The following is a 56,643-nucleotide window of genomic DNA, read 5'->3' as shown; positions in this document are numbered from 1 at the left end:
CCGTTTGCGCGACGGTAGATTTGCACCTCACGATCCCCCGCCTGCACGCCTGCCTCCGGTAGTTCAGGCTGATAGCTGTACTCGTCCAGATCGCTGAGATTGGTGCGGGTATTGTGGGAATGAATATATTCACCCGGCGCAATATCCGCCAGCGCATGGCCGATGGGCAAACCGTACTTCACCACGTTCTCCCCTTTTGCAATGGGGATCAGGGCAAACTTGTGTCCACGTCCAATGGCCTGGCGCAACGTGACCGACTGGTTATCGAAGGCCACTTCCGTGCCTTCGGTTAAATCTGCCAGCGCGACGGCCACGTTATCCAGCGAATGGATTTTGATGTATTGCATATCAACCTCAGACGGCCTTAGTTCAGTTCAATGGCGAAGTAGTCACGCGCATTGTTAAAGCAGATGTTTTTCACCATGTCGCCCAGCAGCTGGAGATCCGCTGGCGCTTCACCCGCGTGCACCCAGCGGCCAATCATCTGGCACAGGATGCGGCGGAAATATTCATGACGGGTATAGGACAGGAAGCTGCGGCTGTCGGTCAGCATACCCACGAAGCGGCTTAACAGACCGAGCTGCGCCAGCTGCGTCATCTGACGCTCCATGCCGTCTTTCTGATCGTTGAACCACCAGCCGGATCCGAACTGCATCTTGCCCGGCATACCTTCGCCCTGGAAGTTGCCCACCATGGTGCCCAGCACTTCGTTATCGCGCGGGTTCAGGCAGTAGAGAATGGTTTTCGGCAGCAGGTTTTGCTCGTTCTGTTTGCTCAGCAGTTTTGACAGCTCTTCCGCCAGCGGGCGGTCGTTGATGGAGTCAAAGCCCACGTCCGCGCCCAGCAGTTTGAACTGGCGCTGGTTGTTATTGCGCAGCGCGCCGATGTGGTACTGCTGTACCCAGCCGCGACGCGCGTATTCCGCACCGAGGAATACCAGTACCGCCGTTTTGAACTGCGCCACTTCGTGCTCGCTAAGCGATTCACCGGAGAGGCGACGCGCCAGGATGCTGTCCAGTTCAGCTTCGTTGGATTCCGCGAACAGCACCACGTCCAGCGCATGGTCAGAGACTTTACAGCCGTGCGCCGCGAAGTGGTCCAGACGTTTGGTCAGCGCGGTTTGCAGGTCAGCGAAACGACGGATGTCGGTATCGGACACTTCCGCCAGCTTCGCCATGTAGTCGGTGAAGGTGGCCTGTTCGATGTTGAAGGCTTTGTCCGGGCGCCAGCTTGGCAGCACTTTAATGTCAAAAGAGGTGTCTTTGGCGACAACGGCATGATGCTCCAGGGAGTCAATCGGATCGTCGGTGGTGCCCACCATCTTCACGTTCATCTGCTTCATGATGCCGCGCGCGGAGAAGTTATCCTGCGCCAGCAGCGCATTGCACTGGTCCCAGATCTCATCCGCCGTAGCGGGAGAAAGCAGCTTGCCGGTGATGCCAAACGGACGGCGTAGTTCGAGGTGCGTCCAGTGGTAAAGCGGGTTGCCGATAGTGTGCGGAACGGTCGCCGCCCAGGCGTCAAACTTCTCGCGATCGGTCGCGTCGCCGGTACACAGTCGCTCAGCCACGCCGTTGGTGCGCATTGCGCGCCATTTATAGTGGTCACCCTTCAGCCAGATATCATACAGGTTTTTGAAACGGTAATTTTCGGCAACCTGCTGCGGCGGTAAGTGGCAGTGGTAGTCGAAAATCGGCTGGTCTTTAGCGTAGTCGTGGTACAGGCGGCGGGCAAATTCGGTATCTAACAGAAAATCGTCGGTCATAAACGGCGTCATTATCGTCTTCCTCATTACGGGAGCGTCAGAAAGCGTATGTTCATATGCTGCAAAGTTATCACACCAATTTCCACCCACCGAAGCTTTTTTCGTGAGTGAGATCAATAAACGCTAACAAATAAATTACCCTCAATGGAGTAAACCCTTCTACAGGCCGCGCCGTTTCTGGCTTTGCGCGCAGCAATTAATGTCCCTACAAAGAATCATACATTTGTGATGTCACTCACCTTTTAAAGTTGTATGACAAGTTATCGTTTCGCCGTCGCAAACACTAAGCCGACGGAATGCGTTACCGGTGTGAGACACATCGGATTTAACGGTACGGATACCGACTTATGCACGCTTACTTATGGCAAGGTTCGGGCCGTTCCGGGACATTCTCCCGGCTACGCCCCTCCCGTTACACAACTGCTCCCGGCAACGGTTGAGAGGTTGCCGTGCTCTGGCGCGGAAATAACATAACGATGAGGTTTTAGATGCGTAAAATTAAAGGGTTACGTTGGTATATGATCGCACTGGTGACGCTGGGTACCGTGCTGGGCTACCTGACACGTAACACCGTGGCAGCCGCGGCGCCAACGTTGATGGAAGAGCTGCATATCTCCACGCAGCAATACTCTTACATCATCGCGGCCTATTCTGCCGCTTACACCGTCATGCAGCCTATTGCTGGGTATGTTCTCGATATTCTGGGTACCAAAATCGGCTATGCCTTCTTCGCCATCGCCTGGGCGGTATTCTGCGGTGCAACCGCACTGGCAGGCAGCTGGGGCGGCCTGGCGCTGGCCCGTGGAGCGGTCGGTGCGGCAGAAGCCGCAATGATCCCGGCGGGGCTGAAAGCCAGCTCTGAGTGGTTCCCGGCAAAAGAGCGTTCCATCGCGGTGGGTTACTTCAACGTGGGCTCGTCCATCGGCGCAATGATTGCGCCGCCGCTGGTGGTGTGGGCCATCGTGATGCACAGCTGGCAGATGGCATTCATTATCTCTGGCGTGCTGAGCTTTGCCTGGGCAATGGCGTGGCTGGTTTTCTATAAACACCCGCGCGATCAGAAAAAACTCTCCGAGGAAGAACGCGAATACATTATTGGTGGTCAGGAAGCGCAGCATCAGACCAACAATGGCAAGAAGATGTCCGTCTGGCAGATCCTGGGCACCCGTCAGTTCTGGGGTATCGCCCTGCCGCGCTTCCTGGCTGAACCGGCCTGGGGTACCTTTAACGCGTGGATCCCACTGTTTATGTTTAAAGTCTACGGCTTTAACCTGAAAGAGATCGCGATGTTCGCCTGGATGCCGATGCTGTTTGCTGACCTGGGCTGTATCGTGGGCGGCTACCTGCCACCGCTGTTCCAGCGCTGGTTTGGGGTGAACCTGATTGTTTCCCGTAAGATGGTGGTGACCATGGGTGCCCTGCTGATGATTGGCCCGGGCATGATCGGTCTGTTCACCAGCCCCTACGTCGCTATCGCGCTGCTGTGCATCGGTGGTTTTGCGCACCAGTCCCTGTCCGGCGCGCTGATTACGCTCTCCTCTGACGTCTTCGGTCGCAACGAAGTGGCCACCGCCAACGGCCTGACCGGGATGGCCGCGTGGACCGCGAGTACGATGTTCGCGCTGGTCGTCGGCGCGCTGGCGGATACCATCGGCTTCAGCCCGCTGTTCGCGGTGCTGGCAATCTTCGACCTGATGGGCGCGGTGGTTATCTGGACGGTGCTGAAAAGCAAATCCGCAGAGGAGCTGGCGAAAGAGTCTCTCGGGCGACCGGCTACGCAGAGTTAGCGAAAATGCGTTTCACCGAAGCCGCCCCCGGGCGGCTTTTTTAATGGCAAAATCTGGAGAGTATTCCGTGAAAGTGGTATAACAAATCATCTGCCGTACCCTGCCTGGAGCGCATATGGAAATCACCGAACCACGTCGTTTATATCAACAACTTGCTGCCGAGCTGAAAGATCGCATCGAGCAAGGGGTCTATCTTGTCGGTGATAAACTTCCTGCCGAGCGCTTTATCGCGGATGAAAAAAGCGTAAGCCGAACCGTGGTGCGCGAAGCGATTATCATGCTGGAAGTGGAAGGCTACGTTGAGGTACGCAAAGGTTCCGGCATTCACGTTATTTCTAATCAGCCTAAACACTCTCCGGTGGCGGATGAAAGTCTAGAATTCGCCAGCTACGGTCCGTTTGAGCTGCTCCAGGCTCGCCAGCTGATCGAAAGCAATATTGCCGAATTTGCCGCCACGCAGGTGACCAAGCAGGACATCATGAAGCTGATGGAGATTCAGGAGAACGCTCGCAAGGAAAAATGTTTCCGTGATTCCGAGTGGGACCTGCAGTTTCACGTTCAGGTCGCCCTGGCAACCCAGAATACGGCGCTGGCGGCAATCGTTGAGAAAATGTGGACTCAGCGCGTTCACAACCCGTACTGGAAAAAACTGCACGATCATATTGATTCGCGTACCGTGGACAACTGGTGTGACGACCACGATCAAATTCTTAAGGCGCTGATTCGTAAAGATCCCCACGCCGCGAAGCTCGCCATGTGGCAGCACCTGGAGAACACCAAGCAGATGCTCTTCAATGAAACCAGCGACGACTTCGAATTTAACGCTGACCGCTATCTTTTTGCCGATAATCCTGTCGTTCATCTCGATACGGCCCCGAGCGGCGCAAAATAGGCGACCTTTCTACCGGCAGGCGCTTCGCTGCGCCTCCCCGGCTGAATGGGTAAGCAAAACATATATAGTGTCAGCCTTTGTAAAATCCCTCGCTCACTTTCAGGGCTTACGCCAAAATCACCTCACCCTGCAAATTCTGTGACGCAGAACGTTGGGCTTTGTTACAATTGGATTCACTTCGTTATTTTGAAAGTTAGTGCTTGCTAACCAGCCAATTAACAGGGAACAGTGTTGGCCACACCGCAATGTGTCCGCGAGCGACCATAATGAAATCACAACAATGTCGCCGTGCTGTTTGTCCCGGATAACAGGCGAGACGTTAACCGATTTCCAGGAACACTGAATGGAACTTTTGACCCAACTGCTGCATGCCCTTTGGGCGCAGGATTTTGAAACGCTGGCCAACCCTTCCATGATTGGCATGCTCTATTTTGTCTTGTTTATGATTCTGTTCCTTGAGAATGGTTTGCTGCCTGCAGCCTTCTTGCCGGGTGACAGTTTGCTGGTGCTTGTCGGCGTGCTGTGTGCTAAAGGCGCAATGGCGTTCCCGCAAACCATTTTATTACTGACCGTCGCGGCCAGCCTTGGCTGCTGGGTGAGCTATATCCAGGGAAGATGGCTGGGCAATACCCGAATAGTACAGAACTGGCTTTCCCATCTGCCTGCGCACTATCACCAGCGGGCACACCACCTGTTCCATAAGCATGGGCTTTCCGCGCTGCTGATTGGCCGCTTTATCGCCTTTGTGCGCACCCTGCTGCCCACCATTGCCGGGCTGTCCGGGTTGAGCAGCGCACGCTTCCAGTTCTTCAACTGGATGAGCGGCCTGTTATGGGTTCTGATCCTGACGACGCTGGGCTATGCGCTGGGTAAGACGCCGGTCTTCATGAAATATGAAGATCAGCTGATGTCCTGCCTGATGCTGCTGCCTGTTGTTCTGCTGGTCTTCGGCCTGATCGGCTCGCTGGTTGTCCTGTGGAAGAAAAAATACGGAGCGCGAGGTTAACGATGGTTATCTCACCGCTCGCCATGCGCCGCTTTGCCTGTGCCTTTATTGCACTGGTGATGCTCAGCGTCGTACTGCTGGCCTGGAACACGCTTTCACATCAGGACGCTACGCTGGCCATTCGCCCGGTAAACCAGGGGGGCGGTGTGCCTGACGGTTTTTCTGTCTGGCATCATCTGGATGCAAACGGCATCCGCTTTAAAAGCATCACCCCTCAGGACGATGTTTTACTGATTAAGTTTGATTCCCGTGCGCAGAGCGCTGCCGCGAAAGCGGTTCTTGACCGTACGCTGCCGCACGGCTATATCATTGCCCAGCAGGAAGATGACAATCCGCCAGCCGCGTGGTTATCATTGATTCGCGATACGTCGCATCGGTTTGGATAACTTCCTGGATTCCGAATCTTTTCACTCACTTTGGTGAATCCCCCGTTTACTTACTATGCTTAAGTACGCGGAGCACCCCTCGAATGTACTCCGCATCATTTTGGATAGCGGCTAACCCCGCAGCACAATGGAAGGTTTCGATAATGAAATTCCGCATGACCCTGGCTCTGGCCCTTTTTTCTTTAAGCACAACGACCTTCGCAAACTCTCTCTGTCAGGAGAAAGAACAGGATATTCAGCGTGAGATCGGTTATGCCGAAAAGCATAACAATCAGCACCGTGTTGATGGTCTCAAAAAAGCGCTGAGCGAAGTGAAAGCGAACTGTTCAGACAGCAAGCTGCGTGCCGATCACCAAAAGAAAATCGCTGAACAGAAGGACGAGATAGCCGAGCGCCGTCAAGACCTGCAGGAAGCGAAAGAGAAAGGGGATGCGGAAAAAATTGCTAAGCGCGAGAAGAAGTTGAAAGAGGCGCAGGACGACCTGAAAGCGCTGGAAGCTCGCGATTATTGAGTTAACGGAAATCTCAACAGGAGAGAATCATGTCAAAAGATACGACGTCTGAACATCTGCGCGCTGAACTGAAATCCCTGGCCGATACCCTTGAAGAGGTGCTGAATTCCTCTGCCGATAAGTCGAAAGAAGAAGTAAGCAAGCTGCGCAGCAAAGCGGAGCAGGCGCTGAAAGAGAGCCGCTACCGCCTGGGTGAAACCGGTGATGCACTGGCGAAACAGACCCGTGAAGCGGCTGCGCGTGCAGATGAATATGTGCGCGACAATCCATGGACGGGAGTTGGTATTGGTGCCGCAGTGGGTGTGGTACTGGGTGTCCTGCTGACGCGTCGTTGATATGGAAGATCCTCGTCACGCACAAGGGCCTGCTAATAACGTCCTCGGCATCGGCCAGCGTATTTTAACGACGCTGGTTGGGATTGCCGAAACGCGCGTCCGGCTGGCAGTGGTCGAACTGGAAGAGGAGAAAGCGAACCTCTTCCAGATGCTGCTGATGCTCGGGCTGACCATGCTCTTCGCCGCGTTTGGTCTGATGAGCCTGATGGTGTTAATCATCTGGGCCATTGACCCGCAGTATCGACTTAACGCGATGATTGCCACGACCGTCGTTCTGCTGGTCGCGGCGCTGATTGGCGGCATATGGACGATGCGTAAAGCGCGCAGGTCCACTTTCCTGCGCCACACGCGCCAGGAACTGGCTAACGATCGCGCCCTGCTGGAGGATGACAAGCCGTGAGCGATAAAGCGGAACGTCAGAAGCGAAAAGCGTACCTGTTAAGTCAGATCCAGCAGCAGCGGCTGGATCTGTCTGCCAGCCGCCGTGACTGGATCGACGCGACGCGACGGTTTGACCGTGGCTGGAATACCTTCCTGAGCCTGCGTTCGTGGGCGCTGGTCGGCAGCAGCGTGATGGCTATCTGGACGGTTCGTCATCCGAATATGCTCATCCGCTGGGCCCGACGCGGTTTTGGTGCCTGGAGCGCCTGGCGTCTGGTCAAAGCAACGTTGCGGCAACAACAGCTGCGGTGATAAACGCAAAACGGTAACTCAGGTTACCGTTTTTTGTTTTTGCCCTTCTCCCCGTGGGCTGAGGGCACAAGCGCGCACCTGCCCTTACTCAATATCTTTGAAGAAGATTGACAGTTTTCCTTGCTAACAATTGCTACCCGCCCCGTTTACACTCCTCTCCATCGACAGCAGAGCCGCGGTATCTACCCGGAATTGCAGACAAATAATGTTCAGCCGCTTATGTGGTTTCCTGGAGAGTAAAATGAAAAAATTAGAAGATGTTGGTGTACTGGTCGCGCGTATTCTGATGCCAATTCTGTTTATCGTGGCAGGCTGGGGCAAAATCACCGGATATGCGGGTACCCAGCAGTATATGGAAGCCATGGGCGTTCCGGGGTTCCTGCTGCCGCTGACCATTCTGCTTGAGTTCGGCGGCGGTCTTGCAGTCCTGTTCGGCTTCCTGACCCGCACCACCGCGCTGTTTACCGCAGGCTTCACCCTGCTGACCGCGTTCATCTTCCACAGCAACTTTACGGAAGGCGTGAACTCACTGATGTTTATGAAAAACCTGACCATCGCGGGTGGCTTCCTGCTGCTGGCGATCACCGGCCCAGGCGCATACAGCATCGACCGCGTTCTGAATAAGAAATGGTAAGCACGCTATACTGAATAAACACAAAGCGAGGAGACATCTCCTCGCTTTTGCTATCTGACGGAGGAGTAAAAAATGGGACAACTCGTAGACGGCGTCTGGCAGGATGTCTGGTATGACACCAAATCCACCGGTGGACGCTTTAAGCGCTCTGTTTCGGCCTTCCGTAACTGGCTGACCGCCGACGGCGCACCCGGCCCGAGTGGCGAAGGGGGCTTCGCGGCGGAGAAAGATCGCTATCATCTTTATGTTTCCCTCGCCTGCCCGTGGGCGCACCGCACGCTGATCGTGCGCAAGCTAAAAGGCCTCGAATCCTTCATTCCGGTTTCAGTCGTCAACCCATTGATGCTGGAAAACGGCTGGACGTTCGACAGTGATTTCCCCGCTGCGACCGGTGATGACCTGTATCACCACGATTTCCTCTACCAGCTCTATCTACGTGCCGATCCGCACTACACCGGACGCGTGACCGTGCCGGTGCTGTGGGACAAGAAAAACCAGACGATAGTCAGCAATGAGTCCGCGGAAATCATCCGCATGTTCAATACCGCGTTTGATGCGCACGGCGCCCGCGCCGGGGATTACTACCCGGTTGAACTACGCGATAAGATTGACGAGCTGAACAGCTGGATTTACGACAACGTCAACAACGGCGTCTATAAGGCCGGTTTCGCCACCAGCCAGGAAGCGTATGACGAAGCGGTCGGAAAGGTGTTTGAATCGCTGGAGCGCCTGGAGCAGATCCTGGGCCAGCATCGCTACCTGACGGGCGATCGCCTGACGGAAGCGGACATTCGCCTGTGGACCACGCTGGTTCGCTTTGACCCGGTCTATGTCACCCACTTTAAGTGCGATAAACACCGCATCAGCGACTACCTGAACCTGTATGGTTTCCTGCGAGACATCTACCAGATGCCGGGGATCGCGGAGACGGTCGATTTTGACCATATTCGCACCCACTATTTCCGCAGCCATAAGACCATCAACCCGACGGGCATCATCTCCATTGGCCCGTGGCAGGATCTGGATGAACCGCACGGGCGCGACGTGCGTTTCGGATAATTATTTAGGGAATCAATTGATTCCCTTTTTTAATTCACAGCATACATCTATCCTTACCTCGATCGCTTAGAAAACAAGTGATTGACTGATTAAGAGGCAAGGAAAATGGACTGGTATTTAAAAGTACTGCGCAACTACGTTGGATTTGGTGGCCGCGCCCGCCGCAAAGAGTACTGGATGTTCGTTCTGGTGAACTTCGTCCTGATTATGGTGCTGGGCATCGTGGATAAAATCCTCGGCTGGGAGCGCGCCGGCGGTGAAGGCGTACTCACTACGATTTATGGCTTGCTGGTTTTGCTGCCTTCATGGGCCGTGCTGTTTCGTCGTCTCCACGACACCGATCGTTCGGCGTGGTGGCTGCTGTTGCTGTTGATCCCGCTTGTCGGCTGGATCGTGATTTTAATTTTCAACTGTCAGAGCGGGACGCCGGGCGAAAACCGCTTTGGTCCGGACCCTAAGATCGGCGCGTAAATTACTGCCCGGTGGCGCTTACGCTTACCGGGCCTGCTCGCTTATTTGTTGTGATGCGCAAAGAGCTTTGGAATTTCGCGCAGGCACCACGATTTGGCTTCGCCCATGCTGTCGCGGCGCCACGCCATAATAATGTCCACTTCGCTGGTGTACTCCGGGCTCACCACCCTCAGTCGCCCTTCCGCAATATCTTTTTCGACAAACGGGTAGGGCATCGTCGCCACGCCCAAACCGGCCAGCAGCGCCTGCCGCTTGTTTTCCAGTGACGTGACCGTCAGACGAGGCTGTTTATCCAGCAGCTGAACCGTCAGCACCGGACGCTCGCGCGCGGTATCCGCCACCGCCACGCCGCGGTACTTCACGCGCGTCACTTCAGAGAGCGGCTCCGGCTCCTGGTGAATCGGGTGATCCGGCGCGGCGACGTAGACGTTCATGACGCTGTAGAGCTTGCGCGAGTTGATTTCTGACGATGAGCGGAAATGCATGTCAGGTGCAATGACGATATCCGCCCTGCCCGTCTCCAGACGCTCCCACGCCCCGGCCAGCACCTCGGTGATGATCGACAGCTGCGTATTGGCCTTCGCCGCCAGGCGGTCCACCAGCGGGAACAGCGCTTCGGTCGGCACTAGCGCTTCGGTGACTAACGTCAGGTGGGTTTCCCAGCCTCGTGCCAGCGCTTCGGCGTCCGTGGTGAGCTTGTCCGCCGCTTCCAGCAGCACGCGACCTCGCTCCAGCAGCATCCGCCCCACGTTGGTGAATTTTGTTCGATGACCGGAGCGATCGAAGAGCACGACGTCCAGCTCTTCCTCCAGTTTTTGCATGGTGTAGCTTAGCGCAGACGGAACGCGCCCCAGTTCATCTGCCGCCGCGGCAAAGCTGCCGCGCCGGTCAATCGCGTCCATGACGCGAAGCGCCTCAAGCGTCAATGCTCTCTCTTTAGCCATCTCGTTCTCATTCAGGAAATTTGAACATACCAGGCAGAATATCTGGCTAACAATGCAGCGTCCATACCTTTACCATTGTTTTAGTGTAAAGAGAGGTCAAGTTTATGATTACGACAAGAACAGCGAAACAGTGCGGACAAGCCGATTTCGGTTGGCTGCAGGCCCGCTACACCTTTTCCTTTGGACACTACTTTGACCCTAAACTCCTCGGTTACGCTTCACTGCGCGTGTTGAACCAGGAAGTGCTCGCCCCGGGCGCCTCCTTCCAGCCGCGTACGTATCCGAAAGTCGATATCCTGAACCTGATCCTGGAAGGCGAGGCAGAATACCGCGATAGCGAGGGCAATCATGTCCAGGCAAAGGCTGGCGAAGCGTTGTTAATTTCCACGCAGCCGGGCATCAGCTACAGCGAGCATAACCTCAGCAAAGACAAAACGCTGACGCGCATGCAGCTGTGGCTCGACGCCTGCCCTGAGCGAGAAAACCCGCTGGTGCAGAAAATAGATCTGAAGGGCGATAAACAGCAGCTGATTGCCTCGCCTGACGGCAGCAAGGGCAGCTTGCAGCTGCGACAGCAGGTATGGCTACACCATATCGAACTGAAAAAAGGTGAACAGGCAAGCTTCCAGCTGCACGGCCCGCGCGCCTATTTGCAGTCCATTCACGGTACGGTGCATGCGGTAACGCACGCGGAAGAGAAAGAAGCGCTCACCTGCGGCGACGGGGCGTTTATTCGTGACGAAGCGAATATCACCCTGGTGGCAGATACGCCGCTGCGCGCGCTGCTGATTGATTTGCCGGTGTAAGAGTTGCTCGATCGGTCCCTCTCCCCTTTGGGAAGAGGGACGAATGCCAATCGCTACACCTTACTCGCCATAATCTCAATAATCTGCCGGTCCGTTGCCTGCATTGAGCGGCACGCCAGGGCGCACAGGTTAGAGATAGACTGTTCCACGTCGTGGGCCACAATTCCTTCGTTACCCGTCACGCCCGACTCATCCAGCGCCATCATCACGGCTTTCCAGGCGCTGGTGACGCTGGTCGAGACTTTCATGGCGCAGCTGTTAGACGCCCCGTCGCAGATCATCCCGCTGACGTCACCGATCATACTGCCGATGGCCATTGCTATCGTCTGATAGCTTCCGCCCATCAGCCACGCCATCCCTGCGGCGGCCCCCATACCGGCCGTTGTCGCCGCACACAGCGCGGACAAACGCGGAAGCTGGTAATGGATGTAGATAGCCGACAGGTGCGAGAGCATCAGCGCCCGCGCCAGCCGTTCGTCATCGGCCTGAACATGTTCAGCGACCACGACAACCGGCATGGTGGCTGTAATTCCCTGATTCCCGGAGCCCGAGTTGCTCATCGCCGGCAGCGTCGCGCCGCCCATGCGGGCATCCGAGGCCGCGCTGGTGCGGATAACGATGTCTGAACCCAGATCCTGCGCCATCCATCCGCGTGCGCGCTGCTTAATGAGGGTGGCGCCAATGTGTAGCCCCCACTTCCCGCTAAGCCCTTCACGAGAGAGCGCGTCGTTCAGTTGCCCTGCTTCCAGGATAAAGCGGATCGCCTCGAACGGTACCTGCTCCACAAACTCCTGGATCTGCGAGAGCGTGGTGTTCGACAGTACCGCCAGCGGATCGTTACTTACCTCGGCCTGCCGCTCGTCAAGACTGAAGCGCGTTTCGCCCTGACAAACCACCTCCACCACGCGGGTATGTCCGCCCGCAATGGTCACCATGGCCGAGGCCTCACCGGCGTAGACGCAGGCACGTGAATAGAGGATCTCATCGCACGGCTCCTGCAATTTCACCTGCACCAGACCGGCGTTAAGCATTGCTTTGGCCCGCGCCAGCGCATCGGCGGTGACATCTTTCAGCACCTCCAGCCCCGCCTGCGCATTGCCACCGATGGCACCCAGCGCCGCCGCAATGGGCAACCCGACCATGCCGGTGCCCGGCACCGTTACGCCAAGCCCGTTCTTCATCAGATTCGGCGATACCCACGCCTCAATCTTCGTGACGTCGCCGGGCAGTTGCTCTGCGGCAATCGCACAGGCAAGGGCCAGAGAAACGGGCTCGGTGCACCCCAGCGCAGGCTTAACTTCTTCCTGCACTACGCGAATAAAATGATTCCATAAAGGATGAGTTTGCTCAGACATCGTTACGACCTTATTTGCCCTCAGGAAAATGCGAGGAAAGGAGAAACACAAAGCAGCAGCCCGGTGATGACAATAATCACCAGCGATACGCCCTTATATTTATGCAGCGCCGGTACCTTGTAGACCAGCCATGCAGGGATCAGGCAGCCCACCATGCCGAAGATGGGGCTACAGATAGAGGTGAAGCTCAGTACCGGCGCGTTTAACACGATCGCGCTCCAGGCCAGCAGGATAGCGAACAGCATGATCCCGCGCTGGACGATGCTTTCATTAATACGTTCAGCCGGCATTTTACGGCGCAGGATATTCATCACGATCCCCTGCGTGGCTTCGCGGAAGCCGAGATAGACACCGAAGAAGGCGGTCATCACGGCAAAAATATTGAGGATCACGCTGACGATTTTGACCCAGCCCGCGCCGTCGCCGCTGATAAACTGCGCCGCAATCGCCAGGGCGGAAATGTTCTGCTCGTAGGCTTTCACCGCTTCGTCGTGTCCCATCGCCAGGGTGAAAGAGACGGCGTAGAAGAAGACCGTGACAAACAGTATGCCAAAGGCGATATTCATCGCCCGCAGCGCCTTATGACGCGCCACCTCAACGGATTTTTCCCGTGAACGATAGGAAATCACCATCGGGCTTAAGGTCTGGATAAACAGAATGGAGGTTAAGGTAAAGGGCAGCGTAATAATGGCATTTTTTATCAGCAACCCCATCGGCGGCAGCATGCCCACGTTGGCTAAATGCCAGAGGCCGATCATCGAAAGCCCCAGCGCCGCCACCACAAATAATTTGGTCAGCACCATCAGACTGGAGACTTTAAACAGCAGCTTTTCACCGCGCGAAGAGATGGCGACCAGAATACAGATCAGGAATAAGCCGTAGAAGGGATTTTCCGACAGCAACCCCTCGGTGACACCGAAGGTGTGCAAATAAGATGCGCTGTCGTTGGTGATAGCCGTGGAATAGACAAACATCCAGATGACCAGCATCACAAAATAGAGCGCACCTAATAAGATGCCCCAGTTTTTACCTAAATAACCGCTAATCACGCTCGGGTAGTCTTTACATTCCGGGGATTCCGCCAGCGTATTAATAAATAATCGCTGGAAGAGGTACATGGCCGGATAGCCAATAATCGAGGAGAGCAAAAAGACCCACAGCCCCATTAATCCAACCTGCACCGGAAGAAAAACGATACCCGCGCCGATAGCCATCCCGATACTCATGATGACCCAGCCCGTGTCGGTGCTGTCGAATTTGATCGCCTCTCGCCATTCGCTTTCGCTCATTCCCGCCCGCCTTGCCGCAGGGGAATCACTCACAATCACACTGCTGTTTGTTGCCATATTCATTGAGCACTCGCTTATTTTGTAGGGTAAACAATTGTTTTTATTAGGTTCCGATCGCCAGCGATTGCGAGTCAGAGAGCAGCAGGTGTTTGTTATTGGTGTGAGGAAATCATAGCCGGAGCAAGGGAGAAAAAAGTCACAAGTTTTATAGGGATTTCCTGACACTGGAGGAAAAATTGCTACTGGAGGTGGAAACGAGGAGGGTATTTTCTAAATGTGACAATATTCACGAAATTAAAAGCCTCCTCTAAGGAGGAGGCACAATGGCAATTGGAATTACATCGCTTGCGTAAACGTCCGCGAAATCACGTCCTGCTGCTGCTCGCGCGTCAGAGCGTTAAACCGTACCGCATAGCCGGATACGCGAATTGTCAGGTTCGGGTAGTTCTCCGGATGGGCAATGGCATCCAGCAGCATCTCCCGGTTCATGACGTTGACGTTCAGGTGCTGCCCGCCCTCAATAGACGCTTCGTGATGGAAGTACCCATCCAGCAGCCCCACCAGGTTGGTTTTGCGCACCAGTTCATCCTTGCCCAGCGCCTGCGGCACAATGGAGAAGGTGTAGGAGATCCCGTCCTTCGCATAGGTGAACGGCAGCCTGGCAACCGAGGTTAACGATGCCACCGCCCCTTTCCTGTCACGCCCGTGCATCGGGTTGGCGCCAGGCGCAAACGGCGTGCCGCCGCGGCGTCCGTCCGGCGTGTTGCCCGTTTTCTGGCCGTAGACCACGTTGGAGGTGATAGTCAGGATCGACTGAGTCGGCACCGCGTTGCGATACGTCGGCAGCGCCTGGATCTTCTTCATAAAACGCTCCACCAGGTCGCAGGCGATGCTGTCCACGCGATCGTCATTATTGCCGTACTGCGGATAGTCCCCTTCGATGACGAAGTCCACCGCCAGGCCGGTGTGGTCGCGCACTGGTTTCACCGTGGCGTATTTAATCGCCGACAGGGAATCCGCCGCCACCGACAGCCCGGCAATGCCGCAGGCCATGGTGCGATAGACGTCACGATCGTGCAGCGCCATCAGCGACGCTTCGTAGCTGTACTTATCATGCATGTAGTGAATGAGATTCAGCGCGCTGATGTACTGCACCGCCAGCCAGTCCATAAAGTGGTCGAGGCTCGCCATCACGGTGTCGTAATCCAGCACCTCATCCAGCAGCGGCTCGGTTTTCGGGCCGACCTGGATCTTCAGCTTCTCGTCCACCCCGCCGTTGATCGCGTACAGCAGCGTTTTAGCAAGGTTGGCGCGTGCGCCAAAGAACTGCATCTGCTTGCCGATCACCATTGGGCTGACGCAGCAGGCAATGGCGTAGTCGTCGCTGTTGAAGTCGGCGCGCATAAGATCGTCGTTCTCATACTGCAGCGACGAGGTGACGATCGACACCTGCGCGGCGTATTTCTTAAACGCGATCGGCAGCTGTTCAGACCAGAGGATCGTCAGGTTCGGCTCCGGCGCGGGCCCCATGGTGTGCAGGGTATGCAGGTAGCGGAAGCTGTTTTTGGTCACCAGCGTACGGCCATCCAGCCCCATGCCGCCGATCACTTCCGTGGCCCAGATCGGATCGCCGGAGAAGAGCGTGTCGAACTCCGGCGTGCGCAGGAAGCGCACCATGCGGATCTTCATGATGAAGTGGTCGATCAGCTCCTGGGCCTGCACCTCGTTCAGCCGCCCCGCCTGCATGTCGCGTTCAATGTAGATATCAAGGAACGAGGCCGTACGCCCCAGCGACATCGCCCCGCCGTTCTGGGATTTCACTGCGGCAAGGTAGGCAAAGTAGACCCACTGCACCGCTTCCTGCGCGTTCATCGCCGGACGTGAAATATCAAAGCCATAGTTCGCCGCCATCTGCTGGATCTGCAGCAGCGCGCGCCTGTGCTCCGCCAGCTCCTCGCGCAGGCGGATCGTTGCCTCCAGATCTTCGCCGCGCTCTAGCCTCCCCTGAAGATCGGCGAACTGAAGTTCACGCTCGCGCACCAGATAGCTGATGCCGTACAGCGCCACACGGCGGTAATCGCCGATAATGCGCCCGCGCCCGTAGCCGTCCGGCAGACCGGTCAGCACGCCAGATTTACGGCAGCGCATCATCTCCGGGGAGTAAACGTCAAACACGCCCTGGTTGTGGGTTTTACGCAGGTCGGTAAACAGGTATTCGAACTGCGGATCCATTTCCCGCCCGTAGGCTTCGAACGAGCTGCGGATCATATTGATCCCGCCGTACGGATGCAGGGCGCGCTTGAGCGGTTTGTCGGTTTGCAGGCCGACGATCGTCTCAAGATCCTGGTCGATGTAGCCCGGTCCGTGGGCGGTAATGGTGGTGGCAATGTTGGTGTCGAAATCCACCGGGGCGTGGGTGGCATTCTCCTGGCGAATGCCGACCATCACCTTCTGCCACAGCGCCGTCGTTGCTGGCGTCGCCTGCGCGAGGAAAGTTTCATCGCCTTCATAAGGGGTGTAGTTATGCTGAATAAAATCGCGGACGTTAACGGCATTTTTCCATTCTTCACCGCGAAACCCGGCCCATGCGTCGCTGTAAGGCGCGACGCCCGTATCGATTGTTACTTTCATGTGATTCTCGCTTTATCAGGCGTAAGCCGCAGCCGGGGTGACCTTCCCAAGACGGAGGGCGTCCAGCGCGATCATTTTTTCTTCGTTGGTAGGGATAACCGCGCAGGTCACGCGGGACGACTCGGTGGAGATGACGCGCTCACCCGCGCTGCCCGGCAGAGCGTTTTTCGCCTCGTCGAGCGCGATGCCAAACACCTTCAGATGTTCCGCCACCAGCGCGCGGATCAGCGTGGAGTTTTCACCGATGCCGCCAGTGAAGATCACGCCATCCAGACGGTGCAGAGACGCGGCGTGACCGGCGATATGCCGCGCTATGCGGTGGACAAAGGTTTTTATCGCCAGCTGCGCCCGGTCATGGCCGTCATGCCAGGCTTTCTCCAGCGCGCGTAAATCGGAGGAGATACCGGAGATGCCAAGCAACCCGGACTCTTTGTTGACCACGCGCTCCAGATCCTCGAACGACTGACCGGTCTGCTGGGCAATCCACGCCATTGCGCCGAAGTCCACGTCGCCGCAGCGCGTGCCCATCACCAGCCCTTCCAGCGGCGTCATCCCCATTGAGGTATCGACGCTTTTACCGTTGCGCACCGCGCAGATGGACGCCCCGTTGCCGAGATGGGCAATCACCAGGCCGCTGTCATCGGGGGACAGCCCGAGGAGCGCGTGCGCCTGCCCGGACACGTAGCGGTGAGAGGTGCCGTGGAAGCCGTAGCGGCGCACGCCCAGCTCTTCAAAATAGCGGTACGGCAGACCGTACAGATACGCCTGCGGCGCCATGGTCTGATGGAAACTGGTGTCAAATACCGCCACCTGCTGCACGCCGGGGAACAGGCGCTCTGCGGCTTCCACGCCGCTCAGGTTGGCGTAGTTATGCAGCGGCGCCAGCGGGGAAACCAGGCGGATCTGCTCAATGACCTCTTCCGTGATGAGGGTCGACTCGCTGAAGAGATCGCCGCCGTGAGCGATGCGGTGGCCAATCAGGGCCACGCTGCTCATCAGGTCGCGCTTCTCCAGCTCGAGGGCGATGGCGGCCAGCGCCCCTTCGTAGTCCTGGTGAGCCAGTCTGACCGGCTCACCCCCGTTCACGGAAATAAAGGCTTTTTCAGTGTTGATGCCGTCCGCAATGCCCGTCAGCAGGGCATCGCAGCCTGCTGCGTCCAGCACCGAAAACTTAACGGAGGACGATCCGCAGTTAATAACCAGTACTACCGGAAATTCAGTCATGTGTTACTCCGCTCTTCCTGAGCTTTGGCTTAAAACAGTTTGTAAACGATATTCAGAATGGTCAGCAGGCCGACCACGGTCACGAAGATGTTCTCGGTCCGGCCTTTGTATTTCGCCAGCGCGGGCGCTTTACGAATGGCGTACATCGGCAGCAGACACAGCAGAGAAGCGATAATTGGCGCCCCCATGGCTTCAATAAGGTCGAGAATGTTCGGGTTGGCGTAGGCCACAATCCAGGTGGAGCCCATGATGAAAATCATGCTGATGGTGTTCAGCTTGCCGACGGAGACGTTCTTCTTATCACCCTTGTAGCCGAACTTGAGGATCAGGCCGTTCAGCCCCTCCAGCGTGCCCAGGTAGTGGCCGAAGAAGGATTTAAAGATAGCGACTAGCGCGATGATGGAGGCGCCGTATTCCAGCACCGTGGCGAACGTGGATTTACTGCCCGACATCGAGGCAAAGTGGTTCGCCAGGTAAGAGAGCACCGGAATGTTCTGCGCTTTGGCATCCGCCATGTTCTGCGGAGAGAGCGTAAACAGGCAGCTAAAGGCGAAGAACATCACCACCGCCACCATCAGCAGGCTGGCGCGACCGATGATTTTGGAACATTTCTGCTCGGTGAATGCTTTCCCGAACTCCGGCTCGTACTCTTCGCGCTTGGAGACCACAAACGAGGAGACGATGGGCGAGAAGTTAAAGGAGAAGACCATGATGGAGATCCCCAGCCACACCGTGACCAGAATGCCGTCATGACCGGTAAAGGCGATATCGCTCAGGTTGACCTGGTCGATTACCGCCGAGTTCCAGTACGGGATCAGCGACAGGGAAATCAGCACCAGGCTGGCAATGAACGGGAACACCAGGTAGCTCATGACCTTCACCATCAGGTCTTTCCCGAACCAGATCACAAAGGCCATCAGCAGCAGCAGGAACAGCGCCACCACGCCGCGGTTCAGCGCAGGCATCTGGAGCTGGTTTTCCCAGAAGGTCATAAAGGTGTTAGTAATGGTGACGCCGTAAATCCACAGCAGCGGGCAAATGGCGAAGAAGTAGAGGAAGGTGATCACCACCCCACCGGTTTTCCCGAAGTGCTCTTCCACCGTCTCGGTGATGTTGCCGGAGACGTTGCTGCCGGACAAACAGAGGCGCGCCAGCGCGCGGTGGCAGTAAAACGCAATCGGGAAGGCGAGAACCAGCATCAGCAGGATGGGGATCAGTCCGCCAAAGCCTGCGCGAATGGGGAAGAACAGCACGCCTGCGCCAATGGCGGTACCAAACAGGCCGAGCGTCCATGTGGTGTCAGACTTACGCCAGGAGGACGTTTTTGTCTGGCCAACGATAATGCTTTCTGTGTTGCTCATAGGTCACCTTTATGCGTCAACGAAGCCGGTAATTTGGGAAACACGGGAGAGATCGATATTGCCGCCGGAAATAATGCAGACGGTTTTACGGCCCTGAATATAGGGGTCAAGCTTGCCGCTTAATAACGCCGCGCAGGCCAGCGCGCCCGCGCCTTCCGTCACCACTTTATTTCGCTGAATAAGGGCAATCATGCTGTTGCGAATATCGTCTTCACTCACCAGCACAATGTCATCGACCAGTTCACGAACAATTTCGAAGGTTAATTTACCCGGACGAGACACGTCGCAGCCATCGGCTAATGTGCCGGTAACGCGATGGTTGGTTATTTCTCCGGCCTGCCAGGAAGCCGCCATGCCGTGAACGTTTTCAGACTGTACGCCGATAATATTGATTGTCGGGTTGATGGATTTAATTGCTGTCGCAATACCGGCAATTAAGCCGCCGCCGCCGATAGGGACAATCACATTATCCACGTCGTAAAGATCTTCAAGAATTTCGAGGCCGATGGTGCCCTGCCCGGCAATGACTTTCGCATCGTCATAAGGCGGAATAAATATGCGCCCCTCCATCTCGACGATTTCGCTCACCTTAGCGATGGTGTCGTTGAAGTTCTCGCCGTGCAGCACCACTTCGGCGGAGTAGTCGCGGGTAGCGGCGACCTTGGATTTTGGCGCGCCCATCGGCATCACCACTTTGCCGTCGATACCGAGCATGGCGCAGGAGAGCGACACCCCCTGAGCGTGGTTTCCTGCGGAGCAGGCCACTACCCCTTTGCGTTTTTCTGCGTCCGTCAATGAACTTAACTTATTAAACGCCCCGCGTATTTTAAACGAACCGGTACGCTGCATATTTTCAAATTTCAGGAATATCTCACCTTTACAGCGTTCGCTGAGATAATTTGAGCGCGGCATGCCGGTTTTATAAATTTTTCCCGCCAGGCGTTTTCTGGCGTCCTTAATATCTTCAATGGTCACCGGGAGATCGTAGGTAATGTGCATAATATCCTCGTTATAATAATTCATTGTTTTCAGGCAAAGTCAGGGTATCAGAGCGTTCAAAAGCGTCGCTCCGGGTGTTTTAAAACTTAATTATTTCTATCGTCGTTTATCGATATCCATCGACGAATATTGTTTTGCCAGTTCAACTAATACTGACGCCGATTTTTTAATACTGTAATTTTTCGACCACACGGCGGCATAGCGCGCCACGGGTAATTCATCTTCCACGGGCAGCACAATAAACTGGTCTGAGCCGAACGGCGCAATCATGTCACGGGGGATCACCGTCAGGTAATCGGCATTAAGGACAAGGTTATAGATAGTGACGACGGAATCGGTCTGGACGATGTTTTCAATGCTGATGTGGTTGTCTTGCAGGGTGGTCAGTAGTTCGTTGTAGTAGCCCATATCGGTTTGCGGCATCACCCACTGCTCGTGCGTAAGTGATGCCAGTCTGGTCGGGCCGGTGCACGTTCGTGATTTACTCGCCACCAGCACAAACTCGGATTCAAACAGTGGCTCAACGTGAAGATCCTGAAGCAACATTCCGTCGCTCAGCGTGCCGATGGCAAAATCCAGCCGACCGTCGCGAATGGCGGGCAGGAATGAAGAGAGCTGCGCTTCATACATGGAGACGCGCGCTTTCGGGAACACTTCCCTGAATTTTTTGATCATCTCAGACAGGAAGGTGAAGCCAATCAGCGACGGATAGCCAAAGGAGACGTCCATGACGGTACTAAAACTGAGGCTGTTGATTTCGCTCACCATGTTTTTCATTTCGCGGGTGATCGACTCAGCGTATGACAGCAGCACCTGACCAGCGGCAGTGAGTTTTACGCCGGTGTTTTTACGCACCATCACTTCCACCCCGAAGTAGGATTCGATGTCGCTGATGATTTTGCTGACGGCGGGTTGCGTCAGGCCTAGTTGTCTTGCGGCAGAACCTATGGAGCCACTTTTAATGACTTCCTGAAATACCACGAGGTGCTGAGTTTTCGGTAGAATAATAGTATTCATAATATTCTGCGCTTATTTCCCTATGACGCAGCGGATTCTACCCAATAATGTTTCAGGGGGTATGTGCTGTTACTCACAATTTGCCTTTTAGGACTAATTCGGCTGACAGCCAAAACACAACAAAATCATTTAAAATCAATATCTTAAACAAATATAAATACGCTATTACGCTGATATTGATCAACAAAAAAGGGAGTAATCAATTTATTTTATGCCGATAACCCCGGTGAATTTCTTCAATTATTAAATAACAATAAAGATTAACTTTCAGACAATTAAAGGCTAATAAATAGTCATTATTTACTTAAAACATTTTTGTGATTTATCAAATATAATAATAATAATTTTGCAAGTATGAAGGAAACAGTGGAGCAGGTCACATATTCATGCAGTAAATGTTTTTGATTTCAATATACGCATATCAAATAAGAAAACAATAACGCCCACTTCAATAACAAAATTAACAATCTCACAACACTACAAATGACGCATTTTATATGCGGGAAATTTTGTGATTTCGATCGTCAATGGAGGATGAATGCATGCATTAAGATTAAGCATAGAGACAGTGAAATGTGCTTTATGCCGCAAAACAGAGAATTGGTCTCGTTTGTAAACATTGCATCATGGTGCAGAAAGCAAAAACCCCGCCGAAGCGAGGTTCTTTAAGAAGTTGAAGCTGACCGATAAAGCGGCTTCATTCGACTGTACGTCAGGCAACTCCAGCGCTGGGGTTGCCTTGTGGCGCAGACTGTATCTCACTTTGTGTGCTAGATAAAGCAGGTAAACAGACATAAGAAAGGCTGAGACAAATCCCAGCCATAGACCTTTCTTCATCCCCCACCATGCTTTATCACAAACATTAAAACTCCACCAATGATGAAAAATGCAAGACTTGCGATGGCAAAGTATAGCTCCAGGTAAAATGGACCAATTAGACGCTTCGGTAGTCCACGGATGAAATCTTTGTCATCATTCGTTGTAAAATGTGAGCTTCGATTCCAGAGTAATGGCTTAAAGATAAACTGCATTTTTACACTGTAGGCGAAGTCCACGTAGAGAGTGTTCACGTCATCGAATATTTGAACCGTTGGCGGCAAATCGCCAAACTTCTCTTTGTACAATAAGCAGATCTCTTTGTATCGTTTTTTGTTCAGTGTCGATGCGACAAGGCTAGCGATAGCAAATCCAAAACCTAAACATCCTGCAACAATGAACGCTTTATCCATTGTGTTAATCATCACTGGTAGCCTCGTAAAGTTTTTCACCTAAAAAACCGCCTAATACTGAAACTGCTTTATCACTTCCGTATGAGACTCCACCAGCAATACCAATCGTACAAAGTAATGCTCCTGCCCCACCGGCTTCAAAGGTTGCTGCACCCAAAATTGCAACACAGGCGGTTTCCGTCAAACTGCCAGCCAATATTTTTGTGGCAACCCTTCCGCCAAGTAAACTTCCAGAAAACTCACCAATGGAAGTAAAAGCAGTTTTCTCACAATCTCGTCCAACTGTGCAGGCTTCAGTAATCTTCGCAGCAGTATCAAGGGCTGACAGGCCAAGTCCAATCTTCCCTGCTGTTTCCATCAGCTTCACATACTTCGCCAGCTTTTCGATGTGCGTCGCGTAACCTTCAATATCGCTTACGCCTGTTTCGTTCCAGCGGAGCGTGATTGAACGGCTGGAGAGGCCAAGAGCACTTTTCAGATCGGCGTACTCGTTGAACATGAAGCGATGTTTCATGAACATCTTAAGAACGCTATCAAGTTGACCAAACAAGCGGCGGCGCTCAACATAAAATTGCTCGCCGATCAGTGTACCGCTGGTGATGTACTGGTTCTTGTACGTCTTCTCAATTTCGACGAGGATTTTTTCTACCTGTTCGAAATACCCCTTAGCGGCTTCAGTGGCTTGAGCTGAATATCCATAAGTATCGCTAGCCGTACTGGCAGCAGCAGCGAACATCTCAATGGTGTCTTTGTGCTTGTAGAGAAAGTTTGCTTGCTGAATGGAGAGAGGAGCTAACGCTGCATCAATTCGCGCTTTCGCGGCCTGCATGTGGGCGATCTGTTCGTCGTCCTGTTTATCAGGATCGACTACCAGCATAATAGAACCGGCTTTGTATCTTTCATCCGGGCCGTTCAACGTGGCAAAGAGTTCTTTTACACCTGCAGGTGGGTTCTCTGTGAATAACAGACGTTGCCAGGCTTCAGTGGTCCCACCAAACGGGATAATGGTAAAACCTGCCTCGATACCTTTGGGTTTATCAGATTTTGGATCTTGTTTTGTAGATTGTGCGTGCTGAACGGGTTCAGGCAGTTCAGGAAGACCGGCAATCTGCCGTGAGCCAATGCTGGTTGGAATCACTTCATTATCAAGCTCGTAACTATCATAGAAGTTTGAGGGGACAAGGCGAGATCTACATGGGCCAGAACTTCGACTGTGCAGCGTACCAGCAATTCTCTTACCGTGGATAGTGTCGCGAATCCCTCCCGCAATACGGTATAGCCCTTCATGCTTGCCACAGGTTGCTCTGTGACCTTCGCAGACCATGTCTTTCCCAAAATGCTGATGGTCAGGACATCCATCTATGATAACACCGCCACAGGCGGTTTTGTCACCCCTGAAAAGATAATTGCCCTTGACTCCCATTATAAGTCCCTTTGCTTGCTGTCGTTCTATTTATCCCCAGTCCTCATTGTACAAATAAACCACATTATTCGAAATGTATTGTTTTTAAAATAAAATGGCATTTCGAGCTATTCACCATGAAAATATTACTGTTTTCTTATTCAGATAATGAATTAATAAAGCTCTTATTATTGAGCCTTAACCGTAAAGATGTTTATGATCAGAACAGTAGAAATTATTTATGGGGTTGCAGGAGGCAATATAAGAGTTATTGCAACCGTTGATGTATCTCATTTCACCACCAGAGATACACCAACGATTGCTTTAAAGAAGTTGAAGCTGACCGATAAGCCGGGTTCTGTCGTGGACAGTCATTCATCTAGGCCAGCAATCGCTCACTGGCTCAAGCAGCCTACCCGGGTTCAGTACGGGCCGTACCATGTGAACCCCTATTTGGCCTTGCTCCGGGTGGAGTTTACCGTGCCACGGACTGTTACCAGCCGCGCGGTGCGCTCTTACCGCACCCTTTCACCCTTACCTGATCCCGCTTGCGCGGGCCATCGGCGGTTTGCTCTCTGTTGCACTGGTCGTGGGTTTCCCCCCCAGGCGTTACCTGGCACCCTGCCCTATGGAGCCCGGACTTTCCTCCCCTCCGCCCGTCTCCCCCGAAAGGGACGACGACGAAGCGGCGACTGTCTGGTCAGCTTCGGCGCGCAGTATAGAGGGTTTGCGCGCCGCTGTCACCCTCGGGTGCGGGCTAGATGCTATTAACGCGCCACTTCCACCTTCGCCAGTTTTTCGTAGTAGCACGCAATCGCGCTGTGATCGGCCGTACCCAGGCCATCCGCCCGCAGCGCCTGCATCATCTCCATAACCGCAGCGGTCAGCGGCAGCTGTGCACCCACGCCGTGAGACGTATCCAGCGCGTTCGCCAGATCTTTGATGTGCAGATCAATGCGGAAACCGGGTTTGAAATTACGATCCATCACCATCGGCGCTTTGGCATCCAGCACCGTACTGCCCGCCAGACCGCCACGGATTGCCTGATAAACCAGGTCCGGATTGACGCCCGCCTTCGTTGCCAGCGTCAGCGCTTCAGACATGGCGGCAATGTTCAGCGCCACAATCACCTGGTTCGCGAGCTTGGTAACGTTGCCCGCGCCAATGTCTCCGGTATGCACTACGGAGCCTGCCATCGCTTTCATCAGGTCATAGTATTTGTCGAACACGGCCTTATCGCCGCCCACCATCACCGACAGGGTACCGTCGATGGCTTTCGGCTCGCCGCCGCTGACGGGCGCATCCAGCATCTCTACGCCCTTCGCTTTTAACGCCTCGCTGATTTCACGGCTCGCGAGCGGGGCAATAGAGCTCATATCAATCAGCACCAGGCCCGGCTTCGCACCCTCGATGATGCCGTTCTCCCCAAGCGCGACCTCTTTGACGTGAGGGGAATTTGGCAGCATGGTGATGATGACATCGCACTGCTCAGCAATGGCTTTAGGGGTAGTAGCTGTTTCCGCGCCCGCCGCCATCACCTCAGCCACAGACTGTGGATTGTGATCGGATACCACCAGTGAGTAACCCGCTTTAATCAGGTTCTTACTCATTGGTTTACCCATGATCCCAAGACCAATAAAACCCACTTTCAGCGTCATAATCTGTTTCCTCAATGATGGTTATTTTTTAAAAGCGTCCGCTAATTTCTGCGTCGCTGAGCGGAACACGCCGAGGTCGCTGCCGACGGCAACGAACGTGGCTCCCCACTCCAGGTAGCGGCGGGCATCGGCTTCAACCGGCGCCAGAATGCCGCACGGTTTGCCGTGCGCTTTGGCGCGGGCAAAGATGTGCTGGATTGCGCGCTGTACGTCCGGGTGGCTGGCGTTGCCCAGATGCCCAAACGCCGCAGCCAGATCGCTTGGACCGACGAAGATACCGTCCACGCCGTCTGTGGCTGCAATCGCATCGACGTTATCAACGCCCTGCTGGCTTTCAATCTGAACCAGAATAGTGATGTTGCTATTGGACTGGGCGAAATAGTCCGGCACGGTGCCAAACATGTTGGCGCGGTGCGATACCGAGACGCCGCGGATCCCTTCCGGCGGATAGCGCGTTGAGGCCACGGCCAGCGCCGCCTGTTCTTCCGTTTCCACAAACGGGATCAGGAAATTGTAGAAACCGATATCCAGCAGACGCTTGATAATCACCGGCTCGTTAGTTGGCACGCGCACCACCGGAGTGCTGGGGCTACCTTTCAGCGCCATCAGCTGCGGAATAAAGGTGCTGATATCGTTCGGCGCGTGTTCGCCGTCCAGCACCAGCCAGTCGAATCCGACCAGGCCTAACACTTCGGTGCTGATAGGGTTTGCCAGCGCGGACCAACAGCCAATCTGAATCTGGTGCGCCGCGAGGGCAGCTTTAAACTTATTCGGGAAGATATCGTTATTCATCACTTAACCCTTTTTTAATTCCGCTGTTTTAGCCAGTAATATTTATTCCAGAACAGATTCTTTATATTTATTTCTCTGACTGAATGGTGGCGTTATAAAATCGTCATTCAGTATAATCGGCTCTACACGTCAGCACATTGTTTTGATGCTCAAGTATTGCGCTACATCTCAACGCTATTATGAGCATATGCACAAAGCAGTGGGCGCTAATGCACAGAATCAAGGATTAGTCCGCCTGAAACGATCGCGATCACATTTTCACTTTTCTTCTCCTGACATGCTTTATTTCTACGTTAAGAAAACGATTATCCAACGAGTTATTTTTCATAGCTGAAACTTTGCCGGAGAAGAGTGAATAATGACCGATATTGCAATTAGAGAGGCACCCCCGACGGCGTTTTATATTAAGGTTCACGATACGGATAACGTGGCGATTATTGTCAACGACAATGGCTTAAAAGCAGGCACCCGCTTCCCGGACGGGCTGGAGCTGATTGAGCATATTCCGCAGGGGCACAAGGTCGCGTTGGTCGATATTCCTGCCCACGGTGAAATCGTACGCTACGGCGAAGTCATCGGCTATGCGGTAAGCGCTATTCCGCAGGGTAGCTGGATTGAGGAGTCGCTGGTGGCGCTGCCAGAAGCACCGCCGCTGAATACGCTTCCGCTGGCGACCCGCGTTCCTGAAGCTTTGCCGCCGCTGGAGGGCTATACCTTTGAAGGCTACCGCAATGCGGACGGTAGCGTCGGCACCAAAAACCTGCTCGGCATTACCACCAGCGTGCACTGCGTGGCGGGCGTGGTGGATTACGTGGTGAAAATCATTGAACGCGATCTGCTGCCAAAGTACCCGAACGTCGACGGCGTAGTGGGTCTTAACCACCTGTACGGCTGCGGCGTAGCGATCAATGCGCCCGCGGCGGTGGTGCCGATCCGTACTATCCACAATATCGCCCTGAATCCGAACTTTGGCGGCGAGGTGATGGTCATTGGCCTCGGCTGTGAAAAATTGCAGCCAGAACGCCTGCTGCAGGGTACCGAGGATGTCAAAGCCATCCCGGCAGACGGGGCCAGCATCGTGCGCCTGCAGGACGAGCACCACGTTGGTTTTCGTTCAATGGTCGACGATATTTTGCAGGTAGCAGAGCATCATCTGGACAAACTCAACCGCCGCCAGCGCGAAACGTGTCCGGCGTCGGAACTGGTGGTGGGAACACAATGCGGCGGCAGCGATGCGTTTTCCGGCGTGACGGCCAACCCGGCAGTGGGCTATGCGTCCGATCTGCTGGTTCGCTGCGGCGCCACGGTAATGTTCTCCGAGGTAACCGAAGTGCGTGACGCCATCCATCTGCTGACGCCGCGCGCAGTCAACGAAGAGGTGGGCAAACGCCTGCTGGAGGAGATGGCCTGGTACGATAACTATCTCGATATGGGCAAAACCGACCGCAGCGCCAACCCTTCGCCGGGTAACAAGAAAGGCGGCCTGGCGAACGTGGTGGAAAAAGCTCTCGGTTCGATTGCCAAATCCGGTCAGAGCGCGATTGTGGAAGTGCTCTCTCCGGGCCAGCGGCCAACCAGGCGCGGCCTTATTTATGCGGCAACACCTGCCAGCGATTTTGTGTGCGGCACCCAGCAGGTGGCCTCCGGTATTACAGTGCAGGTCTTTACCACCGGGCGCGGCACGCCGTACGGGCTGATGGCGGTTCCGGTGATCAAGATGGCGACCCGCACCGAGCTGGCAAACCGCTGGTATGACTTAATGGATATCAACGCGGGCACCATCGCCACCGGGGAAGAGAGTATTGAGGACGTGGGCTGGAAGCTGTTCCATTTTATTCTGGACGTAGCGAGCGGGAGGAAGAAAACTTTCTCGGACCAGTGGGGATTGCATAACCAGCTGGCGGTGTTTAACCCGGCGCCAGTGACGTGATGGCCCCTCAGCCTTCCCTCTCCCTATAGGGGAGAGGGTAAAAACCTTAAACCAACACCACCTCAATCCCGCTTTTCCGTAATCCTTCCAGACTCTCCGCCGGAATACCTTCATCAACGATAATCATATCAATCCGTTGCGTATCAATGATTTTATGCAGGCTTGAGCGGTTAAACTTGCTGGAGTCGGTCACGACAATAATACGCTCTGCCACCTCGCACATTTTGCGGTTCAGGCGTGCTTCATCCTCGTTGTGCGTGCTCACACCGCGATCGAGATCGATAGCGTCGACGCCCAGGAACAGCAGATCAAAGTGATAATTCTGTAAGGACTGTTCCGCCTGGTCGCCATAGAAGGACTGCGACTGACGCCGCAAGTGCCCGCCGGTCATCAGCAGCTCTACCCCTTCAGCTTCCAGCAACGCATTCGCCACGTTCATCCCGTTAGTCATCGCAATGACATCCGTGTGCTGGCGCAGCATACGAGCGATCTCAAAAGTCGTGGTGCCGGAATCCAGAATAATGCGGTGCCCCGGCTTCACCAGCGCGGCGGCGGCCTGAGCGATGCTGCGCTTCACCGCCGTATTGAGCGAGCTTTTATCCTCAACGGAAGGCTCGATGCCAGGCGCATTCCCTTCGCAGATCAGCGCCCCGCCGTAGGCACGAACGGCGATGCCCTGCTTTTCCAGAAACGCCAGATCGTTACGGATCGTCACCGTCGATACGCCGTACAGATGTGAAAGATCGTTAACCTGCACGCTTCCCTGCGCCCGCAACCGCTGAATGATCTGCTCCCGCCTTTCACTGGTGCCGGTGATGCGCTTCTCTGCGGATGAATCGCTGCTGCTCATACGAGATCCTTAATCAATAAACTTTCATTTCATTTCGTTTTGTCTATTAACGCCTTTCTTTTTAGCGAATGCAAGCGCTGTCTGGAGGACTTACGCAAGCCTGTGAACAGCTGAAACCTTTCATTGTGTTTCTTTTGTGAAACAGATCGGAAAACCATTATCTTTCGTTTTATTTTTACACCGCCATAATGCAGGATTAAATGAAACAAAACGAAAGATAAAAATCATTACCATCCGAAATGGAGAGGAAAGTGAAACATCTGACAGAAATGGTGGAACAACATAAACGGGGGAATGCAAACGGGATTTATGCCGTCTGTTCCGCACATCCACTGGTACTTGAAGCTGCCATTCGTTACGCCCATTCACGCCAAACGCCACTGCTGATTGAAGCCACCTCAAACCAGGTGGATCAGTTTGGTGGCTATACCGGCATGACGCCCGCTGATTTTCACGGGTTTGTCTGTAAGCTGGCGCAATCGCTTGGTTTCCCGACGTCACAGCTGATCCTCGGCGGCGATCATTTAGGGCCCAACCGCTGGCAAAACCTGCCGGCTTTGCAGGCGATGGCGAACGCCGACGATCTGATCAGGCACTACGTGGCAGCCGGATTTAAAAAAATTCACCTCGATTGCAGCATGTCCTGTGAAGACGATCCGGTTCCTTTAACCGATGCGATCGTTGCCGGGCGCGCCGCGCGTCTGGCAAAAATTGCCGAAACAACCTGTCTCGAGCAATTTGGTGTAGCCGATCTGGTCTACGTTATCGGCACGGAAGTTCCGGTTCCCGGCGGCGCGCACGAAACGCTGACCGAGCTTGAGGTCACGACGCCAGAGGCGGCGCGCGCCACGCTTGAGGCACACCGCCACGCATTCGAGAAGGAAGGGTTAAGCGACATCTGGCCGCGCATTATTGGCCTGGTGGTTCAGCCCGGCGTTGAGTTCGACCATGCGCACGTTTGTGACTATCAGCCACATAAAGCCGTCGCGCTGAGCAAGATGGTTGAAGCCTATGACACGCTGGTATTTGAAGCACACTCTACCGATTACCAGACGCAACAGGCGCTGCGCCAGCTGGTGAACGATCACTTCGCTATTTTAAAAGTCGGCCCTGCCCTGACCTTTGCCCTGCGTGAAGCGCTGTTCTCGCTGGCCGCCATTGAAGAAGAACTGCTCCCGGCGAAAGCCAGCTCGGGCCTGCGTCACGTTCTGGAAAACGTGATGCTCGATCGCCCGGAATACTGGCAAAGCCACTATCACGGTGACGGCAACGCCCGACGCCTGGCCCGCGGCTACAGCTACTCCGACCGCGTGCGCTATTACTGGCCGGACAGCCAGATTGACGATGCCTTTGAACGACTGGTGCGCAATCTGGCAGACGAACCCATTCCGCTGCCGCTTATCAGCCAGTATTTGCCGTTGCAGTACAGCAAAGTTCGCGAGGGCGCTCTCAAGTCAACGCCGCGGGAACTCATCATTGACCACATTCAGGACATACTCCAGCAGTACCATGCCGCCTGCGAAGGCGTAACGACTCCACACGCATAATTAAAAAGAGGAAAACGCTATGCCAAACATTGTCTTATGCCGCATTGATGAACGCCTGATCCACGGACAGGTGGGCGTGCAGTGGGTGGGGTTTGCGGGGGCAAACCTGGTGCTGGTGGCAAATGACGAGGTTGCAGACGATCCGGTTCAACAAAACCTGATGGAAATGGTGCTCGCGGAAGGGATCGCCGTGCGTTTCTGGTCGCTGCAAAAAGTGATCGACAACATTCACCGCGCCGCTGACCGCCAGAAAATTCTGCTGGTCTGCAAATCACCCGCCGATTTTCTGAAGCTGGTTGAAGGCGGCGTCCCCATCACCCGTATCAATGTCGGAAACATGCACTACGCCAGTGGCAAACAGCAAATTGCCAAAACGGTCTCTGTCGACGCGAACGATATCGCTGCGTTCAACGGCCTGAAAGCGGCCGGGGTGGAATGCTTTGTTCAGGGCGTCCCAACAGAGACCGCTTTGGATCTCTTTAAACTGCTTTGAGGGATTCACAATGGAAATCAGTCTGTTGCAGGCATTCGCGCTGGGGCTTCTTGCCTTTATCGCGGGCCTGGATATGTTTAACGGCTTAACACACATGCACCGCCCTGTGGTGCTTGGTCCTCTGGTCGGCCTGATACTGGGCGATCTGCATACCGGGATCCTGACCGGCGGTACCTTAGAGCTGGTCTGGATGGGTCTGGCGCCGCTGGCGGGCGCGCAGCCGCCAAACGTGATTATCGGCACCATCGTCGGCACCACGTTTGCCATCACCACGGGCGTGAAGCCGGATGTCGCCGTTGGGGTCGCGGTGCCGTTTGCCGTGGCGGTTCAGATGGGGATCACCTTCCTCTTCTCCGTGATGTCCGGCGTAATGTCCCGCTGCGATCGCATGGCGGCCAACGCGGACACCGACGGCATAGAGCGAGTCAACTATCTGGCGCTGCTGGCGCTCGGCATTTTTTATTTCCTGTGCGCGTTTCTGCCTATCTACTTTGGCGCTGAACACGCGAAAACCGCCATTGCTATCCTGCCGGAGCGTCTGATTGACGGTCTCGGCGTCGCGGGCGGCATCATGCCAGCGATCGGCTTCGCCGTGCTGCTGAAGATCATGATGAAAAACGTTTACATCCCTTATTTCATTATCGGTTTTGTCGCCGCGGCCTGGCTGAAGCTTCCGGTACTGGCGATTGCCGCAGCGGCGCTGGCGATGGCGCTGATCGACCTGCTGCGTAAATCGCCTGAACCGACGGCGCCCGCGGCCCAGAAAGAGGAATTTGAAGATGGCATCTAATCAAACCACCCTGCCGGGCGCGTCTGTCAGTGAAGAGACGCTGCTGAGCGGCGTGAATGAAAACGTCTATGAAGACCAGACCATTGGCGCAGAGCTGACCAAAAAAGACATTAACCGCGTGGCCTGGCGCTCCATGCTGCTGCAGGCCTCGTTTAACTATGAACGTATGCAGGCCTCCGGCTGGCTGTACGGGTTGCTGCCCGCGCTGAAAAAGATCCACACCAATAAGCGGGACCTGGCGCGGGCGATGAAAGGTCATATGGGCTTCTTTAACACCCACCCGTTTCTGGTGACCTTCGTTATCGGCATTATTCTGGCAATGGAGCGTTCCAAGCAGGATGTAAACAGCATTCAGAGCACCAAAATTGCGGTCGGAGCCCCGCTCGGAGGCATTGGTGACGCCATGTTCTGGCTGACCCTGTTACCCATCTGCGGCGGTATTGGTGCCAGCCTGGCGCTGCAAGGCTCCATTCTTGGCGCGGTGGTTTTTATCGTGCTGTTCAACGTGGTGCATCTCGGCCTGCGCTTTGGCCTGGCGCACTACGCATACCGAATGGGCGTTGCCGCCATTCCGCTGATCAAAGCCAACACCAAAAAGGTCGGCCACGCGGCCTCTATTGTCGGGATGACGGTGATCGGCGCGCTGGTGGCGACCTACGTCCGACTCAATACGACGCTTGAAATCAAGGCGGGTGATGCGGTCGTTAAACTGCAAACCGACGTGATCGACAAGTTGATGCCCGCGTTCCTGCCGCTGGTCTACACCCTGACCATGTTCTGGCTGGTGCGCCGCGGCTGGAGCCCGCTGCGGCTGATCGGTATCACCGTGGTGCTGGGCGTTGTCGGTAAATTCTGTCACTTCCTGTAAAAGCAAAGAGGTTGCGATGTTAGGCATAATTTTGACGGGTCACGGCGGCTTTGCCAGCGGGCTTGAACAGGCGATGAGGCAGATCCTTGGCGAGCAGCCGCAGTTTATCGCCATCGATTTTCCGGAAAACTCCACCACTGCCAGGCTGACCGCTCAGCTTGAGCAGGCGGTGAGTGAGCTGGATCCAGAGCAGGATATTATTTTCCTCACCGACCTTCTCGGCGGCACGCCGTTTCGCGTGGCCTCGACGCTCGCGATGCAAAGACCGGGTAGCGAAGTGATTACCGGCACCAACCTGCAGCTTTTGCTGGAAATGGTGCTGGAACGTGACGGATTAAGTAGCGAAGCGTTTCGTCTGCAGGCGCTGGAGTGCGGCCACCGCGGCCTGACCAGCCTGGTGGATGAGCTTGGTCGCTGTCGCGAGGAAGCCCCCGTAGAGGAAGGAATATGATCCGGTTACTTTCACAGCGTTCACCTTCGTAGTTTACATTGCGTGTCCCGGCGGCCTTACGGCATCAGATCGTAAGGCCTTTCTTTTCCTTTCCTTGGTTTTACCCTTTCCTTTCACGATCACACTTTTCGTTTTATTCCTTTTCCATTATTGAACTTTCGATTTCTTTCCTATAAATTTTGTTTAACTGCTAATGTGAATAAGTGAAACGAAACGAAAGATAGCGACACGTTTGCCAGCGTCTGATGTGGAATTCACACGACTAAGGACTGAGTTATGCAACAAACCACCGCCGCCACAACCGGCACCTGGACCGAAAAAGAGATCCGCCAGCAGCCTGCCTGCTGGATCCGCTCACTCAACAACATCGATAATCTGCGCACCTCGATTGACGGTTTCCTGAAACCGCTGCTGCGTAAGCGAGACCTGCGGATCGTCCTCACCGGCGCGGGCACCTCCGCGTTTATTGGTGAGATAATTGCCCCCTGGCTTGCGAGCCACACCGGTAAAAACGTCTCCGCCATACCGACAACCGATCTGGTCACCAACCCGATGGATTACTTCAGCCCGGCACACCCTCTGCTGCTGGTCTCTTTTGCCCGCTCCGGCAACAGTCCAGAGAGCGTTGCCGCCGTTGAGCTGGCGAACCGGTTCGTGCCCGAGTGCTACCACCTGTCGATCACCTGCAACGAGGCGGGAAGCCTGTACCAGAACGCCGTCGAGAGCGATAACGCCTTTGCCCTGCTGATGCCAGCCGAAACGCACGATCGCGGGTTCGCGATGACCAGCAGCATTACCACCATGATGGCGAGCTGTCTGGCCGTATTCGCACCAGAGACGATTGGCAGCCAAAGCTTCCGGGACGTAGCCGATCGCTGCCAGGCGATCCTCACCTCGCTCGGGGATTTCAGCGAGGGCGTCTTTGGCAACGAACCGTGGAAACGGATTGTTTACCTGGGAAGCGGCGGTCTGCAGGGAGCGGCGCGCGAGTCTGCGCTGAAGGTGCTGGAGCTGACCGCGGGCAAGCTGGCGGCGTTCTACGATTCACCAACGGGCTTTCGTCATGGGCCTAAGTCACTGGTGGATAACGAAACGCTGGTGGTGGTGTTTATCTCCAGCCATCCGTATACGCGTCAGTACGATCTGGATCTGCTGGCCGAACTGCGCCGCGATCGTCAGGCCATGCGCGTGGTCGCCATCGCCGCCGAAAACCATCCAGCCATTGAAGCGGGGCCGCATATCCTGCTGCCGCCTTCCCGTCCATTCAACGATATGGAGCAGGCGTTCTGCTTCCTGATCTACGCCCAGGTCTTTGCGCTAACCCAGTCTCTGCATGTTGGCAACACGCCGGACACACCATCCGCCAGCGGAACGGTCAACCGTGTGGTACAGGGCGTGGTTATTCATCCGTGGCAGGCTTAAGAGGATCGTATTATGAGTATTATTTCGACCAAATATCTTTTGCAGGACGCGCAGACAAAGGGCTATGCCGTTCCGGCCTTTAACATCCATAACGCCGAGACGATCCAGGCGATCCTCGAAGTGTGCAGCGAAATGCGATCGCCTGTGATCCTCGCCGGGACGCCGGGTACTTTTAAACACATAGCGCTGGAGGAGATCTACGCTCTGTGCAGCGCGTACTCCCTGAGCTACGACATGCCGTTGGCGCTGCATCTCGATCATCACGAATCGCTGGATGACATTCGTCGCAAGGTACATGCCGGCGTACGCAGCGCAATGATCGACGGTAGCCACTATCCCTTTGAAGAAAACGTGAAGCTGGTGAAATCGGTGGTCGATTTTTGCCACCTCAACGACTGTAGCGTTGAGGCGGAACTGGGCCGTCTGGGGGGTGTTGAAGATGACATGAGCGTCGACGCCGAAAGCGCATTCCTGACCGACCCGCAGGAGGCGAAACGCTTCGTTGAGCTGACCGGCGTGGACAGCCTCGCCGTTGCCATCGGCACTGCACACGGCCTCTATACCAAACGCCCCAAAATTGACTTCCAGCGCCTGGCTGAGATCCGCGAGGTGGTAGCGGTTCCGCTGGTGCTGCACGGTGCGAGCGATGTTCCGGATGATGATGTGCGCCGCACTATTGAACTGGGCGTGTGCAAAGTTAATGTCGCAACCGAGTTGAAAATCGCCTTCTCTGATGCGGTCAAAGCCTGGTTTGCCGAGAACCCGCAGGGCAACGATCCGCGCTTTTACATGCGCGTCGGGATGGACGCCATGAAAGAGGTGGTCCGAAGCAAGATCGCCGTTTGCGGTTCGGCTAACCGTCTGCGTCTTCCGGCAGAAGCATAACTAAGAGGATCTTACTTTAATGAAAAAAGTGCTCACCCTCTCAATGCTTGCCCTGTGCGTTTCCCATGGCGCGATGGCAGCGAACTACACGCTCACTAACGACAAGATTGCCCTGTCCTTTGATGACGCCAATTCAACGGTGGTGGTAACTGACAAAAAAGCCGACCACCCCATCACCCCGCAGGAACTGTTCTTTCTGACGCTGCCGGACGAAACCAAAATTCACACCGCTGATTTCAAAATCAAGCACGTCGAAAAGCAGGACAGCGCCATTGTCATCGACTTTTCGCGTCCGGATTTTAACGTGACGGTAAAGCTCAACCTGGTGAAAGATAAATACGCCAGCATCGATTACACCCTCGAGGCGGTAGGCCAGCCGCGTAACGTGGCAAAAATCACCTTCTTCCCGACGAAAAAACAGACGCAGGCACCTTACGTTGACGGGGCGATCAACAGCTCGCCGATTGTCGCGGACTCGTTCTTTATTCTCCCGGATAAGCCCATCGTTAACACCTACGCCTATGAAGCGACGACCAACCTCAACGTAGAGTTAAAAACGCCGATTCAGCCCGCAACGCCGGTCAGCTATACCACCTACTTCGGCACCTTCCCGGAAACCAGCCAGCTGCGCCGCAGCGTAAACCAGTTTATTAATGCCGTGCGTCCGCGTCCGTATAAGCCCTACCTGCACTACAACAGCTGGATGGATATTGGCTTCTTTACCCCCTATTCCGAACAGGACGTGCTGGGGCGGATGGATGAATGGAATAAGGAATTTATCGCCGGACGCGGCGTGGCGCTGGATGCCTTCCTGCTGGACGATGGCTGGGACGACCTGACCGGGCGCTGGCTGTTTGGCCCGGCATTCGGCAACGGTTTTGGCAAGGTACGGGAAAAAGCCGACAGCCTGCACAGCTCGGTCGGACTGTGGCTCTCACCGTGGGGAGGGTATAACAAACCGCGCGACGTTCGCGTCTCGCATGCAAAAGAGTATGGGTTCGAAACCGTCGACGGGAAGCTGGCTCTGTCAGGGCCTAACTACTTTAAAAACTTCAATGAGCAGATCGTTAAGCTTATCAAAAACGAGCACATTACCTCGTTCAAGCTGGACGGGATGGGTAATGCCAACGCGCATATCCCGGGCAGCCCGTTCGCCTCGGATTTTGACGCCTCCATCGCTCTGCTGCATAACATGCGCAGCGCCAACCCGAATCTGTTTATCAATTTGACGACCGGCACCAATGCCAGTCCGTCCTGGCTGTTCTATGCGGATTCCATCTGGCGTCAGGGTGATGACATCAACCTGTACGGTCCCGGCACGCCGGTGCAGCAGTGGATGACCTACCGCGATGCCGAAACGTACCGCTCCATTGTGCGCAAAGGCCCGCTGTTTCCGCTGAACTCGCTGATGTATCACGGCATTGTCAGCGCTGAGAATGCCTATTACGGGCTGGAGAAGGTGCAAACGGACAGTGATTTTGCCGATCAGGTCTGGAGCTACTTCGCCACCGGCACCCAGTTGCAGGAACTGTATATCACCCCTTCAATGCTGAACAAGGCGAAGTGGGATACGCTGGCGCAGGCCGCAAAATGGTCGCGTGACAATGCCAGCGTGCTGGTGGATACGCACTGGATTGGCGGAGACCCGACGGCGCTGCAGGTTTACGGCTGGGCTTCGTGGAGTAAAGAGAAAGCCATACTCGGCTTGCGTAACCCCTCGGACAAGCCGCAAAGCTACTATCTTGATTTAGCGAAAGAGTTCGAAATACCCACGGGAGACGCGGCGAAGTTTAGTCTCAAAGCGGTGTACGGCAGTAATTCAACCGTACCTGAGGAGTACAAAAACGCGGTGGTGATTACGCTGCAGCCGCTGGAAACGCTGGTATTTGAGGCGATGCCTGGGAAATAGAAAAGTAAATAAATCTGTAGGCCGGGTAAGGCGCAGCCGCCACCCGGCAAAACAGTATCAGAAATTACTCCCCCTGCTGCTCCAGCGCATACTTATACAGCGCATTTTTCTTCACGCCGTGAATCTCTGCTGCTAATGCCGCCGCTTTCTTCAGCGGCAGTTCGGCCTGCAGCAAGGCCAGCGTGCGCAGCGCATCAGCAGGCAGGGCATCCTCTTCCGCCCTATGCCCTTCGACAATCAGCACCATTTCGCCTTTGCGGCGGTTTTCGTCTTCCTTCACCCACGCCAGCAGTTCACCGACTGGCGCGCCGTGAATGGTTTCCCAGGTTTTGGTCAGCTCGCGCGCCAGCACCACGTAGCGGGATTCGCCCCAGACGGTGACCATATCTTCCAGGCTTTCCAGCAGGCGGTGCGTGGATTCGTAGAAAATCAGAGTGCGCGGTTCCGCTTCCAGCTCTTTTAAGACGTCGCGGCGGCCTTTGGATTTGGCAGGGAGGAAGCCTTCATAGCAGAAACGGTCAGACGGCAGACCTGCAGCGCTTAACGCAGCAATAGCGGCGCACGGTCCAGGCAGTGGCACAACGCGAATCCCGGCTTCGCGACAGGTGCGCACCAGATGGTAGCCAGGATCGTTAATCAGCGGCGTCCCGGCGTCAGAGACCAGCGCGATGTTCTGCCCCTCTTTGAGCTTCGCCACCAGCGTTTCGGCTTTTTGTTGCTCATTGTGATCGTGCAGGGCAAACAAACGGGCGTTAATCGCGAAATGTTGCAGCAGTAAACCGGTGTGTCGGGTGTCTTCAGCGGCAATTAAATCAACAGCTTGCAATACGGTTAGCGCACGTTGGGTAATATCAGACAAATTCCCGATAGGAGTAGGTACAATATAAAGCTGGCCTTGAGAATTATCTGCCGTTTCGTGTTGTTTCATTGTTTCGTCCGTATTGCCGATTTAATATTGAGCATTGCGTAAAAAAATCACTGGATACAGTATGGTACCGTTAACGTTTCTTCGAAAAAAAGCCACGCGCAGCGTGCCGCTGCTGCTCGCAGCCCTGATTTTTGCAGGCTGTGGCACCCAGGCACCTGACCAGAGCACCGCCCATCTTCAGGGCTCCGCTCAGGCTGATTCTGGCTTTTATCTGCAACAAATGTCGCAGAGTACAAATGATACCAGGATCAACTGGCAATTACTCGCCATTCGTGCACTGCTGAAAGAGGGCAAAACCCAGCAGGCTGCCGAGCTGTTCGGCCAACTGCCGAAAGAGCTTAACGATACTCAGCAACTTGAGCAGAGCCTGCTCTCTGCCGAGCTGAAGGTCGCGCAGAAAGATTATGATGGCGCGAAAAAGATCCTGGGGAGCATCGACCTGAGCGCGCTGGATAAAAACCAGCAGGCGCGCTTCTGGCAGGCGGGCATTACCGCTGAGCAGGGGCGCCCTTCCCTGACTCTCCTACGTGCCTTGATTGCCCAGGAGCCGCTGCTCGCCGGTGCCGACAAGCAGAAAAACATTGATGCCACCTGGCAGGCGCTTGCCTCGATGACCCAGGATCAGGCAAAGGCGCTGGTCATTAACGCGGACGAAAACGTGCTTCAGGGCTGGCTTGATCTGCAGCAGATGTGGTTTAACAACCGCAGCGATCCAAAAATGCTGAAAGCCGGTATTACCGACTGGCAGACCCGTTACCCGCAGAACCCGGGCGCAAAAATGCTGCCAACCCAGCTGGTGAATGTGCAGAACTTTAAGCCCGCTTCGACCAGCAAAATCGCCCTCCTTCTGCCGCTCAACGGCCAGGCGGCGGTGTTTGGACGCACCATTCAGCAGGGCTTTGAAGCGGCGAAAAACGGCACGACGTCGGTCACCGGCAGCGCCATTCCCGCACAGGCGGCCCAGGCGGCTAACGTGAATGACGTTGTCAGCCCATCCGCCGCAGAGACCAGCGACCTGACCACGGCGCAAACGCCAGCGCAGGGCACGATGCAAAACCCGGTGACGGCGCCGACGACGACGCCGGCACCGGTGCCAGCGATTCCGGCTCCGGCCGAAACGCAGGCGGCGCCAGCATCTGCTCCGGCTCCTGCCACAACAGCAGAACAGCCTCAACAGCAGCCGGCACAACCAGCATCACAACCTGCCGCTCAGCCGCAGGCCGTGGCGACCGCCAGCGCGAACCCTGGCGCTGAGCTGAAAATCTACGACACCAGTTCGAAGCCGCTTGACCAGGTGCTGGCGCAGGTTCAGCAGGACGGGGCAAGCATCGTTGTCGGCCCGCTGCTGAAAAACAACGTGGAAGAGCTGATGAAGAGCAATACCACGCTGAACGTACTGGCGCTCAACCAGCCGGAACAGGTTCAGAACCGGGCCAATATTTGCTACTTCGCACTCTCTCCGGAAGATGAAGCCCGCGATGCGGCGCGTCATATCCACGAGCAGGGTAAACAGGCCCCGCTGCTGCTGATCCCGCGCAGTACGCTGGGCGATCGCGTGGCTAATGCTTTTGCCGACGAGTGGCAGAAGCTGGGCGGCGGCATCGTGCTGCAGCAGAAATTCGGTTCCGTCTCTGAACTGCGTGCGGGCGTTAACGGTGGGGCGGGTATCGCGCTTAACGGCAGTCCGGTTTCCGCCAGCCTGCCGCAGCAGCAGAGCGTGACCATTGGCGGCCTGACCATCCCTGCCCCGCCAACCGACGCGCAGATAAGCGGTGGTGGTAAAGTGGATGCGGCCTATATCGTTGCCACGCCGCAGGAGATCGCCTTTATCAAGCCGATGATCGCGATGCGTAACGGCAGCCAGAGCGGCGCAACGCTCTACGCCAGCTCCCGCAGCGCACAGGGCACCGCAGGCCCGGATTTCCGTCTGGAAATGGACGGCCTGCAGTACAGCGAAATCCCGATGCTGGCGGGCAGCAACCCGGCGCTGATGCAGCAGGCGCTAAGCTCCGTACGTAACGACTACTCTCTGGCGCGTCTGTATGCGATGGGTGTTGATGCGTGGGCGCTGGCAAACCACTTTACCCAGATGCGTCAGGTGCCGGGCTTTGAGCTTAACGGCAACACCGGCGATCTGACCGCCACTCAGGACTGTGTGATTACCAGGAAGTTATCATGGCTCAAATACCAGCAGGGGCAAATCGTCCCGGCCAGTTAAGCCGTAAAGAGACCGGCGATGCGTGGGAGTTAAAAGCGCGTCGCTGGCTCGAAGGCAAAGGACTGCGCTTTATCGCCGCTAACGTCCGCGGGCGCGGCGGCGAAATTGATCTGATCATGAAAGACGGTCAGGTGATTGTGTTTGTAGAAGTCCGCTTTCGACAGTCTTCCCGTTTTGGCGGTGCTGCCGCCAGCGTGACGCTCGCCAAACAACATAAATTATTACAGACTGCCCACTTGTGGCTTGCCCGCCATAATGGGAGCTTTGATACTGTGGATTGCCGTTTCGATGTGATAGCCTTCACCGGAAATGAGATCGAATGGCTTAAAAACGCTTTTGGCGAAGACGCATAATTAAGATTTAAAAGGGATAACGTGCTCGAAAGAATTAAAGTGTGCTTCACAGAAAGCATCCAGACTCAGATTGCCGCGGCGGAAGCCCTTCCGGACGCGATCTCTCGCGCTGCAATGACGCTGGTGCAATCCCTGCTTAACGGCAACAAAATCCTCTGTTGTGGCAACGGAACCTCAGCCGCCAACGCACAGCATTTTGCTGCCAGCATGATTAACCGTTTTGAAACCGAACGCCCGAGTTTACCTGCCATTGCACTTAATACCGATAATGTGGTCTTAACAGCGATTGCTAACGATCGTCTGCATGACGAAATTTACGCAAAGCAGGTGCGCGCCCTGGGGCATGCCGGCGATGTGCTGCTGGCGATCTCCACGCGCGGCAACAGCCGGGACATCGTCAAAGCCGTTGAAGCCGCCGTTACCCGCGACATGACCATCGTCGCCTTAACCGGCTATGACGGCGGTGAGCTGGCGGGTCTGCTCGGGCCGCAGGATGTGGAAATCCGCATTCCGTCTCACCGTAGCGCACGTATCCAGGAGATGCATATGCTCACGGTGAACTGCTTATGCGATTTGATCGATAACACGCTTTTCCCTCACCAGGATGATTAAGGAGTTTTTATGAAGGCTTTATCGACCCTCGCAGTCCTTATGTCTGCATTACTGCTTCAGGGATGTATTGCTGCGGCCGTTGTGGGTACTGCCGCAGTAGGCACCAAAGCGGCGACCGATCCGCGCTCTGTGGGAACGCAGGTGGATGACGGTACGCTGGAGCTGCGGGTCAACAGTGCGCTGTCGAAAGACGAACAAATCAAGAAAGAAGCGCGTATCAACGTGACGGCCTATCAGGGCAAAGTCCTGCTGACGGGTCAGGCACCGAATACCGACCTCTCCAGCCGCGCGAAGCAGATCGCAATGGGCGTTGAGGGCACCACGGAAGTCTTCAATGAAATCCGCCAGGGTCAGCCAATCAGCCTGGGCACCGCGTCGTCTGACACCTGGATCACCACCAAAGTCCGCTCCCAGCTGCTGGGTTCAGACCAGGTGAAATCCTCAAACGTGAAGGTAACGACCGAAAACGGTGAAGTGTTCCTGCTGGGTCTGGTGACCGATCGTGAAGGGAAAGCGGCGGCGGATATCGCCAGCCGGGTGAGCGGCGTGAAGCACGTCACCACCGCGTTTACCTACATTAAGTAATCCACGTCTGACTAAAGGCCCGGTAGGCGCGAGCGCCACCGGGCTTTTTTTACATCAACGCAATACTCCCCACCATCACTCCGCTCAACGCCACCAGCCCCGCCGTCAGCCACAGCGCTTTCGCCGGGAAAGACTTACGCAGCATGATGAGCGACGGCAGGCTGATTGCCGGCAAGGTGATAAGCAGCGCCAGCGCCGGTGCGGTACCCATACCGGCCAGCATCATGGTCTGGACAATCGGAATTTCTGCCGCCGTGGGGATCACAAACAGGCAGCCTGCAACGGCCATCGCAATCACCCACATCAGCGTGTTGTCGATCGCCCCATCCGCATGCGGGAAGAGCCAGACGCGCGCCGCGCCCAGAACCAGTACCGCCAGGATATAGACCGGAATGGTGCTCCAGAAAAGCTGCCACAGCGCCTTACCCCAGCGAGTGAAGAAACCGCCCTGCGGTTCGCTGACGTCCAGTTCAACGGCTGCGGGTTCGACGGCAGTATCCTTCACCAGTTTTTGTACCAGCGTCGCCACCACCAGCACCGTCAGCAGCCCGGCAACCAGACGGATAGCGGCAAAATGCCAGCCGAGCACAAAGCCCATAAACACCAGCGTCGCCGGGTTGAGCAGCGGGTTCCCCATCCAGAATGCCAGCGCACCGCCCATGGATACGCGCTGGCGGCGCATACCCGCCGCTACCGGTGCGGCACAGCAGGAGCACATCATGCCCGGCAGAGAGAAAAACGTCCCCAGCAGCGTGCCCTGAAAGCGCGGCTGCCCGAGTGTTTTCACCAGCCAGTTTCGCGGAATAAGTACCTGAATCAGCGATCCCAGGATTACCCCTAAGACGGCAGCTTTCCACACCGCCAGGAAGTAGACCATGGCGTAATCCCATGCCGCCTTCAGCGGGCTGGCATCAGCCTGAGCGAGTATAGATTTACCGATGCTGTGCGTTTCGGCGGCGGTGAAGGCTTTGCCGTAGTACGGCTGCCATTTCACATACCAGAGGCCAATGATGACCACGAGAAAGAAGAGTGCGGGCTTCCACCATTGGACAGGTGTTGCCGCCTGAGATGAAGACTGACCAGTCATACCATTCCCCGGAGAGTGTTATTTAATAAGCCGGAGAAGTTTACGCCTCGCCCTGCGCGATTTCACGCAGTTTTGCCGAAGGGATGATATTGACGCCCTCCTGCGACGGTGCCAGCGCCTCTTTCAGCATCGCCTGCGCGACGTCCCGCGCCTCGATGGACTTCCAGTTACCCGGCAGGATGCGAAACAGCGGGGCGAAGAAGGATTCGTTAAAACGCCGTTCGTCGCGGTGGCCCATCAGCATGGAAGGCCGTACGATTGTCAGGCGCTCCCACTTCTGCGCAATCAGCGCCTCTTCCATTTTGCCCTTCACCTGATTGTAAAAAAACGGTGAGCCGGTGCTGGCGCCGTGCGAGCTCACCACCAGGAAATGTTTTGCCCCCAGCTTTTTCGCCGTCAGGGCGGTATCCACCACCAGCGTGTAGTCCGCATGGATGAACGCTTCTTTACTGCCCGCCTCACGCCGCGTCGTGCCCAGGCAGCAAAAGGCGATATCTATAGGATCCTGCACCTGCGCCAGCGCGTCGGTGAGCTGGGGATCGTGCGGGTTATAGACGCCGGTGATATCCAACAGCGGGCGGCGCGTCGGGGCGGCAATATAGTTGATATGCCGGTCCTGGATCAGCAGCCGCAGCAGATGTCCCCCCACCAGCCCGGTTGCGCCGGTAATCAGTACCTGACTCATCTTATCCCCTTTACAGAATTGTCCGTTTGCGATCTGGACCTGCTCTACCACACTTAAAAGTCTGTTACCGGTAAGTATTTACCACAAACGGGAAAAAAACAGTCTGAAGCGAAAACAACGGAGGAAGCATGGGTAAAAAAATCGCAGTCTTGATTACCGACGAGTTTGAAGATTCAGAATTTACGTCACCAGCTGAGGCATTCCGCAAGGCAGGCCACGAGGTCATCACCATTGAGAAAGAAGCGGGTAAAACCGTGAAGGGCCACAAGGGCGAAGCCAGCGTGACCATCGATGAGTCCATCGATAACGTCAGCCCGTCAGATTTCGACGCCCTGCTGTTACCGGGCGGCCATTCACCGGATTCCCTGCGCGGGGACGAGCGTTTCGTCACCTTTACCCGTGACTTCGTCGGCACCGGCAAGCCGGTCTTTGCCATCTGCCACGGCCCGCAGCTGCTGATCAGCGCTGAAGTGGTCCGCGGGCGTAAGCTTACGGCGGTGAAACCGATCGTTATCGATCTGAAAAACGCAGGGGCCGAGTTTTACGATCAGGAGGTGGTCAACGATAACGACCAGCTGATCACCAGCCGGACCCCGGACGATCTCCCGGCGTTTAACCGCGAAGCGCTACGCCTGCTCGGCGCGTAGCCAGTGAAGCTTCTTGCCAAAGCCCAGGGTGTTGTCGGTAAATTTCAGCTCATCAACGCGGATTTCCCACACCGGGGCTTTTAGCGCAGCAGCAACCGGGAAGCGGCGCGTGTAGCGTTTACGCTGTGCGTCGCTTTCTTCACCTTCCAGACGACGAATCTCACCCTTGAACTGCACGCCGCGGATCAGCGCGACGGTTTTGGGCTGGCCGTTGACCGTGCCCGCCACTTTTGCCTGCTGGCCGGTCATCTGGGCATGCCGCGTTTTGTCCTCACTCATGACGTAAAAAGCGACGCGTTCAGGATCGTAGTAGTAAAAGGCGTTGGCGCACCACATTTCGCCCTCGCTATATACGCACCAGGTCACGACGTGCTGCTTTGCCAGCCAGCGGTTAATGGCGGCCAGTGTTTCCATTTTCGTTCTCTCTCATGCTATGGTGCGTTCACCTTAACATACTGAATCTGTTTACCGTGTGCTGGTTTCTCTATCTTGTCCGAACCGCTGATAACGCACTCTACACCGGGATCACCACCGATGTGGCGCGGCGTTTTTTACAACATCAAACGGGGAAAGGGGCAAAAGCGCTGCGGGGGAAAGGCGAACTGCAGCTGGCTTTTTCTGCCGCCGTGGGGGACAGATCGCTGGCACTCAGGCTGGAGTACCGTATTAAGCAACTAACGAAGCGCCAGAAGGAGCGCCTCGTGACCGGAGACGGCTCCTTTGAGGCGCTACGCGAGAGCCTAATTAAAAGCGATTAAAATGGTCGTGGTAGTCCACCAGACCATTTACGCCGTTCAGGGCATCATCCGCCAGGCGATGCACCTGGAAGGCGGATTCGGTACCCGGCCAGCGGCAGCGAAGATCGTAATGCGCGGCCTGCTCGAAGCCTAAACGGCCATAGAACGCCGGATCGCCCAGCGTGACCACGGCGGCATAACCAAACTCATTCAGCGAGTCCAGCCCTTCATAGACCAGCTGGCGCGCCAGGCCCTGCCCGCGGTAGTTTTCATCTACCGCCAGCGGTGCCATGCCCACCCACTGAAGATCTTCACCCTGAACGATCACCGGGCTGAAGGCAACATAGCCGACAACCTGACCTTCGTCATCGGTGGCAACCAGCCCCAGCGTGATCAGGCCGTCTTCACGGAGATCGTGGACCAGTTGGGCTTCCGCATCGCTCTCAAAAGAGCGGCGTAATAACGCATCGATACCCGGTGCATCAATCCCTATTTCGACTCGAATCAGCATGGCTCACCTACTGAAGTGTGTTTACTGTCCGGCGGGGATTTCAGCCCCGCCTCAACAAAATCTGCCATTTGCATCAACATCACGCGCAGCGCTTTCGGCATCTGCTCCAGCTCAATGGCATCCATTAAATTCTTAACGTACAGGCCAAGCTCCGTGTCGCCCTCAATCACCAGACGGCGCTGGAAGAAGAGTGTGTCCGGGTCCTGCTTACGCGCGGCAATCATCAGCAGGTCACTGGCGTTGGCGCTAAAGCTCACGTCCGCCTCGGCAGACTCACGAACGATCAGCTGGTCGTTCTCTACGGAGGTAAACCAGCGCAGCCCGATGTCACGCACCTCAATGCTTAACCAGCGCCCTTCCAGAAACTCCAGCTCGCCATCCTGCAGCGCCTGACGGAACTGCCAGCTCAGAACCTGCTCAAGCACCTGGCGTTTAAGCGCGAACGGCGCCAGCCTGACCGGCACGCTCAGCATTGATGGACCGAATTGTACGAGACGTGAACGCAGTTTATCCAGCACGAGCTTTACTCCCTGATAGCTATAGTCCCGCTATTTTGCCACATCCGTTCCAGAACATAGCGGCGTAAATCAACAAACCATCGTCGGACGTACCCCATTATTGGTGCCATCAATACGCCATTAGCTGCCTTAAATCAAAAATTGTCGCGTATGGCTTAATTAAAATCCCAGCTCGTTAACAATTTTGCTATCGACTACATCAGGATAATTTATGGAGCTGCTCTGCCCTGCCGGAAACCTTCCGGCGCTTAAGGCGGCCATCGAGAATGGGGCCGATGCGGTCTATATCGGGCTGAAAGATGACACCAACGCCCGCCATTTTGCTGGCCTTAACTTTACGGAGAAAAAGCTTCAGGAAGCCGTTAACTTCGTTCATCAGCACCGCCGCAAGCTGCATATTGCCATCAACACGTTTGCCCATCCTGACGGTTACGCCCGCTGGCAGCGCGCGGTGGACATGGCAGCACAGCTGGGCGCCGATGCGTTAATCCTGGCCGACCTCGCCATGCTTGAGTATGCGGCAGAACGCTATCCGCATATTGAGCGCCACGTCTCTGTTCAGGCATCTGCCACCAACGAAGAGGCGGTGCGTTTTTACCATCAACACTTTGACGTCGCCCGCGTGGTGCTGCCGCGCGTGCTCTCTATTCATCAGGTTAAGCAACTCGCGCGCGTCACGCCAGTGCCGCTGGAGGTTTTTGCCTTTGGTAGTCTGTGCATCATGGCCGAAGGCCGTTGCTATCTTTCTTCTTACTTAACCGGTGAATCGCCGAATACCGTCGGGGCCTGCTCCCCTGCCCGCTTCGTCCGCTGGCAGCAGACCCCGCAGGGGCTGGAGTCGCGTCTGAATGAAGTTCTGATCGACCGCTATCAGGACGGTGAAAACGCGGGTTATCCGACGCTGTGCAAAGGCCGCTACCTGGTCGACGGCGAGCGCTACCACGCGCTGGAAGAGCCCACCAGCCTTAACACGCTGGAGCTGCTGCCGGAGCTGCTGGCCGCCAATATTGCCTCGGTGAAAATTGAAGGTCGCCAGCGCAGTCCGGCCTATGTGAGCCAGGTGGCGAAAGTGTGGCGTCAGGCCATCGACCGCTGCATGGCGGACCCGCAGAACTACGCCCCACAGGCGGCGTGGATGGAGACGCTCGGATCGATGTCCGAAGGCACGCAAACCACGCTGGGCGCGTATCACCGTAAATGGCAGTGAGATAACCATGAAATATTCATTAGGGCCGGTGCTCTACTACTGGCCAAAAGAGACGCTGGAAGATTTTTACCAACAGGCTGCCACCAGCAGCGCCGATGTAATTTACCTCGGTGAAGCAGTATGCAGCAAACGCCGCGCCACCAAAGTGGGCGACTGGCTGGAGATGGCGAAAAGCCTGGCCGGGAGCGGCAAGCAGGTGGTGCTGTCAACGCTCGCGCTGGTGCAGGCTTCGTCCGAACTGGGCGAGCTGAAGCGCTACGTCGAAAACGGTGAGTTTCTGCTGGAGGCGAGCGACCTGGGGGTAGTGAACATGTGCGCCGAACGCAGGCTGCCGTTTGTCGCAGGCCATGCGCTGAACTGCTATAACGCCGTCACCCTGCGCCTGCTGCTCAAACAGGGAATGACCCGCTGGTGCATGCCGGTGGAGCTCTCCCGTGACTGGCTGGCAAACCTGCTGAATCAGTGCGACGAGCTGGGCATTCGCCATCAGTTCGAAGTGGAAGTGCTGAGCTACGGTCATCTGCCGCTGGCCTACTCTGCCCGCTGCTTCACCGCGCGATCGGAAGACCGCCCGAAAGATGAATGTGAAACCTGCTGCATCAATTACCCGAACGGGCGCAGCATGCTGTCGCAGGAGAACCAGCAGGTGTTTGTCCTGAACGGCATTCAAACCATGAGCGGTTACGTCTATAACCTCGGCAACGAGCTGGCGTCGATGGACGGACTGGTGGACATGGTGCGCCTGTCGCCGCTGGATACCAGCGTTTTCGCGATGCTGGACGCCTTCCGCGCCAACGAAAACGGCGCGTCGCCGCTGCCGCTGACGGCAAACAGCGACTGCAACGGTTACTGGAAACGTCTGGCCGGGCTGGAACTTCAGGCCTAAAAAAGGCTCACTTTGTTAACAACGGTTATCATTTTTTAATGCAGTATTAAAGATTGACCGTCGACAAAGTGAGCTGTTATGACTGACAAAACCATTCCGTTTTCGGTGCTGGATCTGGCGCCGATCCCACAAGGCTCCTCGGCAAGAGAAGCCTTCACGCACTCTCTCGATCTGGCTCAGCTGGCCGAAAAGCGTGGCTATCACCGCTACTGGCTGGCAGAACATCACAATATGGTCGGCATTGCCAGCGCCGCTACATCGGTGCTGATTGGCTACCTGGCAGCGAATACCACCACTTTGCACCTTGGCTCCGGTGGCGTGATGCTGCCGAACCACGCCCCGCTGGTGATAGCCGAGCAGTTCGGGACGCTGAATACCCTCTATCCGGGCCGTATTGACCTGGGGCTTGGCCGCGCGCCGGGCAGCGACCAGCCGACCATGCGCGCCCTGCGCCGCCATATGAGCGGCGATATCGATAACTTCCCGCGCGACGTGGCGGAACTGGTGGACTGGTTCGACGCGCGCGATCCGAACCCGCACGTGCGCCCGGTGCCGGGCTATGGCGAGAAGATCCCGGTGTGGCTGTTAGGCTCGAGCCTGTATAGCGCGCAGCTCGCCGCGCAGCTGGGGCTGCCGTTCGCGTTCGCCTCCCACTTCGCGCCGGATATGCTGCATCAGGCGCTGCACCTCTACCGTACGAACTTCAAACCGTCCGAGCGTCTGGAGAAGCCGTACGCAATGGTGTGTATCAACATTATTGCCGCTGACAGCAATCGCGACGCGGAATTCCTGTTTACCTCTATGCAGCAGGCGTTTGTGAAGCTGCGCCGCGGCGAGACGGGCCAGTTGCCGCCTCCGGTGGAAAATATGCATCAGCTGTGGTCGGCCTCCGAGCAGTATGGCGTGCAGCAGGCGTTGAGCATGTCGCTGGTGGGTGATAAGGCAAAAGTGCGTCACGGGCTGGAAGCAGTGCTGCGTGAAACGCAGGCGGATGAAATTATGGTCAACGGCCAGATTTTCGATCACCAGGCGCGTTTACATTCATTTGACCTGGCGATGCAGGTGAAAGAAGAATTGGTGGGGTAGTTTTTTGCCGGATGGCGGCTTCGCCTTATCCGGCCTACGCGGTCCCTGTAGGCCCGGTGAGCGTAGCGCCACCGGGCAATGTGTTTACTGGTACACAGGCAACAGGTTAAAGCTCGACAGCACGTGAACCAGCGCGTTACCCACCCCAAATACCAGGATCAGCGCAATCATCGGTTTACCGCCCCAGACGCGGAATTTCGGGCTGCCGAAGCGTTTACGTGATTTACGTGCCAGCAGCGCTGGCACAATCGCCGCCCAGATGGTGGCCGCCAGCCCTGCATAGCCGATGGCATAGAGGAACCCGTTCGGCCACAGCAGACCGCCGACAATCGGCGGCAGGAAGGTCAGCAGCGCCGTCTTGAAACGCCCCATCGCAGAATCGTCAAAGCCAAACAGATCCGCCAGGTAGTCAAACAGGCCCAGCGTCACACCGAGGAATGAACTCGCCACCGCAAAGTTGGAGAAGACCACCAGCAGCAGATCCAGACTGCGGCTGTTCAGTACGCCGCTCAGCGCCTGCACCAACACGTCAATGTTACCGCCCTTTTGCGCAATGCCGATAAACTCCGGGCGCGGGATGTTGCCCATTGTCCCCAGCAGCCAAATCACATACAGCCCAAGCGCCAGCAGCGTGCCGTAGACCAGGCACTTCACGATGGTGCGCGGATCCTTGCCGTAGTACTTCATCAGGCTCGGCACGTTGCCGTGGTAGCCGAACGACGCCAGACAGAACGGCAGGGTCATTAGCAGATACGGCGTGTAGGAGGTATTAACTTCCGCAACGTTAAACAGCGTGGCGGGCGTAACGTGCCCCAGCAGGCTGCCGAAGGTCAGGAAGAAGGTGATGACCTTAGCGCCCAGCACAATCGCCGTCATACGGCTCACCGCTTTGGTGCTCATCCAGACGATAAACGCCACGCCCAGCGCAAAGCAGAGTCCCGCCAGACGCGCCGGAACGTTCAGCGACATCTCCGAAAAGGTGTGATGCAGAATCGAGCCGCTTGCTGAGATGTACGCGTAGGTCAGGATGTAGAGCACAAATGCGATGGAAAGGCCGTTCACCAGGTTCCAGCCTTTGCCCAGCAGATCTTTGGTGATGGTGTCGAAGCTGGAGCCAATGCGGTAGTTCAGGTTCGCTTCAAGGATCATCAGGCCGGAATGCAGCATGCAGAACCAGGTGAACACCAGCGCGGCTAGCGACCAGAAGAACCACGCACCGGACATGACCACGGGCAGGGAAAACATCCCGGCACCTATAATGGTTCCGCCGATGATCACCACGCCGCCAAGCAGCGAAGGTGACGTTTGGGTGGTGGTTAGTGTCGCCATACAGCCTTTTCTCCAGTTAATCATGCGGTTCTGCATTTTAGTGTGATGCACTGTACCAGTACAAGAGTACAAAGGGAATAAAAAAGCCCCGATAGCGTGTATCGGGGCTGTATATTTTACTTTACGTCAAAAGCGAAAGGCTTACGCGTCACCGAAACGACGACGGCTGGTGCCTTCTTCACGACGTGGGCCACGGCTTTCGCGGCGCTCGCCGGAGAAACGACGACCTTCACCACCGCGACCTTCACTGCGACCGCCTTCACGACGCTCGCCGCCGAAACCGCGACCACCGCCACGACGTTCGCCACCGCGGTCAGGACGTGGCTGCGCATCGCCCAGCAGTTGCATGTTCATCGGCTTGTTCAGGATGCGGGTGCGAGTAAAGTGCTGCAGTACTTCGCCCGGCATGCCTTTTGGCAGTTCGATGGTAGAGTGGGATGCGAACAGCTTGATGTTACCAATGTAACGGCTGCTGATGTCACCTTCGTTAGCAATCGCGCCAACGATGTGACGAACTTCAACACCATCATCACGGCCCACTTCAATGCGGTACAGTTCCATGTCGCCAGCGTCACGACGTTCACGACGTGGACGGTCTTCACCACCACGCTCTGGACGGTCGCCGCGTGGACCACGGTCGTTACGGTCGCCACGACGTTCGAAACGATCGTCACGGTCACGGAACTCACGCTTAGGACGCATCGGTGCATCTGGTGGCACGATCAGGCTACGTTCGCCCTGAGCCATTTTCAGCAGTGCTGCAGCCAGAGTTTCCATGTCCAGCTCTTCGCCTTCAGCGACAGGCTGAATCTGCGACAGCAGCGCGCGGTACTGATCCAGATCGCTGCTTTCCAGCTGCTGCTGTACTTTCGCGGCGAATTTTTCCAGACGGCGTTTGCCCAGCAGATCTGCGTTTGGCAGGTCGGCTTCTGGAATGGTCAGCTTCATGGTGCGTTCAATGTTGCGCAGCAGACGACGCTCGCGGTTCTCAACGAACAGCAGCGCACGGCCAGCACGACCCGCACGACCGGTACGACCGATACGGTGAACGTAAGACTCGGAGTCCATCGGGATGTCGTAGTTGACAACCAGGCTGATACGCTCAACGTCCAGACCACGTGCTGCCACGTCGGTTGCAATCAGGATATCCAGACGACCGTCTTTCAGACGCTCCAGCGTCTGCTCACGCAGGGCCTGGTTCATGTCGCCGTTCAGCGCAGCGCTGTTGTAGCCATTACGCTCCAGCGCTTCAGCCACTTCCAGGGTCGCATTTTTGGTACGCACGAAGATAATCGCCGCATCAAAATCTTCCGCTTCCAGGAAACGGACCAGCGCTTCGTTTTTGCGCATGCCGTACACGGACCAGTAGCTCTGGCTGATGTCCGGGCGAGTGGTCACGCTGGACTGAATACGCACTTCCTGCGGCTCTTTCATGAAGCGGCGGGTAATGCGACGGATCGCTTCTGGCATGGTTGCAGAGAACAGAGCGGTCTGGTGACCTTCCGGGATCTGCGCCATGATGGTTTCTACGTCTTCGATGAAGCCCATACGTAGCATTTCATCTGCTTCATCCAGTACCAGGCCGCTCAGTTTAGAGAGGTCCAGAGTACCGCGCTTCAGGTGATCCAGCAGACGGCCCGGCGTACCGACGACAATCTGTGGGCCCTGGCGCAGGGCGCGTAACTGCACGTCATAACGCTGGCCGCCGTACAGGGCTACCACGTTTACGCCGCGCATATGTTTAGAGAATTCCGTCATTGCTTCAGCAACCTGAACAGCCAGTTCACGGGTTGGAGCCAGGACGAGGATCTGCGGTGCACGCAGGTCCGGATCGATGTTGTTCAGCAGCGGCAGCGAGAACGCTGCAGTTTTACCGCTACCAGTCTGGGCCATGCCCAGCACGTCACGACCAGAAAGCAGATGCGGGATACATTCTGCCTGGATCGGAGATGGTTTTTCGTAACCCAGATCGTTAAGGGCTTCAAGGATAGGAGCCTTCAGGCCCAGATCTGCAAAAGTGGTTTCGAATTCAGCCATGTAGTACGAGTGCCTCAATGTCAATGGCGGCCAGTCTACTTAGCTCATCGTGAAAATGATTAGCAATTTTCATTGAAAAGTGTGAACCGGCTCAAAGTAGGTGTATTGACGAACAACAACGCCCTCACCAGTGAAGGTGATGGCAATCAAAAGATTACGGGCTGATGTTTATGTCGTCAGCTATTGCTGGTCCGATTCTGCCAGGTCGTCTTGCTCCTGGCCCAAGAGCGATAATTCCAACAATGCATAACGGTGCTCAACGAAGTTATGTACGTTGTTAGCAACCGCTAATTTGAACAGTGCCGTAGCGCTGTCCATATCCCCCAGACTTAGGTAGTACTTACCTAAATAGAAGTTGGTTTCACTGAGATGCTCAGCGAGCGAGGTGTTATCCGTTGCGTCCGCCTTGAGGCGTTCCATCAGCGTTGCTTCGCTAATGTTGCCCAGGTAGAACTCGACAATGTTCCATCCCCACTGTTCCTTATCCGATTTCTCGAAGCGCTGTTGTAGTGCTTCTTTTGCCTGCTTCTCATCGAGCTTCCGCTCAACGATGTAAAGCCACAGGCTACGGAAAGGATCATTAGGATCGTCTTGATAAAACGCCAGCAGATCATCTTGCGCTAACTTATCACGACCGCCGTAATACAATGCGATACCGCGATTCAAGTGCGCGTAGTTGTAAGTTGGATCAAGCTCAAGTACAGAATCAAACGCTTCATAGGCAGCATCAAAATTGCCTGCCTGCGTTAAATAAATGCCTAAGTAATTGAATACTTCAGGCATATCAGGTCGGATAGCCAGCGCTTGTGAAAAATCATTTCGCGCTAATGCCCTCAGACCGAGACTATCATACAACACTCCGCGCTCATATAAAAGCTGTGCGCGTTCGTCATCGGTTAAAGCCCGACTGGCAAGTATTTGTTCCATGCGTGCCAGAATCACTTCCTGCTGCAAAGTCGGTTGCAATGGCACTGCGAGGACTTCGCTCTTACGCCAGGCAGAGTTGCTGCATCCTGCCAGCGTTAAAGCTGTCGCAACGAAACACCAGCGCAAAAAAGGCTTCATTTCCCACTCCCGAAGACAACTATTGGATGAACGTCCTGTCCCCCGGCGGCTTAACAAGGCGTCCTGCCTGATAACAGGCCCTCCGCAAAGCGGAGGGCAAATGGCAACTTACTCGCCTTGCTGTTCAGCAGCCGGAGCTTCCGGTGCCGCAGCAGGTTGAGACTGCTCGGTTGCTTCTTTAATGCTCAGACGGATACGGCCCTGACGGTCAACTTCCAGAACCTTAACCGGCACTTCCTGACCCATCTGCAGGTAATCGGTCACTTTCTCAACGCGCTTGTCAGCGATCTGAGAGATGTGAACCAGACCTTCTTTACCGCCACCGATGGCAACGAACGCACCAAAGTCAACGATACGGGTCACTTTACCCGCGTAGACGCGGCCCACTTCGATTTCAGCAGTGATTTCTTCGATGCGACGGATAGCGAATTTCGCTTTCTCGCCGTCGGTTGCTGCGATCTTCACAGTACCGTCATCTTCGATTTCGATGGTGGTGCCGGTCTCTTCGGTCAGCGCGCGGATAACAGAACCGCCCTTACCGATAACATCTTTGATCTTGTCTGGATTGATCTTGATGGTGTGAATACGCGGAGCGAATTCAGAGATATCACCGCGTGGCGCGTTGATAGCCTGTTCCATCACGCCCAGGATGTGCAGACGCGCACCTTTAGCCTGGTTCAGAGCAACCTGCATGATCTCCTTGGTGATACCTTCAATTTTGATATCCATCTGCAGGGCAGAGATACCGTCGCGGGAACCCGCTACTTTGAAGTCCATATCGCCCAGGTGGTCTTCGTCACCCAGAATGTCAGACAGAACAACGAAGTTGTCGCCTTCTTTCACCAGACCCATTGCGATACCCGCAACGGCGGCTTTGATCGGCACGCCCGCATCCATCAGCGCCAGAGAGGCACCACATACGGAAGCCATGGAAGAAGAACCGTTGGATTCGGTGATTTCAGAAACCACGCGAACGGTGTACGGGAATTTGTCAGCTTCCGGCATCACTGCCAGCACGCCGCGCTTCGCCAGACGACCGTGACCAATTTCACGACGCTTCGGTGAGCCAACCATACCGGTTTCGCCCACAGAGTACGGAGGGAAGTTGTAGTGGAACAGGAAGTTGTCAGTACGCTCGCCCATCAGTTCATCGATGATCTGCGCGTCACGTGCGGTACCCAGGGTTGCGGTAACCAGCGCCTGCGTTTCACCACGGGTGAACAGCGCAGAACCGTGAGTACGCGGCAGTACGCCAGTGCGTACGTCCAGACCACGAATCATGTCTTTTTCACGGCCATCGATACGCGGCTCGCCTGCCAGTACGCGGCTACGAACAACGTTTTTCTCGATAGCGTGCAGAATTTCGCCAATTTCGTTAGCGTCCAGCGTTTCGTCTTCGGCAACCAGGGTCGCGGTTACTTCAGATTTGATCGCGTCAACCTGAGCGTAACGCTCCTGTTTGTCGGTGATGCGGTAAGCGTCGCTCAGGCGAGATTCTGCCAATGCCGCAACGCGTGCGTTCAGCGCGTCGTTTGCTGCTTCTGGCTGCCAGTCCCAACGTGGCTTACCGGCTTCTTTCACCAGGTCGTTGATGTTCTGGATAACAATCTGCTGCTGCTCGTGACCGAACACCACAGCGCCCAGCATCTGGTCTTCGCTCAGCAGTTCAGCTTCGGATTCAACCATCAGCACAGCCGCTTCAGTACCGGCAACAACCAGGTCCAGCTTACTCTCTTTCAGCTCTTCCTGAGTTGGGTTCAGCACGTACTGGTCATTGATGTAACCGACGCGCGCGGCACCGATTGGGCCATTGAATGGAATACCAGACAGTGACAGGGCAGCGGAGGCACCGATCATCGCAACGATGTCCGGGTTAACCTGTGGGTTAACGGAAACAACGGTCGCAATAACCTGCACTTCGTTAACGAAGCCTTCCGGGAACAGCGGACGAACCGGGCGGTCAATCAGACGCGCGATCAGGGTTTCGCCTTCGCTTGGACGGCCTTCACGACGGAAGAAGCCACCCGGGATTTTACCGGCAGCGTAGGTACGCTCCTGGTAGTTAACGGTCAGCGGGAAGAAGTCCTGACCTGGTTTAGCTTTTTTCTGGCCCACAACGGTCACGAATACCGCGGTGTCATCCATGCTTACCATAACGGCAGCAGTCGCCTGGCGTGCCATCATGCCGGTTTCCAGCGTGACGGTATGTTGACCATACTGGAATTTACGAACGATCGGATTCAGCAAAATTCTATCCTTTCTTAAATGTATGACAGCACACCGCCGGCGTGCTGTCGATTTAACCCGACCTTCTTCGCATCCTCGCGACTAATGACAACCGACACCCCCATGGGTGAAGCCTCTCATTAGCCGCGCGAACCTCTGCAATGAAGATCATTTATAGCAACAATACAATAGTTTCCATTGAATTGCTGCCGTCTGGTTGAAAAAAGGGGCCATCAGGCCCCCTTTTCTGAAACTCGCAAGACTTAGCGACGCAGACCCAGACGCTCGATCAGCGCGGTGTAGCGTGCAACATCTTTACGCTTCAGGTAGTCGAGCAGTTTACGACGCTGAGAAACCATGCGCAGCAGACCACGACGGCTGTGGTGATCTTTTTTGTGCTCTGCAAAGTGACCCTGCAGGTGGTTAATCTGTGCAGTCAGCAGTGCAACCTGAACTTCGGTAGAACCGCTGTCGTTAGTACCACGACCAAACTCAGAAACGATTTTAGCTTTAGCTTCAACGCTTAGAGACATT

Annotated in this window: 57 protein-coding genes and 1 other RNA gene (1 of these 58 running past the window's edge); 30 read left to right on the top strand and 28 right to left on the bottom strand. The window is 55.6% G+C overall.

The window, feature by feature from the left end; all coding sequences use genetic code 11:
• Positions 1–347 carry the 5' portion of a UxaA family hydrolase gene (locus tag ACTJI7_RS17475; protein WP_063155302.1) on the bottom strand. It extends 1,141 nt beyond the left edge of the window, so only the first 347 of its 1,488 coding nucleotides appear in the window; it begins with the start codon at positions 345–347; its stop codon lies off the left edge, out of view.
• Positions 348–364: 17 nt separating this feature from the next.
• The gene (gene uxaC / locus ACTJI7_RS17470) at positions 365–1,777 is read right to left on the bottom strand and encodes a glucuronate isomerase (protein WP_063155301.1); all 1,413 of its coding nucleotides are present in this window, start codon (positions 1,775–1,777) and stop codon (positions 365–367) included.
• Between the two features lie 476 nt (positions 1,778–2,253).
• On the opposite strand from uxaC, the gene ACTJI7_RS17465 reads away from it, so the two are divergent.
• From ACTJI7_RS17465 to ACTJI7_RS17415, 11 genes are all read left to right on the top strand, one after another.
• A complete protein-coding gene (locus ACTJI7_RS17465) occupies positions 2,254–3,552 on the top strand; it encodes an MFS transporter (protein ID WP_063155300.1) in 1,299 nt (432 codons plus the stop codon).
• 115 nt (positions 3,553–3,667) lie between these two features.
• Positions 3,668–4,444 (top strand): transcriptional regulator ExuR, encoded by a 777-nt coding sequence (gene exuR / locus ACTJI7_RS17460; RefSeq protein WP_028014506.1) that lies wholly within the window; start codon positions 3,668–3,670, stop codon positions 4,442–4,444.
• A 343-nt stretch (positions 4,445–4,787) separates the two neighbouring features.
• Complete coding sequence (yqjA, locus tag ACTJI7_RS17455; RefSeq protein WP_008503144.1) at positions 4,788–5,450, top strand: DedA family general envelope maintenance protein YqjA; 663 nt, start codon at positions 4,788–4,790, stop codon at positions 5,448–5,450.
• A 2-nt stretch (positions 5,451–5,452) separates the two neighbouring features.
• Positions 5,453–5,836, top strand: coding sequence for an EnvZ/OmpR regulon moderator MzrA (mzrA, locus tag ACTJI7_RS17450; RefSeq protein ID WP_047364677.1), 384 nt, complete (start codon positions 5,453–5,455; stop codon positions 5,834–5,836).
• A 143-nt stretch (positions 5,837–5,979) separates the two neighbouring features.
• A complete protein-coding gene (locus tag ACTJI7_RS17445; RefSeq protein WP_028014508.1) occupies positions 5,980–6,348 on the top strand; it encodes a DUF1090 domain-containing protein in 369 nt (122 codons plus the stop codon).
• 29 nt (positions 6,349–6,377) lie between these two features.
• Positions 6,378–6,683 (top strand): DUF883 family protein, encoded by a 306-nt coding sequence (locus ACTJI7_RS17440; protein ID WP_008503141.1) that lies wholly within the window; start codon positions 6,378–6,380, stop codon positions 6,681–6,683.
• 1 nt (position 6,684) lies between these two features.
• On the top strand, positions 6,685–7,083 hold the full coding sequence (locus tag ACTJI7_RS17435) for a phage holin family protein (RefSeq protein WP_041907961.1): 399 nt from the start codon (positions 6,685–6,687) through the stop codon (positions 7,081–7,083).
• On the top strand, positions 7,080–7,376 hold the full coding sequence (locus ACTJI7_RS17430) for a YqjK-like family protein (protein ID WP_014885330.1): 297 nt from the start codon (positions 7,080–7,082) through the stop codon (positions 7,374–7,376). The genes ACTJI7_RS17435 and ACTJI7_RS17430 overlap by 4 nt, the downstream gene beginning before the upstream one ends.
• Positions 7,377–7,617: 241 nt before the next feature.
• The gene (locus tag ACTJI7_RS17425) at positions 7,618–8,010 is read left to right on the top strand and encodes a DoxX family protein (RefSeq protein ID WP_063155299.1); all 393 of its coding nucleotides are present in this window, start codon (positions 7,618–7,620) and stop codon (positions 8,008–8,010) included.
• 72 nt (positions 8,011–8,082) lie between these two features.
• On the top strand, positions 8,083–9,069 hold the full coding sequence (locus tag ACTJI7_RS17420) for a glutathione S-transferase family protein (RefSeq protein WP_048999509.1): 987 nt from the start codon (positions 8,083–8,085) through the stop codon (positions 9,067–9,069).
• A gap of 105 nt (positions 9,070–9,174) precedes the next feature.
• The gene (locus ACTJI7_RS17415; protein WP_028014511.1) at positions 9,175–9,540 is read left to right on the top strand and encodes a DUF805 domain-containing protein; all 366 of its coding nucleotides are present in this window, start codon (positions 9,175–9,177) and stop codon (positions 9,538–9,540) included.
• 41 nt (positions 9,541–9,581) lie between these two features.
• On the opposite strand, the gene yhaJ is transcribed toward ACTJI7_RS17415, so the two are convergent.
• Positions 9,582–10,484 carry a DNA-binding transcriptional regulator YhaJ gene (gene yhaJ / locus ACTJI7_RS17410; RefSeq protein WP_041907956.1) on the bottom strand — a complete coding sequence of 301 codons (903 nt, stop codon included), beginning with the start codon at positions 10,482–10,484 and terminating at the stop codon, positions 9,582–9,584.
• A 104-nt stretch (positions 10,485–10,588) separates the two neighbouring features.
• On the opposite strand from yhaJ, the gene ACTJI7_RS17405 reads away from it, so the two are divergent.
• Positions 10,589–11,290: a pirin family protein gene (locus ACTJI7_RS17405; RefSeq protein WP_022649481.1), complete on the top strand. Its 702-nt coding sequence runs from the start codon at positions 10,589–10,591 to the stop codon at positions 11,288–11,290.
• 53 nt (positions 11,291–11,343) lie between these two features.
• Here the strand turns inward: ACTJI7_RS17405 and ACTJI7_RS17400 are convergent, their stop codons facing one another.
• From ACTJI7_RS17400 to garL, 12 genes are all read right to left on the bottom strand, one after another.
• On the bottom strand, positions 11,344–12,645 hold the full coding sequence (locus ACTJI7_RS17400) for an L-cysteine desulfidase family protein (RefSeq protein WP_063155298.1): 1,302 nt from the start codon (positions 12,643–12,645) through the stop codon (positions 11,344–11,346).
• Positions 12,646–12,665: 20 nt separating this feature from the next.
• The gene (locus ACTJI7_RS17395; RefSeq protein ID WP_041907950.1) at positions 12,666–13,997 is read right to left on the bottom strand and encodes an amino acid permease; all 1,332 of its coding nucleotides are present in this window, start codon (positions 13,995–13,997) and stop codon (positions 12,666–12,668) included.
• A 273-nt stretch (positions 13,998–14,270) separates the two neighbouring features.
• Positions 14,271–16,565 carry a formate C-acetyltransferase gene (gene pflB / locus ACTJI7_RS17390; RefSeq protein WP_048961042.1) on the bottom strand — a complete coding sequence of 765 codons (2,295 nt, stop codon included), beginning with the start codon at positions 16,563–16,565 and terminating at the stop codon, positions 14,271–14,273.
• A gap of 15 nt (positions 16,566–16,580) precedes the next feature.
• Positions 16,581–17,789, bottom strand: coding sequence for a propionate kinase (gene tdcD, locus ACTJI7_RS17385; RefSeq protein WP_222563533.1), 1,209 nt, complete (start codon positions 17,787–17,789; stop codon positions 16,581–16,583).
• Between the two features lie 29 nt (positions 17,790–17,818).
• A complete protein-coding gene (gene tdcC, locus ACTJI7_RS17380) occupies positions 17,819–19,150 on the bottom strand; it encodes a threonine/serine transporter TdcC (protein WP_047367071.1) in 1,332 nt (443 codons plus the stop codon).
• Between the two features lie 9 nt (positions 19,151–19,159).
• The gene (gene tdcB / locus ACTJI7_RS17375; protein ID WP_440670466.1) at positions 19,160–20,149 is read right to left on the bottom strand and encodes a bifunctional threonine ammonia-lyase/L-serine ammonia-lyase TdcB; all 990 of its coding nucleotides are present in this window, start codon (positions 20,147–20,149) and stop codon (positions 19,160–19,162) included.
• 96 nt (positions 20,150–20,245) lie between these two features.
• Positions 20,246–21,166: a transcriptional regulator TdcA gene (tdcA, locus tag ACTJI7_RS17370; RefSeq protein ID WP_028014518.1), complete on the bottom strand. Its 921-nt coding sequence runs from the start codon at positions 21,164–21,166 to the stop codon at positions 20,246–20,248.
• A gap of 833 nt (positions 21,167–21,999) precedes the next feature.
• On the bottom strand, positions 22,000–22,395 hold the full coding sequence (locus ACTJI7_RS17365) for a hypothetical protein (protein ID WP_226859110.1): 396 nt from the start codon (positions 22,393–22,395) through the stop codon (positions 22,000–22,002).
• A 4-nt stretch (positions 22,396–22,399) separates the two neighbouring features.
• Positions 22,400–23,818 (bottom strand): PAAR domain-containing protein, encoded by a 1,419-nt coding sequence (locus ACTJI7_RS17360; RefSeq protein ID WP_192978557.1) that lies wholly within the window; start codon positions 23,816–23,818, stop codon positions 22,400–22,402.
• Positions 23,819–24,128: 310 nt separating this feature from the next.
• Positions 24,129–24,505, bottom strand: an RNA gene (gene rnpB, locus ACTJI7_RS17355) — RNase P RNA component class A.
• 59 nt (positions 24,506–24,564) lie between these two features.
• Complete coding sequence (gene garR, locus ACTJI7_RS17350; RefSeq protein ID WP_041907938.1) at positions 24,565–25,455, bottom strand: 2-hydroxy-3-oxopropionate reductase; 891 nt, start codon at positions 25,453–25,455, stop codon at positions 24,565–24,567.
• Positions 25,456–25,476: 21 nt separating this feature from the next.
• A complete protein-coding gene (gene garL, locus ACTJI7_RS17345; RefSeq protein ID WP_192978559.1) occupies positions 25,477–26,247 on the bottom strand; it encodes a 2-dehydro-3-deoxyglucarate aldolase in 771 nt (256 codons plus the stop codon).
• Positions 26,248–26,605: 358 nt separating this feature from the next.
• Here garL and garD point away from each other — a divergent pair, with 358 nt between their 5' ends.
• Positions 26,606–28,177: a galactarate dehydratase gene (gene garD / locus ACTJI7_RS17340; RefSeq protein ID WP_192978561.1), complete on the top strand. Its 1,572-nt coding sequence runs from the start codon at positions 26,606–26,608 to the stop codon at positions 28,175–28,177.
• 46 nt (positions 28,178–28,223) lie between these two features.
• On the opposite strand, the gene ACTJI7_RS17335 is transcribed toward garD, so the two are convergent.
• Positions 28,224–29,027, bottom strand: a complete 804-nt coding sequence (locus ACTJI7_RS17335) for a DeoR family transcriptional regulator (RefSeq protein ID WP_048999518.1) — start codon at positions 29,025–29,027, stop codon at positions 28,224–28,226.
• Between the two features lie 239 nt (positions 29,028–29,266).
• On the opposite strand from ACTJI7_RS17335, the gene kbaZ reads away from it, so the two are divergent.
• The 8 genes from kbaZ to ACTJI7_RS17295 all read left to right on the top strand — a co-directional run bounded on the left by kbaZ (position 29,267) and on the right by ACTJI7_RS17295 (position 37,392).
• A complete protein-coding gene (gene kbaZ, locus ACTJI7_RS17330; RefSeq protein WP_048960553.1) occupies positions 29,267–30,574 on the top strand; it encodes a tagatose-bisphosphate aldolase subunit KbaZ in 1,308 nt (435 codons plus the stop codon).
• Between the two features lie 19 nt (positions 30,575–30,593).
• Complete coding sequence (gene agaV, locus ACTJI7_RS17325; RefSeq protein ID WP_028014524.1) at positions 30,594–31,067, top strand: PTS N-acetylgalactosamine transporter subunit IIB; 474 nt, start codon at positions 30,594–30,596, stop codon at positions 31,065–31,067.
• Positions 31,068–31,077: 10 nt separating this feature from the next.
• Positions 31,078–31,857 carry a PTS N-acetylgalactosamine transporter subunit IIC gene (agaW, locus tag ACTJI7_RS17320; RefSeq protein ID WP_028014525.1) on the top strand — a complete coding sequence of 260 codons (780 nt, stop codon included), beginning with the start codon at positions 31,078–31,080 and terminating at the stop codon, positions 31,855–31,857.
• Complete coding sequence (gene agaE / locus ACTJI7_RS17315) at positions 31,847–32,725, top strand: PTS N-acetylgalactosamine transporter subunit IID (protein ID WP_047367066.1); 879 nt, start codon at positions 31,847–31,849, stop codon at positions 32,723–32,725. The genes agaW and agaE overlap by 11 nt, the downstream gene beginning before the upstream one ends.
• 16 nt (positions 32,726–32,741) lie before the next feature.
• The gene (gene agaF / locus ACTJI7_RS17310; protein ID WP_047367065.1) at positions 32,742–33,176 is read left to right on the top strand and encodes a PTS galactosamine/N-acetylgalactosamine transporter subunit IIA; all 435 of its coding nucleotides are present in this window, start codon (positions 32,742–32,744) and stop codon (positions 33,174–33,176) included.
• A 276-nt stretch (positions 33,177–33,452) separates the two neighbouring features.
• Positions 33,453–34,598, top strand: coding sequence for an SIS domain-containing protein (locus ACTJI7_RS17305; RefSeq protein ID WP_063155283.1), 1,146 nt, complete (start codon positions 33,453–33,455; stop codon positions 34,596–34,598).
• Between the two features lie 12 nt (positions 34,599–34,610).
• Positions 34,611–35,483 carry a tagatose-bisphosphate aldolase subunit KbaY gene (kbaY, locus tag ACTJI7_RS17300; protein WP_063155282.1) on the top strand — a complete coding sequence of 291 codons (873 nt, stop codon included), beginning with the start codon at positions 34,611–34,613 and terminating at the stop codon, positions 35,481–35,483.
• A gap of 19 nt (positions 35,484–35,502) precedes the next feature.
• Positions 35,503–37,392 (top strand): hypothetical protein, encoded by a 1,890-nt coding sequence (locus ACTJI7_RS17295; protein ID WP_063155281.1) that lies wholly within the window; start codon positions 35,503–35,505, stop codon positions 37,390–37,392.
• A gap of 64 nt (positions 37,393–37,456) precedes the next feature.
• Here ACTJI7_RS17295 and rsmI read toward each other — a convergent pair whose 3' ends face one another.
• Entirely contained in the window at positions 37,457–38,320 is an 864-nt protein-coding gene (gene rsmI / locus ACTJI7_RS17290; RefSeq protein WP_063155280.1) for a 16S rRNA (cytidine(1402)-2'-O)-methyltransferase, read from the bottom strand.
• A gap of 61 nt (positions 38,321–38,381) precedes the next feature.
• Here rsmI and ACTJI7_RS17285 point away from each other — a divergent pair, with 61 nt between their 5' ends.
• From ACTJI7_RS17285 to dolP, 4 genes are read left to right on the top strand one after another with little or no spacing between them, the layout of a single operon-like run.
• Complete coding sequence (locus tag ACTJI7_RS17285; protein WP_192978565.1) at positions 38,382–40,538, top strand: penicillin-binding protein activator; 2,157 nt, start codon at positions 38,382–38,384, stop codon at positions 40,536–40,538.
• Positions 40,496–40,891, top strand: a complete 396-nt coding sequence (locus ACTJI7_RS17280; RefSeq protein ID WP_028014533.1) for a YraN family protein — start codon at positions 40,496–40,498, stop codon at positions 40,889–40,891. The genes ACTJI7_RS17285 and ACTJI7_RS17280 overlap by 43 nt, the downstream gene beginning before the upstream one ends.
• 21 nt (positions 40,892–40,912) lie before the next feature.
• The gene (diaA, locus tag ACTJI7_RS17275) at positions 40,913–41,503 is read left to right on the top strand and encodes a DnaA initiator-associating protein DiaA (protein WP_003861754.1); all 591 of its coding nucleotides are present in this window, start codon (positions 40,913–40,915) and stop codon (positions 41,501–41,503) included.
• A 9-nt stretch (positions 41,504–41,512) separates the two neighbouring features.
• On the top strand, positions 41,513–42,088 hold the full coding sequence (dolP, locus tag ACTJI7_RS17270; RefSeq protein WP_047367060.1) for a division/outer membrane stress-associated lipid-binding lipoprotein: 576 nt from the start codon (positions 41,513–41,515) through the stop codon (positions 42,086–42,088).
• Between the two features lie 49 nt (positions 42,089–42,137).
• Here the strand turns inward: dolP and ACTJI7_RS17265 are convergent, their stop codons facing one another.
• Complete coding sequence (locus ACTJI7_RS17265; protein ID WP_248186329.1) at positions 42,138–43,175, bottom strand: permease; 1,038 nt, start codon at positions 43,173–43,175, stop codon at positions 42,138–42,140.
• Positions 43,176–43,215: 40 nt separating this feature from the next.
• Positions 43,216–43,860, bottom strand: coding sequence for an NAD(P)H-binding protein (locus tag ACTJI7_RS17260; RefSeq protein ID WP_041907904.1), 645 nt, complete (start codon positions 43,858–43,860; stop codon positions 43,216–43,218).
• A gap of 128 nt (positions 43,861–43,988) precedes the next feature.
• On the opposite strand from ACTJI7_RS17260, the gene ACTJI7_RS17255 reads away from it, so the two are divergent.
• Positions 43,989–44,507 carry a type 1 glutamine amidotransferase domain-containing protein gene (locus tag ACTJI7_RS17255; RefSeq protein ID WP_028014537.1) on the top strand — a complete coding sequence of 173 codons (519 nt, stop codon included), beginning with the start codon at positions 43,989–43,991 and terminating at the stop codon, positions 44,505–44,507.
• Here the strand turns inward: ACTJI7_RS17255 and ACTJI7_RS17250 are convergent.
• Positions 44,487–44,921 carry a YhbP family protein gene (locus ACTJI7_RS17250; protein WP_047364709.1) on the bottom strand — a complete coding sequence of 145 codons (435 nt, stop codon included), beginning with the start codon at positions 44,919–44,921 and terminating at the stop codon, positions 44,487–44,489. The genes ACTJI7_RS17255 and ACTJI7_RS17250 overlap by 21 nt on opposite strands.
• Positions 44,922–44,935: 14 nt before the next feature.
• Here ACTJI7_RS17250 and ACTJI7_RS17245 point away from each other — a divergent pair, with 14 nt between their 5' ends.
• Positions 44,936–45,265 carry a GIY-YIG nuclease family protein gene (locus tag ACTJI7_RS17245; RefSeq protein ID WP_045260079.1) on the top strand — a complete coding sequence of 110 codons (330 nt, stop codon included), beginning with the start codon at positions 44,936–44,938 and terminating at the stop codon, positions 45,263–45,265.
• Here the strand turns inward: ACTJI7_RS17245 and ACTJI7_RS17240 are convergent.
• Positions 45,252–45,755, bottom strand: coding sequence for a GNAT family N-acetyltransferase (locus ACTJI7_RS17240; protein WP_041907900.1), 504 nt, complete (start codon positions 45,753–45,755; stop codon positions 45,252–45,254). The genes ACTJI7_RS17245 and ACTJI7_RS17240 overlap by 14 nt on opposite strands.
• A complete protein-coding gene (ubiT, locus tag ACTJI7_RS17235) occupies positions 45,749–46,273 on the bottom strand; it encodes a ubiquinone anaerobic biosynthesis accessory factor UbiT (RefSeq protein ID WP_028014541.1) in 525 nt (174 codons plus the stop codon). Before ubiT ends, ACTJI7_RS17240 begins: the two co-directional genes overlap by 7 nt.
• 211 nt (positions 46,274–46,484) lie before the next feature.
• Between ubiT and ubiU the strand changes: the two genes are divergently transcribed.
• The 3 genes from ubiU (at position 46,485) to ACTJI7_RS17220 (ending at position 49,452) form a co-directional block, all read left to right on the top strand.
• Positions 46,485–47,480, top strand: coding sequence for a ubiquinone anaerobic biosynthesis protein UbiU (gene ubiU, locus ACTJI7_RS17230; RefSeq protein ID WP_014885366.1), 996 nt, complete (start codon positions 46,485–46,487; stop codon positions 47,478–47,480).
• A gap of 7 nt (positions 47,481–47,487) precedes the next feature.
• Positions 47,488–48,366 (top strand): U32 family peptidase, encoded by an 879-nt coding sequence (locus ACTJI7_RS17225; protein ID WP_440670457.1) that lies wholly within the window; start codon positions 47,488–47,490, stop codon positions 48,364–48,366.
• Between the two features lie 78 nt (positions 48,367–48,444).
• The gene (locus ACTJI7_RS17220; RefSeq protein ID WP_047367057.1) at positions 48,445–49,452 is read left to right on the top strand and encodes a luciferase-like monooxygenase; all 1,008 of its coding nucleotides are present in this window, start codon (positions 48,445–48,447) and stop codon (positions 49,450–49,452) included.
• Positions 49,453–49,536: 84 nt separating this feature from the next.
• On the opposite strand, the gene mtr is transcribed toward ACTJI7_RS17220, so the two are convergent.
• The 6 genes from mtr to rpsO form a co-directional block, all read right to left on the bottom strand.
• Positions 49,537–50,781: a tryptophan permease gene (gene mtr / locus ACTJI7_RS17215; RefSeq protein WP_028014544.1), complete on the bottom strand. Its 1,245-nt coding sequence runs from the start codon at positions 50,779–50,781 to the stop codon at positions 49,537–49,539.
• A 141-nt stretch (positions 50,782–50,922) separates the two neighbouring features.
• The gene (locus ACTJI7_RS17210; RefSeq protein ID WP_041907893.1) at positions 50,923–52,818 is read right to left on the bottom strand and encodes a DEAD/DEAH family ATP-dependent RNA helicase; all 1,896 of its coding nucleotides are present in this window, start codon (positions 52,816–52,818) and stop codon (positions 50,923–50,925) included.
• Entirely contained in the window at positions 52,811–52,891 is an 81-nt protein-coding gene (gene yrbN / locus ACTJI7_RS17205; protein ID WP_100122156.1) for a protein YrbN, read from the bottom strand. Before yrbN ends, ACTJI7_RS17210 begins: the two co-directional genes overlap by 8 nt.
• A gap of 107 nt (positions 52,892–52,998) precedes the next feature.
• Positions 52,999–53,883: a lipoprotein NlpI gene (nlpI, locus tag ACTJI7_RS17200; protein ID WP_028014546.1), complete on the bottom strand. Its 885-nt coding sequence runs from the start codon at positions 53,881–53,883 to the stop codon at positions 52,999–53,001.
• Between the two features lie 108 nt (positions 53,884–53,991).
• Entirely contained in the window at positions 53,992–56,130 is a 2,139-nt protein-coding gene (pnp, locus tag ACTJI7_RS17195; protein ID WP_028014547.1) for a polyribonucleotide nucleotidyltransferase, read from the bottom strand.
• 242 nt (positions 56,131–56,372) lie between these two features.
• Complete coding sequence (rpsO, locus tag ACTJI7_RS17190) at positions 56,373–56,642, bottom strand: 30S ribosomal protein S15 (RefSeq protein ID WP_003861789.1); 270 nt, start codon at positions 56,640–56,642, stop codon at positions 56,373–56,375.
• Position 56,643 lies beyond the last annotated feature (1 nt).

Source organism: Enterobacter sp. 22499, assembly GCF_052044815.1.
In the GTDB taxonomy this organism is placed as follows: Bacteria; Pseudomonadota; Gammaproteobacteria; order Enterobacterales; family Enterobacteriaceae; genus Enterobacter; species Enterobacter bugandensis.
The sequence above is the reverse complement of the archived record's forward strand: the minus strand, read 5'-3'. Positions and strand labels throughout refer to the sequence as shown.

Coding starts and splice junctions, on each gene's coding strand:
- agaF (WP_047367065.1), top strand. CDS start 32,742: ATGTTAGGCATAATTTTGACGGGTCACGGCGGCTTTGCCAGCGGGCTT.
- ACTJI7_RS17335 (WP_048999518.1), bottom strand. CDS start 29,027: ATGAGCAGCAGCGATTCATCCGCAGAGAAGCGCATCACCGGCACCAGT.
- ACTJI7_RS17420 (WP_048999509.1), top strand. CDS start 8,083: ATGGGACAACTCGTAGACGGCGTCTGGCAGGATGTCTGGTATGACACC.
- ubiU (WP_014885366.1), top strand. CDS start 46,485: ATGGAGCTGCTCTGCCCTGCCGGAAACCTTCCGGCGCTTAAGGCGGCC.
- agaV (WP_028014524.1), top strand. CDS start 30,594: ATGCCAAACATTGTCTTATGCCGCATTGATGAACGCCTGATCCACGGA.
- ACTJI7_RS17425 (WP_063155299.1), top strand. CDS start 7,618: ATGAAAAAATTAGAAGATGTTGGTGTACTGGTCGCGCGTATTCTGATG.
- dolP (WP_047367060.1), top strand. CDS start 41,513: ATGAAGGCTTTATCGACCCTCGCAGTCCTTATGTCTGCATTACTGCTT.
- ACTJI7_RS17265 (WP_248186329.1), bottom strand. CDS start 43,175: ATGACTGGTCAGTCTTCATCTCAGGCGGCAACACCTGTCCAATGGTGG.
- exuR (WP_028014506.1), top strand. CDS start 3,668: ATGGAAATCACCGAACCACGTCGTTTATATCAACAACTTGCTGCCGAG.
- ACTJI7_RS17210 (WP_041907893.1), bottom strand. CDS start 52,818: ATGGCTGAATTCGAAACCACTTTTGCAGATCTGGGCCTGAAGGCTCCT.
- garR (WP_041907938.1), bottom strand. CDS start 25,455: ATGACGCTGAAAGTGGGTTTTATTGGTCTTGGGATCATGGGTAAACCA.
- ACTJI7_RS17395 (WP_041907950.1), bottom strand. CDS start 13,997: ATGAATATGGCAACAAACAGCAGTGTGATTGTGAGTGATTCCCCTGCG.
- tdcA (WP_028014518.1), bottom strand. CDS start 21,166: ATGAATACTATTATTCTACCGAAAACTCAGCACCTCGTGGTATTTCAG.
- ACTJI7_RS17305 (WP_063155283.1), top strand. CDS start 33,453: ATGCAACAAACCACCGCCGCCACAACCGGCACCTGGACCGAAAAAGAG.
- tdcB (WP_440670466.1), bottom strand. CDS start 20,149: ATGCACATTACCTACGATCTCCCGGTGACCATTGAAGATATTAAGGAC.
- ACTJI7_RS17365 (WP_226859110.1), bottom strand. CDS start 22,395: ATGGATAAAGCGTTCATTGTTGCAGGATGTTTAGGTTTTGGATTTGCT.
- ACTJI7_RS17255 (WP_028014537.1), top strand. CDS start 43,989: ATGGGTAAAAAAATCGCAGTCTTGATTACCGACGAGTTTGAAGATTCA.
- ACTJI7_RS17240 (WP_041907900.1), bottom strand. CDS start 45,755: ATGCTGATTCGAGTCGAAATAGGGATTGATGCACCGGGTATCGATGCG.
- ACTJI7_RS17440 (WP_008503141.1), top strand. CDS start 6,378: ATGTCAAAAGATACGACGTCTGAACATCTGCGCGCTGAACTGAAATCC.
- yqjA (WP_008503144.1), top strand. CDS start 4,788: ATGGAACTTTTGACCCAACTGCTGCATGCCCTTTGGGCGCAGGATTTT.
- garD (WP_192978561.1), top strand. CDS start 26,606: ATGACCGATATTGCAATTAGAGAGGCACCCCCGACGGCGTTTTATATT.
- ACTJI7_RS17360 (WP_192978557.1), bottom strand. CDS start 23,818: ATGGGAGTCAAGGGCAATTATCTTTTCAGGGGTGACAAAACCGCCTGT.
- ACTJI7_RS17295 (WP_063155281.1), top strand. CDS start 35,503: ATGAAAAAAGTGCTCACCCTCTCAATGCTTGCCCTGTGCGTTTCCCAT.
- kbaY (WP_063155282.1), top strand. CDS start 34,611: ATGAGTATTATTTCGACCAAATATCTTTTGCAGGACGCGCAGACAAAG.
- mtr (WP_028014544.1), bottom strand. CDS start 50,781: ATGGCGACACTAACCACCACCCAAACGTCACCTTCGCTGCTTGGCGGC.
- agaW (WP_028014525.1), top strand. CDS start 31,078: ATGGAAATCAGTCTGTTGCAGGCATTCGCGCTGGGGCTTCTTGCCTTT.
- ACTJI7_RS17220 (WP_047367057.1), top strand. CDS start 48,445: ATGACTGACAAAACCATTCCGTTTTCGGTGCTGGATCTGGCGCCGATC.
- ACTJI7_RS17250 (WP_047364709.1), bottom strand. CDS start 44,921: ATGGAAACACTGGCCGCCATTAACCGCTGGCTGGCAAAGCAGCACGTC.
- mzrA (WP_047364677.1), top strand. CDS start 5,453: ATGGTTATCTCACCGCTCGCCATGCGCCGCTTTGCCTGTGCCTTTATT.
- tdcD (WP_222563533.1), bottom strand. CDS start 17,789: ATGACTGAATTTCCGGTAGTACTGGTTATTAACTGCGGATCGTCCTCC.
- ACTJI7_RS17225 (WP_440670457.1), top strand. CDS start 47,488: ATGAAATATTCATTAGGGCCGGTGCTCTACTACTGGCCAAAAGAGACG.
- ACTJI7_RS17435 (WP_041907961.1), top strand. CDS start 6,685: ATGGAAGATCCTCGTCACGCACAAGGGCCTGCTAATAACGTCCTCGGC.
- ACTJI7_RS17415 (WP_028014511.1), top strand. CDS start 9,175: ATGGACTGGTATTTAAAAGTACTGCGCAACTACGTTGGATTTGGTGGC.
- uxaC (WP_063155301.1), bottom strand. CDS start 1,777: ATGACGCCGTTTATGACCGACGATTTTCTGTTAGATACCGAATTTGCC.
- ACTJI7_RS17245 (WP_045260079.1), top strand. CDS start 44,936: ATGCTATGGTGCGTTCACCTTAACATACTGAATCTGTTTACCGTGTGC.
- rsmI (WP_063155280.1), bottom strand. CDS start 38,320: ATGAAACAACACGAAACGGCAGATAATTCTCAAGGCCAGCTTTATATT.
- ACTJI7_RS17280 (WP_028014533.1), top strand. CDS start 40,496: ATGGCTCAAATACCAGCAGGGGCAAATCGTCCCGGCCAGTTAAGCCGT.
- agaE (WP_047367066.1), top strand. CDS start 31,847: ATGGCATCTAATCAAACCACCCTGCCGGGCGCGTCTGTCAGTGAAGAG.
- ACTJI7_RS17285 (WP_192978565.1), top strand. CDS start 38,382: ATGGTACCGTTAACGTTTCTTCGAAAAAAAGCCACGCGCAGCGTGCCG.
- yhaJ (WP_041907956.1), bottom strand. CDS start 10,484: ATGGCTAAAGAGAGAGCATTGACGCTTGAGGCGCTTCGCGTCATGGAC.
- pflB (WP_048961042.1), bottom strand. CDS start 16,565: ATGAAAGTAACAATCGATACGGGCGTCGCGCCTTACAGCGACGCATGG.
- ACTJI7_RS17260 (WP_041907904.1), bottom strand. CDS start 43,860: ATGAGTCAGGTACTGATTACCGGCGCAACCGGGCTGGTGGGGGGACAT.
- tdcC (WP_047367071.1), bottom strand. CDS start 19,150: ATGAGCAACACAGAAAGCATTATCGTTGGCCAGACAAAAACGTCCTCC.
- yrbN (WP_100122156.1), bottom strand. CDS start 52,891: ATGAAAATTGCTAATCATTTTCACGATGAGCTAAGTAGACTGGCCGCC.
- garL (WP_192978559.1), bottom strand. CDS start 26,247: ATGAATAACGATATCTTCCCGAATAAGTTTAAAGCTGCCCTCGCGGCG.
- ACTJI7_RS17400 (WP_063155298.1), bottom strand. CDS start 12,645: ATGTCTGAGCAAACTCATCCTTTATGGAATCATTTTATTCGCGTAGTG.
- ACTJI7_RS17405 (WP_022649481.1), top strand. CDS start 10,589: ATGATTACGACAAGAACAGCGAAACAGTGCGGACAAGCCGATTTCGGT.
- rpsO (WP_003861789.1), bottom strand. CDS start 56,642: ATGTCTCTAAGCGTTGAAGCTAAAGCTAAAATCGTTTCTGAGTTTGGT.
- kbaZ (WP_048960553.1), top strand. CDS start 29,267: ATGGAGAGGAAAGTGAAACATCTGACAGAAATGGTGGAACAACATAAA.
- nlpI (WP_028014546.1), bottom strand. CDS start 53,883: ATGAAGCCTTTTTTGCGCTGGTGTTTCGTTGCGACAGCTTTAACGCTG.
- ACTJI7_RS17445 (WP_028014508.1), top strand. CDS start 5,980: ATGAAATTCCGCATGACCCTGGCTCTGGCCCTTTTTTCTTTAAGCACA.
- ACTJI7_RS17465 (WP_063155300.1), top strand. CDS start 2,254: ATGCGTAAAATTAAAGGGTTACGTTGGTATATGATCGCACTGGTGACG.